Origin of the sequence: Micropruina sonneratiae (assembly GCF_025972045.1) — a bacterium.
Lineage (GTDB): Bacteria > Actinomycetota > Actinomycetes > Propionibacteriales > Propionibacteriaceae > Micropruina > Micropruina sonneratiae.
Map to the genome: position 1 here is coordinate 227,778 of NZ_JAPDHX010000003.1, position 55,877 is coordinate 283,654.

Genomic DNA, 55,877 nt, shown 5'->3' on the forward strand with positions numbered 1-55,877 from the left:
TCCGGCACTCGATTTGTGGCACTTGACAAGGTGCGATAGGTTCTGACCCCCTCCGGAGGGGCCCAAACGTGCAACATACGTGCAACAACAGAGACCGCGAAACGGCCCCAATGATGGGACTGTCCGAAATCTGGTGTAACTGATCTGGCCTGATCTGCCGCCCCGGAAGGGGTGGCGGGAAGGACTGTCAGTGACGCAGGAGAGTGTCGGCCGTGAGGCTGACCGAAGCACAAGAGGATGAGATTGCGCGTGGCCTGGTGGCTCGTGCGCGCAGCGAGGGTGCCGAGCTGGTCGGGCCGGACGGGTTGTTGTCCGGGCTGACGAAGCGGGTGCTGGAGGCCGCGTTGGAGGAGGAGCTGACCGACCATCTGGGTTTATGAGCCGCACGACCCGGCCGGTCACCATTCCGGCAACTCCCGCAACGGCACCCGGGCCAAGACGGTCCTGACCGAGGTCGGCCCGGTCCAGGTCGCGGTGCCACGGGACCGGGCCGGCACGTTCGAGCCGGTGATCGTGCCGAAGGGGAAACGGCGCCTGGAAGGGGTGGACCGGATCGTGTTGTCGTTGACGGCGCGGGGTCTGACCACCGGGGAGAGCAGCGCCCATTTCGCCGAGGTGTACGGCGCGAGCATCGCCAAGGACACGGTCAGCCGGATCAGCGACCGGGTGATCGAGGAGATGACCGAGTGGCTGCACCGGCCCCTGGACGAGGGTGTACTCGGTGGTGTTCATCGACGCGATCGTGGTCAAGGTCCGCGGCGGCCAGGTCACGAACAAGTCGTTCTACGTGGCGATCGGGGTCACCGTGCACGGCGAGCGCGACATCCTCGGGATCTGGGCCGGCGATGGTGGCGAGGGTGCGAAGTTTTGGCTCAACGTGCTGACCGAGATCAAGAACCGGGGTGTCGCCGACGTGCTCATGCTCGTGTGCGACGGACTGAAGGGCCTACCGGATGCGGTCAACACGGTGTGGGAGAAGACGGTGGTCCAAACGTGTGTGATCCACCTGCTACGCAACACGTTCCGCTACGCCGCCCGGCAGGACTGGGACCGGATCGCGAAGGACCTGCGACCGATCTATACCGCGGTCAACGAGTCGATGGCGCGGGAACGGTTCGCCGAGTTCGCTGCCACCTGGCGGTCGAAGTATCCGGCGGCGGTCGCGTTGTGGGAACGCGCCTGGAGCGAGTTCGTGCCGTTCCTGGACTACGACGTGGAGATCCGAAGGATCATCGCCACCACCAACAGCATCGAATCGTTGAACGCCCGCTACCGCCGCGCAGTCCGGGCCCGGGGCCACTTCCCGACCGACCAGGCCGCACTCAAGTGCCTGTACCTGGTCACCAGGTCACTGGACCCCACCGGCCGCGGCAAGGCACGATGGGTCATCCGATGGAAGGCAGCGCTCAACGCGTTCGCCATCACCTTCGAAGGGCGCATCAGCCCCTCGAACAACTAGAACGCCAGATGCCAGTTACACCGGAATACGGACAGACCCACACCCACCGGCAATGCACATTGTGTATTCCGAGGGAGTGGTGAATGGCTGACGAGTCGGACAGCGGTCTTCGGCAAGGGGGAGGCGAAGGACCGATTGTGCGTCAGAGGTCGATTGAGCTGATCAGGGTGCGGACGCGGCGTTCGAGGTCGTCGCGGATGCGGCGGACGGTGTCGAGGTCTTGGCCGTGCGGGTCGTCGAGTTCCCAGGATTCGTAGCGTTTGCCGGGGAAGATGGGGCAGGCGTCGCCGCAGCCCATGGTGATCACGACGTCGGCGGCGCGGACGGTCTCGTCGGTCCAGGGCTTGGGGAACTCGTGGGTGATGTCGATGCCCCGTTCGGCCATGGCCGTGAGGGCGGTCGGATTGATCTCGAGGCCGGGTTCGGAGCCGCCTGACCAGGCGACGGCTTTGTCGCCGGTGAGTGCTTGGAAGAAGCCGAGGGCCATCTGGGAGCGGCCGGCGTTGTGCGTGCAGAGGAACAAGACGACGGGTTTGCCGTCGGTGTGGAATCCTTCGACACGGGCGAGGGCGTGGAGGCGTTGGCGGGCGAACCGTTCGGCGAGCATCGGCAGGAACTTGGTGACTTTGGCGCGGTCGGCGAACTGGTCGAAGGAGCTGGCCAGGAATCGTTCGATGGTCTCGGGTCCGTAGAGGCCGGTGAACTCGTCGGCCAGTCGGGCGGCTGCCTGTTTGAGGGCAAGCTCCTTGTCGGCGTGGAGGCTTTCCCAGGTGCGTTCAGAGACGGTGTGGAGGGTCATGAGGGTCTCCTTCGAGGCTGGCCGCGAGCAGGTCGACGCGGCTGGTGAGGTTGTCGTAGGCGGTGTCGAAGGCGTCGGCGCGGTCGACGCGGGCGGGGTCGGGGATCGACCAGTGCAGCGGCTGGGTGTCGAGTTCCTCGTAAGCGCGGTCGCAGACGGCGATCAGCAGTTCGTCGCCGGTGAGGACGTCCTGGGCGAGTTTCGGCGTGGCACCGGTGAGGTCGAGGCCGTGGCGGCGTCCGACTCTCACTGCCTGGGGGTGGACGCGTGCGGCCGGGTGGGTTCCGGCCGAGACGACCGGGATGTCACTGATCGTGCGCCAATAGGACTCGCCAAGCTGGGAGCGGGCGGAGTTCTGTGAGCAGACGAACGCAACCCTGCCCGGACGCGGCAGGTGGCCGGCGCCGCCGCCGATGAGCTGGTTGCACTCGGCGGTGCGGAGGATGTAGGTCCGTCGGCCGTCTCCCTCGGAGCGGCGGCGGGTGACGAGCCCGGCCTGTTGGAGGATCTGGAGGTGGTGGGACATCAGGTTGGTGGGAATGTCCAGGCGGGTGCCGAGTTCGCTCGGGGCGAGGTCGGCGTGGGCGAGGAGGTCGATGATCGCCAGCCGGGACGGGTCGCCGAGGGCGGCGTAGGCGCGGGCGCGTGTTTCGAGGTCGGTTGACATCCGGCGATACCTCCATGATTATTGAGTCAATGATCGCTGAGGTAAACGAGAACGTCAATCCCGGGGAGCCGGGAGAGATCGAGGCATGATGAGTAAGCCGACCGTCCTGTTCGTGTGTATCCACAACGCCGGACGCTCGCAGATGGCCGCGGGCTACCTGCGACGGCTGGCCGGGAACCGGGTGGAGGTGTTGTCGGCGGGCTCGAGCCCTGCTGATGCGGTCAACCCTGTCGCGGTGCAGGCGATGGCCGAGGAGGGGATCGACATCACCGGCGAACAGCCCAAGGTACTCACCACCGACGCGGTGAAAACCTCCGATGTTGTGATCACGATGGGCTGCGGGGACACCTGCCCGTTCTATCCGGGCAAGCGGTACGAGGACTGGGTGTTGGACGACCCTGCCGGGCAGGGCATCGAGGCTGTGCGGCCGATCCGTGATGAGATCCGCCGCCGCATCGAGACCCTCCTCGATGAGATCCTCCCCAACCAGGCCGAAGGCGTCCCGGCGTCGTGATCCATGCCGAGCGCGGCACCAGCCCTGAGACTGGTGCCGCGCAGACCTTCTTGCGATGTGCTGATCAGTGGACGAGGGCCTCGGTTGCCGGCCGGCTGGGTGTGGCGACAGCGTCTCCCCACGGCACTTGGGCGAGGCGGCGGCCGTCGCGCCGGATCGCGGCCAGTGGCCCGGCTTCGGCGCTCTGCCGCTGTCGCAGCAGTGGGTTGGCCGTGTCGGCGCCGTCGAGGGTCTGGTTGATCACCCATGCCCAGGGGTGGATGTCGGCGCGTTCGAGGTCGGCCTGGAGTTGTTCGGCTTCCAGAACAGGTGTGGTTTCGGCCAGGGTGATGATGATCGCCTTTGTGTAGTCGGGGTCCTGCAGGCGCATCAGCGGGGTGGTGAAGTTCATGCCGTCGGCCATGTTCCGGACGATTTCGTTGTGGTAGGAGCCGCTGGCGTCCATCAGCAGCAGGGTGTGACCGGTGGGAGCGGTGTCCATCACGACGAACCTGTGCCGGGCCTCGGCCACGGCGTGGGAGAATGCTTGGAACACCGCGACTTCTTCGGTGCAGGGTGAGCGGAGGTCCTCGGCCAGAGCGGCTCGTCCGTCGTCGTCCAGGGTCGCGCCTTTGGTCGCCATGACCCGTTCCCGGTACTCGGCGGTGGCTTGATCGGGGTCGATGCTCGACACCCGTAGCCGGTCCGAGGCCAGCGATGTGTCGAGGTGGGCGGCCGGGTCGGTGGTGGTCAGGTGGACGTCCTTGCCGAGGGCGACCAGCTGGAGCGCGACCGCGCTGGCGATCGTGGTCTTGCCGACACCGCCCTTGCCCATGCACATCACCAGTCCCTGATCGGTGGTGGCCAGCTCTGCCACGAGCGCATCCAGGCCCGGCAGGGACGCTGCCACGGCCGTCCACGTTTGGTCGACGTGGGCCACTTTCGCGTCCACGCTGAGGAGGCTGCGGAGGGCGGGGACGCCGACCATGTCGACCCCGCGGAGGGCGAGGTGGTCGCTGGCCAGCCCGGCCAGCTGCGGTGGGAGGTCGGCGAGCGCTTGTTGTTCCCGCTCGCGGATGGTGTCGGCCAGTCGGTCCCCATCGGCGCCGGATGGCATGACGCCGTTGACGACGAGGTGGGTGGCCAGCACGCCGGCCTCGGCCAGCTCGTCGACGGTGCGGGCCGCTTCGGTCAGGGCGCCGTGCTGGGCGCGGGCGACCAGGACGAGTCGGGTGCTGGCCGGATCGGCCAGGGTGGCCAGTGCGCGTCCGTAGGTGGACCTCGACTTCTCCAGCCCGGACATCGGCCCGAGGCAGGAGGTGTCGCCCTTGCCGTCGTCGATGAACCTGGTCCACTCGCCGGGCAGCTGGAGGAGCCGGACGGTGTGGCCGGTCGGGGCGGTGTCAAAGATGACGTGGTCGTAGCCGTCGGTTGCGTCGGTGCCAGCGAGCAGGTCGGTGAACTGATTGAACGAGGCGATCTCGGTGGTGCAGGCGCCCGACAGCTGCTCGGTCACCGCCGCCAGGTCCGCTTCGGACAGGAAGTTGCGGACCGGGGCCAGGGTGCGGTCCCGGTACTGCGCGGCCGCCTCTTCCGGGTCGATCTCCAGGGCGTCCAGGCCGGGCACGGCCGAGATCGGGCTGATCTGGTCACCGACCGCCTGGCCGAACACCTGGCCAACGTTGGACGCCGGGTCGGTGGAGACCAGGAGCACCCGGCGGTCCCGATCCGCCAGGTCGACCGCGGTCGCGCACGCCACACTGGTCTTGCCCACCCCGCCCTTGCCGGTGAAGAACACGTAGCGCGGCAGCTCGTCGAGGAATCTCACCGGTCGCCTCCGCAGCATCCGCGGCGGGGAGTCGTAATCTGCAGGGTCTGGATTGCGGGCGCGCAACAGCCGAGTTCGGCCGCCTCACCGCCACAGCAGGCCGCCGACGTGGACGCCTCCTGCACTGTCAGGCCGGCGTAGCTGGCGAGTTCGGACCGTGTCGGGTAGCGGCCGATCAGCACCGTCATGCCATCCACGGTCACCAACGGGAGCGCGTCTGCCCCAGCCGTCTGCAGGAAAGCCACCGCCAACCCGTCGGCGGCGAACGCGGCCGGGTCTTGGGCCAGATTCGCCCGGGTCAGGCGTACTCCCTGGTCGGAAACCCATCGCGCGTCCGCGGTGAAGTCCACCACCGCTTGGGCAGGGTCGGGGCCGCACACCCCGGTGTTACAGCACAGCGGTCCTTCGAAGACCTTGATCAGGGGCATCAGCAGCTCCATCTCGTATAGACGATTGTCAATACGAGATTCAAGCAGTCGTATCGACGGGTGTCAATGTGACGAGCGTCAACAGCAGCGGGGGCCGTCGGTCGCCTCTCCGAGGAAGTCCCGGGCCACGTCAAGGACGGCAGGGACCGCGGCATAGTGGGCCCAGCGGCCCCGCCGTTCGCGGGTCACTAGGCCGGCGCTGACTAGCTTCTTCAGGTGATGCGACAGGGTCGGCTGGCTGATTCCCAGGGCGTCGGGCATGTGGCAGGCGCACGCGGTGCCGTGCTCGGCGGTGGCGATGTGCGCCAGCAGCCTGACCCGAGCCGGATCGGCGAGCGCTTTGAAGATCTCCGCCAGGCAGTCCGCCCGCGCGGCGGGAATCAACTCGCCGGACTCGGGTGCGCACGCCTCGCCAGGATCACCGGCAACCATCACATCGAGTGTCATCCGCGCCATCCTTACAGCCTAGCCGACGTATCGACAGAGTTCGATACGTCGGCTAATGCCTGTTGGCGGTCCCGCCCGTCAGGCTAGGCAGGCTTGACGGCCCGCACGATGGCGCCGTGCATCTGTGGGGCGACCTCGTGGGTGAACCTCACCTCGATGTCGGTGAATCCGGCGGCGGTGAGCCCGTCGATGTACTCCTGGCGGGAGAGCGCGCCGGCGACGCAGCCGACGTGGCTGCCGCGCTCGGTCCGATCAGCGGGGGTGAGGTAGTCCTCGGCGACCACGTCGGAGACGCCGACCCGGCCGCCGGGAGCGAGGACGCGGAACATCTCGTCCAGGACCTTCGGCTTGTCCACCGATAGGTTGATCACGCAGTTGGAGATCACCACGTCCACCGCGGCATCCGGCAGCGGCACCTGTTCGATCCGGCCCTTCAGGAACTCGACGTTGGTGGCGCCCGCCTTGGCCGCGTTTTCGCGGGCCAGGGCGAGCATCTCGTCGGTCATGTCGACCCCGTAGGCAAACCCGTCCCGACCGACCCTGCGGGCCGACAGCAGCACGTCCAGCCCGCCGCCCGAACCGAGGTCGAGGACGCGCTCGCCGGGGTTCAGCTCGGCCACCGCGGTCGGGTTCCCGCAGCCCAGGCTCGCGGTCACAGCCAGCTCGGGCACCTGTCCGGCCTGATCGGCGTCATACAGAGCCGACCCGAACACCTCGGTCTCCGCGGTACCAGAGCAGCAGCCATCCCCGCCGCAATAGCCGCTGCCGCCACCGTCCAGATCGTCCAGGATGTCGATGGGCCGTCTACCGGTGCTCATCGCCGCTCTCGCCGCGGCGGCGTACCGGTCCCGGACCTGCCCCACCACATCACTGTCACCCATTACTCCACTCACTTCCTGTTCGTTTCGATCGTCAGCAGCTGCTTCGTCGGGGCCGGGTCGAGGAGCTGATGGATCGCCTGCAGCCCGGCAACGTTCACCCAGTACCAGGTCTGGCGGCCGTCCCGTTCCCGCTCCAGGAACCCGGCATCGAACAACGCCCCCAAGTGGTGGGTCACCGTCGGCTGACTCAACCCCAACCGCTCAGCCAACACACCCGTCGTCGCCCGGCCCCCCGCAGTAGCACGGATCAGGCTCAACAACCGCAACCGGGCCGGGTCAGCCAACGCCTTCAACGCCCCCGCCAACACCAACGCCTCCTCCGGCTGCAACTCCGCCTGCAACACCGGCGAGCAGCACAGATCCCCCACCAACATGGGTCGGGCCGAGACCTCCTGAAGACTCATAGATATGTGTCTATCATATCGACTAGTGTCGATCAATAGAGGCTCATCGATGATTCCGACACAACTTCTCGTGGAGGTTGCCGGGGCTACATCTCGCTGCCCGTGCTTGCCCGCAGTAGGAGGGGATCGGACGTCAAGCCTAGTATCTCCACTAGTCAGACCAGCGAATCGTGGTGAACGCTAGCCCGTTGGTCGCGTCCCTTCCAGAATCCGGGACAGCCCCTGAGCTACCCTCGCGTCCGCTCCGTCCAAGCTGTGCTGGTAGTGCATGGCCATGCCCGGAGTGGCGTGCCCAAGGCGCGCCATGACGTCGGCGGTGGTGGCTCCGACGGAGGTCGCGAGTGAGGCACCGGTGTGGCGTAGCGTGTCTGGTGTGGCGTCCGGACGGCCCGCCGCCGCAGCGGCCTTCCGGAAGAGCCGCGCGAACGAGGACGAATGCAGGTGGCCGCCGGTGGGCGCCGGGAACAGCAGCGCCTCCGGACCCGCGTCCACGTAGGTGTCGAGATGGGTCTTCAGCTCCGGCAGCAGGGCTGGCGGAACGTGTACCCGACGGACGCCGGCATCGGTCTTGGTGTCACCAATGAGGTAGCCGCCCTTGACCTTCACCACTCCGCGAGACACCTCGAGCACGCCCGCCTTGAGATCGACGTCCTGGCGTCGCAGTTCCGACAGCTCCCCGTACCGAAGAGCGCACCAACAGCCCAGAAGCACGGCCGTGCGCAGCCGCGCAGGCATGGCGCGCGCCAGGTCGGCGACTTGCGCCACGGTCAGTGGCTCGATGTTCTTGGCTCGCTTCGTGCGCACCTTGGTGCGGCTCGGCAGCGCCACCGGGTTGCTGTCGACCAGCTCAGACTCCACCGCGCCGACCATGACGTTGTGGAGCAATTGGAACGCCTTGGACCGGGCGCGTGGTTTCGTCGGGTCGAGCGTGCTCCACCACTGCCGGACGCCACTCTTGGTCAGTTCCTCCACCGGCATCGTTCCCAGCGCAGGAACGATGTGATTGGCCAGCAGCGAGTCGTAGTCGCGCCGGGTCGCGGGCCGGAGGTCAAGGTCGCGCAGCCACGTCCTGGCAAACGTCTCGACGGTCAGCGGCACGGGCTTGGGCGCCGCTGCCGCAGCGGCGGCTTGGGCCAGTCGGACGGCGGGTGGGCGCCAGGTTTCGCTTTCGACCAACCGGCGCTCATCACTGAGCCAGGTCTCGGCGTCCGCCGCACTGGTGAACGTGACCGGTGCGACGTGGCGCTGCAGGTCCGGCCCGGCGTAGCTGGCCTGGTACCGCCTGGACGGCAGCCGCCTGATCGCTCCGAAGCTCCGGCGTCGAGCCATCAGGACCCCATTTCGTGCAACATACGTGCAACATCTCATCGCGTTTTGGTGCCAACGGGACCACCTTATCGCACGTTTTCGGGATCTGCATCCGATACGTCGGTGCTTGTCAGAGCGAGTTATCTAGGGATTTCTCCACAGGAGAAGGGACAGTGTGTGAGGGTTCAGGTCCCTTCTCCGGCACCAGAGCGCCCGCCTCGGCGCGGCACCGCTCAAGCCACGACCTGGTGCCGATCCCGCGACACGGGCGGCCTGCTCCCCGCGCGGCCGATCACAGGACTTGCACAATGAATCCTTGCTGGTCCCTCGCTGGCTCACAGCACGTGCATGGGTTGGTGGCCGAGGCTGGGGCCAGTCCAATCGAGGAGTGCAGATGTCGTCAGCCGTGAAGCGGGCCCGCCTGGCCCTGGCCGCCGTGCTCACCGCAGCGACGTTCACCACCGGTGCCATCGTCGCCGGACTGGCCCAGGCGGCCACTGCCGCCGACGCGGCCACCACCACGTCGGGCACGGGCTCCAGCAGCGGCTCGAGCCCCAACGAGGGCTCATCCCGCTTCGGCTCCGCCGGCTCGGCCGGGTCGTCGTCCGGCTCCTCGCAGACCACCACCAGGGGGTCGTGAGATGAGCATCGCCGAGCCGGCCGCCCCGTCCGCCGGGCAGGTCACGATGGCCGACTTCGAGGCCATCGGCACCACGAACAGCATCCTGGCCACCAACTCCGCCTGCCTCGCTCCCGCCGTCGAGGTGGCGCGCGAATACCTGGCCGCGCTGGACGCCGCCGTGTCGCGTTTCCGCGACGACTCCGAGGTGATGCGATTGAGCGGCGCGGCCGAGTCGGGGGACGTGTGGTTCTTCGCCTCCGAGTTGTTCAACGACCACCTGGACGCCGCGCTGCGGGCCGCGTGGCTCAGCGGCGGCCTGGTCGACTTCACCGTCGGCAACGCCGTGATCGACGCCGGCTACAACGTGGACCTGCGGCTGGTCCGCGCCCGCGAGACCTGGACGCCGTCCGTCCGGCCACCGATCGTGCCCGGCTGGCGCCGGGTGCACCGCGGCCCGGGCGGCAGGGTGTCGGTGCCGCGCGGCACGGTGCTCGACTTCGGCGCCACCGCCAAGGCGCACGCCGCCGACCGGATCGCCCAGCGTCTCGCCGAGCAGTTTTGCGGCGGGTTCCTGGTCAACCTGGGCGGCGACATCGCCACTGCGGGCACGGCGCCTGCGGACGGCTGGCGCGTCGGGGTCGAGGACGCCGACGGCGCCGTCGAGCAGGTCATCACCGTCACCGACCAGGCGGTCGCCACGTCGTCCATCCGGCTGCGCCGCTGGGTCACCGACGCCGGCCCCGTCCACCACATCATCGACCCGTTCACCGCCGAACCGGCCGTTCCGGTCTGGTCGCAGGTGACCTGTGTGGCCGCGAACGCGCTGGAGGCGAACACCGCCTCGACCGCCGCGATCATCCTCGGGGAGGAGGCGCCCGCCTGGCTCACCGGCGTCGGCGTCGCGGCCCGGCTGGACCGGCCCGACGGTCGCAGCACGTGCACACCGCGGTGGCCGCTGCCGGAGGTCGGCGGCGTCCGATGAGCGACCACCTGCTGTGGTACCTGTCCCGTGCCAGCGGCGTGGTCAGCGTGATGCTGTTCACGGCCGTCGTGGTGCTGGGTGCGTTGACGGCCGGACGCCGACGTCCGCACGGCGGTGGCGCGACGATCGTGATCGCCCTGCACCGTTGGCTGTCCCTGGGCCTGGTGGCGTTCCTGGCGGTGCACATCGTGACCGCCATCGCCGACGGCTACGTGTCGATCGGCTGGCTGGCGACCGTGCTGCCGTTCACCTCGGGCTACGAGACCCTGTGGGTCGGCCTGGGCACGATCGCGTTCGACCTGATGCTGGCCGTCGTGATCACCAGCCTGCTGCGGCACCGCCTCCCCGAACGGCTGTGGCGGCTGGTGCACTGGGCCGCCTACGCGAGTTGGCCGATCGCGCTGGTGCACGGCTTCGCGATGGGCACCGGCGACCAGCCGGTGCTGCGGGTGGTCACCCTCGGCTGCGCGGCGATCGGGGCGGCTGCCGTGCTGTGGCGGGTGCTCGCCACCCACGCCGACCAGGTGCGGCGGCGCGAGATCGAGGCGCAGGAGTGGGCGTGACGGACGTGATCACCCTGCTCGAGTCGGCCGGCCTGACCGGCCGGGGCGGCGCCGGCTTCAGCACCGCCGTCAAGGTGAAGGCCGCCCGTGACCACGGCGCGCGGCTGATCGTCAACGCCTGCGACGGCGAGTTGGGCGCCGCCAAGGACGCCTGGATCGTCGAACACAAGCTCGTTGAGCTGCTCGAGGGTGTGCGCCTGGTGGCGGGGGAGGGCGAGGTCCGGTTCGCCGCGCATCGTGGTTCGCGTACCGCCGAGGTGCTGGCCGCGGCCGGGTTGCGGGTGCTGGCGGTGCCGCACCGGTACGTGTCGTCGGAGGAGTCGGCGCTGATCGCGCTGGCCGGCGGCCGGCCCGCCAAGCCGATGACCAAGCGGACGCCGTTCGTCTTCGGCGGCCGCGACAGCCAGGGCCGGCCGGTCGCTGCGACGGTGGTGCTGAACGCCGAGACGGTGTGGCGCGTGGGGCAACTGCAGCGTTACGGAGCGGGCTGGTTCCGCTCGTTCGGGACGCCGGCGGAGCCCGGTCCGCGGCTGGTGGCGGTCGGCGGCGCGGTGCAGCGGCCCGGGGTGTACGAGACTGCCGCCGGGGTCGGGCTGGGCGAGCTGCTGGGCCTGGCCGGCGGCGCGGTGCCCGGCGTCCGGTATGTCGGCGTGGGTGGCTTGGGCGGCGTCCTGCTGAGCGTGCAGGAGGTGGCGCTGACCAGGTGGGACACCCCCGGCATGGCCGCCCGCGGCGGTTCGCTGGGCCCCGGAGTGGTGACCGCCTGGGATCCCGCGGAGTGCCCGCTGAACGTGGCCGGCCGGCTGATCGGTTATGGAGCGGGCGAATCCGCCGGAAAGTGCGGGCCGTGCATGTTCGGCCTGCCCCGGCTCGCGCAGGACTGGGACGAGCTGGTGCGGCGTCCGACCATGGCGGGTCGGGACGCGTTCGAGCACAGGCTGGCGCTACTGGCCGGACGTGGCGCCTGCCACCACCCCGACGGCGTCGTGCGGTTCACCCGCTCGGCGCTGCACACGCTGGCGCCCGAGTTCGCCGCGCACGCCGCCGGCCGTTGCGAACGGAGGGTCGCAGATGCCGCCCACGCCTGAGAACGTACGGGTCGCCGTCGACCGGGTGCTCTGTTCGGGGCACGGGGTTTGCGCCCAGACCCTGCCCGGCACCGTCGTCCTGGACGAGTGGGGCTACCCGATCCTCCGCACCGGGGCCACGGACGCCGCGGCGGCGTCCCTGGCGATCAAGCTCTGCCCGGCGCGGGCGCTGTACCTGCGGCCCTGACGCGCGCACCCCTCCCGCGCGCTCGCCTAACCACCGAGCGCACCCCCAACCTTCGCGAGCGCTCGGTAGTTAGGCGAGCGCCCCGCGGAGGGGGTGCTCAGGCCTTGCTCGGACCCTCCCACAGGTTGATGCCGCCCTCGACGGCGTGGGCGTCGATGGCGTCCAGCTCGTCGTCGGTGAAGTCGAGGTTGTCGACCGCGCCGAGGCTGTCCTCGAGTTGCTTCACGCTGGACGCCCCGATCAGCGCCGACGTGACCCGCTCGTCGCGCAGCACCCAGGCCAGCGCCAGCTGCGCCAGGGTCTGGCCTCGCTCGGCGGCGATGTCGTTGAGAGCCCTGATGTGGTCGAGGTTCTCGTCAGTGAGCAGATCCGGCGAGAGCGACTTGCCCTGCGCCGCGCGGGACCCCTCGGGGACGCCGCCGAGGTACTTGTCGGTCAGCATGCCCTGGGCGAGCGGCGAGAACGCGATGCAGCCCACACCCTCCTCGCCGAGCACGTCGAGCAGATCCTCCTCGACCCAGCGGTTGATCATCGAGTAGGACGGCTGGTGGATCAGCAGCGGCGTCCCGAGTTCGCGCAGGATCGCGACGGCCTCGCGCGTCCGCTGGCCGGAGTAGGACGAGACACCGACGTAGCGGGCCCGGCCCGACCGGACGGCGTAGTCCAGCGCCCCCATCGTCTCCTCGAGCGGGGTGTCGGGGTCGAAGCGGTGGTGGTAGAAGATGTCGACGTAGTCGAGCCCCATCCGCTCCAGCGAGGCGTCCAGCGAACCGATCAGGTACTTGCGCGAGCCGAGGTCGCCGTACGGGCCGGGCCAGAAGTCCCAGCCCGCCTTCGACGAGATGACCAGCTGGTCACGGTAGGGCGCGAAGTCCTCGCGCAGATGACGGCCGAAGTTGGTCTCGGCCGAACCGTACGGCGGGCCGTAGTTGTTGGCCAGGTCGAAGTGGGTGACGCCCAGGTCGAACGCCCGCCGCAGCGTCGCCCGCTGGGTGGCGAACGGGACGTCGTCGCCGAAGTTGTGCCACAGGCCCAGCGAGATGGCGGGAAGCTTCAGCCCGCTGCGTCCGGTGCGGCGGTACGGCATCCGGCCGTCGTAGCGGTTCTCGTCGGGCAGGTAGGTGGGTTGCAGCGGCATTGGATCTCCTCCTGGTCGTCCTTCGATCCTAGGCCCAGCACCGGTGGCGGCGAACCGCCCATCAGGACGCAACGGTTGCTCAAAATCGAGCACCGAGTTCGGTGCCCGATCTGGATCGACCTCGACACGCCCGACCGAGCCCGCGCCGTCGCGCTCATCGGTGGGCCGTTGCGAACACCGCCGGCTCCGTCTGCCACGATTGCGCCATGGACAAGGGGGTTCACGCGCGCGTGCTGCTGCGCGGCGAGGGCGTCGGGGTAGTGATCGACCTGACCGAGGCGAGGCTGCCGTCGATTGCCCATTGGGGCGCCGACCCCGGTGAGCTGAGCGATGACGAGGTTGCCGATCTGGTGCTGGCGGCGTCCCCGCCGGTCACCCCCAGTGGTGTGGACGTGCCCGTGCGGCTGGCGATCCTGCCCGAGCAGCACACCGGCTGGGCGGGCCGGCCGGGGCTGAGCGGCTCGCGCGACGGCCGGGACTTCTCACCGCTGTTCCGCTGCACCACGTTGCGGCTCGACGGTGCGGTGGTGGACGCCGCCGCGGCAGAGGTGACGGTGTTCCGGCTGGGCACCGGCATCGTGACGGTGACCGCGCAGGACGAGCCGGCCGGGCTCCGGCTGGAGATCGAGATCCAACTCGCCGCCGGCGGTGTGCTCCGGACCAGGGCGACGCTGACCAACACCGCCGTCGAGCCGTACCGGCTCGATCAGCTCGCCCTCGCGTTGCCGGTGCCCGCCGGGGCGCGTGACCTGCTCGACTTCGCCGGACGCTGGGGCAAGGAGCGGGTGCCGCAGCGACGGGACCTCACCGTCGGCGTCCACCTGCGCGAGGGACGCCGCGGCCGCACCGGCGCCGACGCCGCCACCGTGCTGCACGCCGGCGAACCCGGTTTCGGCTTCCGGCACGGCCAGGTGTGGGGCGTCCACGTCGGCTGGAGCGGCAATCACGTGCACTACGCCGAACGGACAGGTGGCGGCGAGCAGGTGCTGGGTGGGGCTGAGCTGCTGCTGCCCGGCGAGGTGCGCCTGGCGTCCGGTTCGAGCTACACCACGCCGTGGCTGTACGGCTCCTACGGGGACGGCTTGGACGAGGTGGCCCGCCGCTTCCACCGCTACTTGCGCGCCCGGCCGGGGCACCCGGCGTCCGACCGGCCGGTGACGCTCAACGTGTGGGAGGCGGTCTACTTCGACCACGCCCTCCAGCCGCTCGTCGAACTGGCCGAACGCGCCGCCGCGGTGGGCGTCGAGCGGTTCGTGCTGGACGACGGCTGGTTCGGCTCCCGGCGCGACGACCACTCGGGGCTGGGCGACTGGACGGTGTCCGCCGACGTCTGGCCCGAGGGGCTGCACCCGTTGATCGACCGGGTGCGCGAGCTGGGCATGGAGTTCGGGCTGTGGGTGGAGCCGGAAATGGTGAACCTGGACTCGGACCTTGCCCGCGCCCACCCGGACTGGGTGATGGCGGCGGGGGAGCGGCTGCCGGTGCCGTCGCGGCATCAGCAGGTGCTGAATCTGTCCCTGCCCGAGTGCTTCGACCACGTGCGTCGTGCGCTGCTGGCGCTGCTCGACGAGTACGAGATCGGCTACCTGAAGTGGGACCACAACCGCGACCTGGTCGACGCCGGCGGCCGGGTGGACGGACGCCCCGCCGTGCACGCGCAGACACTGGCCGCGTACCGGCTCATGGCTGAACTCAGGGCCGCGCACCCGGGCCTGGAGATCGAGTCGTGCTCGTCGGGCGGCGCGCGCATCGACTTCGGGGTGCTCGAGCACACCGAACGGGTGTGGGTGTCGGACTGCATCGACCCGCATGAGCGGCAACGCATGCTGCGCTGGACGACGCAGCTGATCCCGCCCGAGCTGATGGGGTCGCACATCGCCTCCCCCGTGTCGCACACCACCGGACGTGCACACCCGCTGAACACCCGGGCCGCCACCGCGATCTTCGGGCACCTGGGCGTGGAGTGGGACCTGCGCGCCGCCGATGATGCCGACCTGGCCGAACTGGGCGCCTGGATCGCCTTCCACAAGCGGTTGCGTCCGCTGCTGCTGGGCGGTGACCTGGTCCGGATCGACTGGCCGGACGACTGGCTGGTCGCGGGCGGGGTGGTGGCCATGGACCGCTCGGTGGCGCTGTACTCGGTGGCGGCGCTGGAGACCCAGGACACCGGCACCGTGGGCCGGCTGCCGTTGCCGGGTCTCGACCCGGCCCGCCGCTACCGGGTCCGCCCGATGCTGGTGGGGCGTCCGCCGGCCGCGCTGCCGCCGCCGTGGTGGAGGCTCGACGTCGACCCTGCCGCCCTGCTCGACGACCTGGCCCACAAACGCGCCCCGCGCGCCGTGGCGTCCGACGAGGTGGGGGTGGTGCTGACCGGGGCCGCCCTGGCCACCGCCGGCCTGATGCTGCCCCCGATGCAGCCCGACCAGGTGGTGCTGTACCTGGCCGAGGCGGTGTAGGGACGCCCGGGTCGCGAAGGAGATCCCGGCTCAGGCCCGGGATGACGGATGAAGCGCCGGGGCGACGAAGATCCGCGGGGTCTACTCGCGCTCGCCGCTGTGACTGGCGGTGACGTCGGCGTAGGAGTGCTCCAGCATCCGCGTCAGCACGTCGAGATCGACCGCGTCCAGTCGCTTCACGTACAGGCAGGACTTGCCGTTGCGGTGCGGTCCGAGGTTCGCCAGTTCGTGGGCGTAGATCGACAACCCGTTCACGAAGTAGATCGCGAACTCCTTGCTGCGCGGGGAGAAGCCGATGGTGCACATGTCACCCTCGCGGCCGGTCTCGTAGCGATAGTGGTAGCTGTCGAAGCCGACGATGCTCGAGCCCCACATCACCGGCGGCTTGCCGCTGATCCTGGACATCAGTTCGACCAGCCGCTTCGCGTCCGCACGCTGCGACTGATGGTCGAGGCCGTTGATGAAGTCGTCGACCGAGGCGCCGGTGGGCGCCGTACTGCCCGCTGCCATGCGCCCAGGGTAGGTCGCCGGGCCGCCGCTGTCACCGGCGCGATGCGGCGCCTAGCCGTACCGCGGCCCACCGAAGGTCGCCTTATGGTGTTCGCCGGTTGCCGATCGTGTTCGGCGGCGTTCTTCTCGTTGCTGTTCGCCTGCGGTCGACGTTCTTGCCGACGCACTCGGGTGGCTGAACCTCGTGCCGTCGTCGGGCCTGGCGCCAACTAGTTCAAAGTTATATGATTGCTGCATGCAACTAACTGAGGAGTTGGTCAGGCTCTTCACCCTGCTGTCGCACCTCGCCTCCGAGCAGCAGCGGGGCGCCGAGTTGACCAGGCTGGAGTACCTCATCCTGGCCCGCCTGCAACGCGACGGCAGCATGCGGCCCGGTGACCTCGCTCAGGTCGAGTCCCTCGACCCCTCCACGCTGAGCCGGCGGGTGGCCGCCATGGCCGATCGCGGGTTGGTCGAGCGTCAAGCGGACGTCACCGACCGCCGCGCGCACCGGCTGACCGCCACCGACCGGGGGCTGGACGCCTTCCGCGCCGAGCAGGCGCGTCGGGTGGGGCTGGTCACCACCGCCCTCGACCACTGGCCTGAGCCCGACCGGGACGCCCTGGCCCGGCTCATCCACGAACTCAACGACTCGCTGCAGAACAGGACCCGCCCGTGACTGACACCCCCGCACCGTTCCGCCTCGACGCGCAGTCGCGACGGATCTTCACCGGACTGCTGATGGGCATGCTCGTGGCATCCGTCTCGCAGACCATCGTCGGCCCGGCCATGCCGCGGATCGTCGCCGAACTCGGCGGCATGGAGCACTACTCGTGGGTCGCCACCGCGGCGATGCTGGTGTCCGCGATCTCGGTGCCCATCGTCGGCAAGCTCTCCGACCTGTTCGGACGGCGTCCGTTCTACCTGGGCGGCCTGGCCATCTTCGTGACCGGGTCGATCCTCGCCGGCACGGCGCAGACATTCTGGTGGCTGGTCGCCGCGCGCGCCGTCCAGGGCCTCGGGATGGGCATCATCATGCCGCTGTCCCAGACCATCGTCGGCGACATCATCCCCCCTCGTCAGCGGGGCAAGTACCAGGGCTACATGGGCGTCGTCTTCGGGGTCACCAGCGTCGCCGGCCCGCTGCTCGGCGGGCTCATCACCGACGCGCTCGGGTGGCGCTGGCTGTTCTACGTCGCCGTCCCGGTCGGCCTGATCGCACTGTTCGTGATCGCCCGCTTCCTGGTGATGGACCACAAGCCGCGCGAGGCGGTCATCGACTACTGGGGCATCGCGACCATGTCGGTCGGCATCACCGCCACCCTGCTGGCGGTCTCGCTGGGCGGCACCAGCTACCCGTGGGCTTCACCGCTGATCCTCAGCCTGCTGATCGGCGGGCTGGCCGTGCTGGTGGTGTTCGTGCTGATCGAGTTGCGGGCGCCCGAACCGGTGCTGCCGCTGCGGCTGTTCCGCTCGGGCATCTTCACCTTCGCCAACCTCGGCGCCTTCGGGATGTCGATGGTGATGTTCGGCTCGATCATCTACGTGCCGATCTACGCCCAGGGGGTGCTGGCGGTGAATGCGTCCACCTCGGGGCTGATCACCCTGCCGCTGATGCTGGGCCTGGTGCTGGTCGGCATGGGCGCCGGCCTGCTGATCACCCGCACCGGACGGTACAAGGAGATCATGCTGGTCGGCGCGGTGCTGCTCGCGCTCGGTGTGGTGGTGCTGAGCCGGCTCGGCAAGGAGTCCTCGGTGTGGGAGGTGGTCGCGGGGGTCGGCCTGATCGGCATCGGTCTGGGCGCACTGTCGCAGCAGTACACGCTGGTCGTGCAGAACGCAGTGCCGCGCAAGGACCTGGGGGTGGCCACGGCGGCGCTGCAGTTCTTCCGCAATGTCGGCGCCACCATCGGCACGGCCTTGTTCGGCAGCGTGCTGAGCGCCGGTCTGGACGCCGCGATCTTCGCCAACCTGCCGCCCGAACTGGCCAACACGATGCCGCACGACACCATCAACGCCGGTTCGGTTCTCGACCCGACCGTGATCGGCTCACTGCCGGTCGAGGTGGTGGCGGCAGTCCGTGCCGGGCTGGCGCAACAGATCGCGGGCATCTTCGTGTTCTGCCTGCCGATCGTGGCGTTCGTGTTCGTCTGCACCCTGCTGATCAAGCCGATGGAGCTGCGGGACACCGTGAACTCGGCCGAGGACGCCGGGCGCGAGCTGCTCGACACGATGGCCCAGCAGTCCGGCGACATCGCGCCGGTGCTCAGCGGCAGTGGAACGGGGGAGCGGACCCGGGAGCGGTTGCTCGGCCTGCAACTGGCCGTCGTCGCCGACAGCGCCGCGCGACCGAACCGTCCGCTTTTGCGGCAGGCGGTCGCCGAACTGGGCGCCGGCGACTTCGAGCGCGGGCTCATGCTGCTGCACTGCACCGCCGAGATGCTCACCAGCGAGGACGCCGACGTGGCCGCGGCCACGGAGAAGTTCGCCGGCGCCCTGGCGGACCGGGTCAGCCACAGTGGTGACACGATGAGCGACTCGCTGCGGCGCCGGATCGCCATCGCGGCGGCCGAGGCGCCGCGTCAGGTCGTGCTGGACGAGATCGAACAGACCGTCGCCGAGCGGTATGAGGCTGTCGACATCGGCAAGCTCCGCACGGCCGCCAACGACCTCACCGCGGCGCTGTTGGTGGACGTCGCCGCCGACCGGCGCAGCTGACCGGTCACCTCCGGCTCGTGGGAGGCGGCCGTTCTCAGCAACGCCGAGTGTTGTCGGGAACCGCCACTGTTCTCGTGTTGCAGCACGAAAGCAGTCACCGAAGGCGAGAACAGTCGGCGTTGCTGAGAACGCCCAACCGTAGGCGCGGGCCGGAACCGGGCCGGACGCCGGTCAGCTCAGGGCGGGGATCTTCAGCTCGCGGCGGAGCTTGGCCACATGCCCGGTGGCCTTCACGTTGTATTGCGCGACGTCGATCCGGCCGACGCCGTCACCGTCGACGGTGACCACGAAGGTCGAACGGATGACGCCCTCGATCTCCTTGCCGTAGAGCACCTTGCGGCCGAAGGCGCCGTAGGCCTTGAGCACCTGCTTGTCGGGGTCGGCCAGCAACGGGAACGCCAGCTCCTGCTGCTGCCGGAACGTGGCCAGCTTCTCGACGCTGTCCGGTGAAATGCCGACCACGTCGAACCCGGCCGCCGCGATCTCGGCCAGGGCCGAGGAGAAGTCGACGGCCTGGGTGGTGCAACCCGGCGTCATCGCCGCCGGGTAGAAGTAGACGATCACCCGGTGGCCGGCGTAGTCGGACAGCGACACCGGGTGGCCGTCCGGGTCGGGCAGGGTGAAGGCGGGTGCGATATCGCCCGCGGACAGCTTCGACATGGCAGTCACTCTAGGTGGTGTGCCACGGAGACGTCCGGCCGGTTCGGAGACCGGCCTTTCGGGGGTTCCCGGCGACGGGCCCGGCTGGCATAGGCTGGGTGCATCGCGCGGTGACCGGAGCCGGCCACCGCGTCCGACTAGGCGAAGGACGAGCACAGTGGCCGACAGCGCGACGCGCAGCAAGCAGGACATCGAGGCCGAGATCGCAGCAGCCCGCGAGCGACTGGCCGGGAACGTGGCCGGGCTGATCAACCAGGTGCACCCCAAGGCTGTGCTGCAGCGCGGCATCGACGACGCCCGCGGCTTCGCGGCCACCGAGTTCGCCAACGCCAAGGCGCAGGTGATCGACGACAGTGGGCGGGTGCGCACCGAGCGGGTGGCGTTGATCGGCGGCGCCGTCGCCGGAGTCGTCACCTTCGTACTGCTGGTACGCAGCATCCTGAAGAACATCCGCCGTCGCTGAGGTCGCGCCGGCACGGACGTCCGTCTTCAACCCGTCCGAGGTCGCCGGCGCGAACCTGACCGGGACGAGCCTGGTGCTGCCGCGCGCTTTGGTCGTGCGTTTCAGAGCCGGCACCGGAACCCCGTTCCCGGCCCGCAATGCGGCGCATGGGCGGGCGCGACTCCTGACCCTGATCCCCGCTTCCGGGTGGCACGGCTGGTGCCTTCGGCGGCGACCCTGAGCCACCCACCCCCACGTCATTTCGCTCAAGAGGGTGAGTTTTCCGCAGCTCGTGTTGCGACGGGCGTCGACAGCGCAGCCAAGAAGTCACATCTACGCCGCCATTTCGTTGACTTTGCCCTTGCCACACCCGCTTTACGCGTCTTTACAGGTCAACGGTTGATAACGATGCGGCGAGCCCATGGCGCAATGCGTCCGGCGTGGTTAGAGTCCCAGCCAGGTTCCTAGAGGAGGAACCATCCCCCAATGAAGTGAGGATCGATGACTCAACCACGCACCATGCGGCGCGTGCTCGCCGCGGCCGTGGCGGCGGGAGCGCTGCTGATCACCGCCGCTTGTTCCTCGGGCGGCACCCCCGCCGGCTCGGCAAGCGCCTCGGCCTCCGGGTCGGCCACCGACTGGGATGAGACCGGCCCCATCGTCTACGCCCAGGGCAAGGACACCTCGGGCAACCTGAAGGACAAGGTCGACGAGTGGAACAAAGCCAACCCCAACGAGAAGGTCACCTTCCGGGAGTTGTCCGATTCCGCCGACGAGCAGCGCGCTGAGTTCATCAAGCGCGGCCAGTCCAAGTCGGGCGAGTTCACCGTGATGAGCGTCGACGTCGTGTGGACGGCCGAGTTCGCAGCCAACGGCTGGCTGACCGAGCTGCCCTCCGACAAGTTCGACACCACCGGCTACCTGGCGGCTGCGGTCGACTCGGCCACGTACTTCAACAAGCTGTACGCGATGCCGTCGACCTCCGACGGTGCGCTGCTCTACTACCGCAAGGACCTGCTCGACAAGGCCGGCGTTCAGCCGCCCAAGACCTGGGCCGAGATGCAGTCGATCTGCGACAAGATCCTGCCCGACCAGAGCGGCATGTCCTGCTACGGCGGCCAGTTCCAGAAGTACGAGGGCCTGACCTGCAACTTCGCCGAGGCGGTCAACTCCGCCGGTGGAGCCGTGCTCGGTGACGACGGCAAGCCGACCGTGAACTCCGCCGAGGCCGTTGCCGGTCTGCAGTGGATGGTCGACGGCTTCAAGTCGGGCATGATCCCGAAGGAGGCCATCACCTGGAAGGAAGAGGAGTCCCGCACGGCGTTCCAGAGCGGCAAGATCCTGTTCCTGCGCAACTGGCCCTACGTGTGGAACCTGGCCAGCGCCAAGGACAGCAAGGTCGCGGGCAAGATCGCGGTCGCGCCGATCCCCGGCAAGGACGGCCCCGGCGTCTCGACCCTCGGTGGCCACAGCTACGGCATCTCGCCGTTCGCCAAGAACAAGGGCACCGCGATGAAGTGGATCAACTGGATGCTCACCGAGGACAACCAGAAGAAGTGGCTGCAGACGGCGTCCAGTGCGCCGGTGCTCGAGTCGCTCTACTCCGACGCCGAACTGAACAAGCAGTTCCCGTACCTGGCCACGCTCGGTGAGTCGATCAAGAACGCCAAGCCGCGCCCCAAGGCCGTCAAGTACGGCGACGTGACCCTGGCCATCCAGGACGCCGCGTACGCGGCCCTGCAGGGTCAGAGTGAGCCGCAAGCGGCTCTCGACGGGTTGCAGACCAAGCTGCAGAGCCTCGTCAGTTGACCTGGTGACAAGGCTTCAGGGGGTGGCGGGCGCCTGCCCGTCACCCCCTGAAGCCGCCAACCTGTACCCGGAGGAGGTGCGATGGTGGCTGACTCACCAGCAACCACGAAGAACAAGAAGAAGAATCCCCTCAGTGACGGCCAGGGCAGTCTGGCCGCACTGCTGATCTCACCGACCATGGTCGTCATCCTGTTCGTGGTCGGCATTCCCATCCTGATGTCGATCCGCGAATCGGTGTTCCGCAAGAACGAAGGCGTCGATCCCAACACCGGCATGGTCGCCCAGGGCGAGACGTTCGTCGGGCTGCAGAACTTCACCGACATCTTCAACAATCCCACGGTGGTGCCCGGCAACTGGGGCCAGATCGACCGGTTGCTCAATGCGTTCCTGAACACCACCTGGTTCACCGTCGTGTGCGTGGTGCTCGAGACCGTGCTCGGTGTGGCGATGGCGCTCATCATGGCCAAGGCGTTCAAGGGTCAGGGCCTGGTCCGGGCCGCCATCCTGGTGCCCTGGGCCATCCCGACCATCGTCTCGGCCAAGATGTGGGGGCTGATCTTCGACGCCGACGGCGTGATGAACAAGATCATCGGCCAGCAGATCCTGTGGCTAGCCGACGGTCCGCAGTCGCAATGGGCGATCATCATCGCCGACGTCTGGAAGACTGCCCCGTTCATCGGCTTGCTGACCTTGGCCGGCCTGCAGACCATCCCGGCCGAGGTGTACGAGGCCGCGAAGGTCGACGGGGCGTCCGCCTGGCAGCAGTTCACCCGGATCACGCTGCCGATGGTCAAGCCGGCGCTGGTCGTGGCGGTGCTGTTCCGCACCCTCGACACCATGCGCATGTTCGACCTGCCCGCCGGCATGATCGGCTTCGGCAAGTACTACGTCGAGACCGTGTCGACGCTGGCCTACGTCGAGAACAACAACCTGCGTTACGGGCCGGCTGCGGCGTACTCGATCATCCTGTTCCTGTACATCGTGTTCGTGGCCTTCCTGTTCGTGAAGCTGCTGGGCGCCGACGTGGTCGGCGATGAGGAGCTGAAGGCGATCCAGGCGCAGCGCAAGCGGCAGAAGGCGGCGGCCAAGGCCGCCGGCTCCAAGCCGCAACTGGCCAAGACGACCGTCACCTCGGGGAGCGCCGCATCATGACAGCTGCACAGGCACATGTGACCAAGGCGGAACTCGCCGAGCTCAACAAGCCCAAGCGCGACGGCAAGTACTGGGCGGGGACGATCGCAGGGCTGGCCGGCATCGCCTTCATCATCATCTACTGCGTCCTGCCCTTCTACTGGATGATCGTCTCCTCCCTGCGGCTGCCCTCCGACGGTCGCAGCACCGACTACCTGCCCAACCCGGCATCGGTGGAGAACTACATCGCGGTGTTCGCGCCCATCAACGGGTTCGGCAGGTCGCTGGTGAACAGCCTCATCGTGTCCACGACGACCACCGTGCTGACGCTGCTGTTCGGCATCCTGGCCGCCTACGCCCTGGCCCGGCTGCGGTTCGCCGCCAAGGGCATCGTGCTGTCGATCATCATCGCCTGCTCGATGTTCCCCGGCATCACGCTGATCATTCCGCTGTTCAAGTTGTTCAGCGGCAACTACCCGGGCTTCGAGTGGATCAACTGGATGAACACCTACCAGGCGCTCATCATCCCCACCCTGTCGTTCGGTCTGCCGCTGTGCGTGTGGAACCTGACCGCGTTCTTCCGGCAGCTGCCGGTCGAGCTCGAGCAGGCCGCGATGGTGGACGGCTGCACGCCTGGCCAGGCGTTCGCGAAGGTGATCCTTCCGCTCGCCGCGCCGGGTGTGTTCACCACCGCGATCATCACCTTCATCGCGGTGTGGAACGATTACATGATCGCCCTGCAGTTCGGCACCACGCCCGAGATGTACACCTCGATCGTGGCTCTGTCGAAGTTCACCGGCGCCTACGGCTACGACACCCCGTGGGGGACGATCATGGCGGCCGGTGTCATCATCACCGTTCCGCTGCTGGTCGCGGTGCTGATCTTCCAGCGCCGCATCGTCGCCGGCCTCACCGCCGGTGGCGTGAAGTAGCAGCGACCGCCGTTGCGAGGGGCGTCCGGGTGACCGGGCGCCCCTCGTGCGTGAGCGGGGCGTGGCGGCTGCGGTGGTCGAGCGGGTCTCGCACCCGGCGTCCGGCAACGACGAAGGCCCCGCTTTTCGCGAGGCCTTCTTTGGTGCGCCGCCAGGGACTCGAACCCCGAACCCGCTAGTTAAGAGCCAGCTGCTCTGCCAGTTGAGCTAGCGGCGCGCGGTCAGTAACTATACCCAACCAGCAGCACAAGGTGAAATCGGCGGACGCCTCCCGGGTTCGGCGCTCGAACCCGCCCGCCCCTGACCTGGCGCTCGCCCAACTACCGAGGGCTCGCCAACCTTGGCGAGCGCTCGGTAGTTAGGCGAGCGGTAAGGGCGTGGCCGGGGTGCAGCCGGTCAGCGGCGGGCGTTCCGGCGGACGAACTCGACCCGCTGACGGTGCAACTCGTCGATCTCGGGACGCTCCAGGGGCTCCAGTTCGGTGTCCAGGGCCAGCTGCAACAGGTGGTCGGCCAGGTCGGGGTTGCGGGCCAGGTTCGGGCCGTGCGGGTAGCTGCCGATCACCCGTCCCTGGACGGCGCCCTCGGTGCCGTCGTTGGCGTTCCCGACTCCGATCTCGACCGTTGCCAGCGGCGCGGCGTCTGGGCCGAGGGTGGTGAAGCCGCCGTGGTTCTCGAAGCCGGTCAGCAACGTCTCGGTGCCGTCCGGACGCCGCCAGCGGGACAGGATCTCACCGACGGCCCGCTCGGGCCCGCGCCTGGTCTCGACGTCGAGCAGGCCCAGTCCTTCGATCACCTCGTCGCGTTCGCCGATGGTGAAGGTGGTGCCGCAGATCTGGTAGCCGGCGCACACCGCGAACAGCACGGCTCCGGCGTCCAGGGCCCGGAACAGGCTGCCGTCCGTCTTGAGCAGCCGCACCGCCGACACCTGCGCGGCGTCCTCCCCGCCGCCCAGCAGGTACACCGACCCGGACGCCGGCAGCGGGTCGCCCGGCTCGACGATCGTCAGCTTGGCCTCGATCCCGCGCCACTGCAGCCGCTTGAGCAGCACCATCGCGTTGCCGCGGTCGCCGTAGATGCCCAGCAACGACTGGTAGACCAGGACGATCTCAACCGGTCCCTTGTGCGCGGTCATCGCAGCCCCGCCATCTTCAGCAACCGCTGGAAGGGGGTGTAGGTGGCGATCAGGTCGACCGGCGCCCTGGTCGACCCGCCCGGTGGGGACGAGTCGGCGTCGCCACGGGCGGCCGTCAGGGCGGCCGCCAGCTCGGGCAGCACCTGGTGCTCGACCTCGGCGTAGGTCAGCCGGACGCCCAGATCCTGCGCCCGCGGGCCGGTGGCGATCACCCGGCGGCCCTGCAACTGCTCGTACTCGACGTCCCACAACCAAGAGACGTCCTTGCCGTCGGCGGCCACCGAGTCGATCGCCAGGATCACCGGGTCGGACGCCGCCAGCGGCAGCGCCTCGGCCCAGCCGGCGGGGTTCTTGGCCAGCAGCAGCCGCGCCGTGGTGCCGTGCAGGGTGGCGGTGGCGAAGCGGCCGGCCGGCGAGGTGACGGTGCGCATGCCGCGCAGGGCGGCGTCCACGTCGACCCCCAGCACCACCGCGGCGGCCAGCGCACAGGCGGCGTTGGACACGTTGAACGCGCCCGGCACCCGCAGCTGAGGAGTGACCCGGGTGCCGTCGGGGGTGACGATGCTGTCTCCCTCCACCAGCCAGGACGCCGCGGGCTTGGTCAGCTCGCAGCCGGGGCAGTCCCAGCGCTCGCCGTCGTGGGTGAGCACGGTCCCGCAGGCCGGGCACAGCGCGGCGTCGGCCGTCCAGCTGGTGGCGGTGTCGACCCAGATCACGTTCGCCGCCGTCCCCGCCGACCACACCACGAGCGGGTCGTCGGCGTTGGCCACCACGGTCGGCCCGTCGTCGCCCCCGCGTTCGAGGGCGGCCCGCCACGAGCGGCCCAGCGCCTTGATCTCGTGATGCCGGTCGAGCTGGTCGCGGCTGAAGTTGAGCAGCACCAGCACCTCGGGCCGGCCGAACGCGATCATGTCCGAGACCACCCGCTCGTCGGTCTCGAGGACGGCCAGGTCGGCGCCGGGCGCCTGGCTGAGGGCCGAGGCGATGCCGTAGTGCAGGTTGGCGCCGTCGGCGTTGGTGACGAGCCGGGCGGAGTCCGCACCCAGCCCGGCTCGCACCGCCGCGGCCAGCAGGTGCGTGGTGGTGGTCTTGCCGTTGGTCCCGGACACGCCGGCGATCCGGCGTCCGCGCAGCAGCAGCCGGAAGGCGTCCGGAGCGATCCGGGTCATCACCTGCCCCCGGATGGACGCCCCCGAGCCGCGGTTCGCCAGCCGCGAGCCCAGCGCGGCCAGGTTTCCGGCGGTGACGGCGGCGCGCAGCCGCAGCCGATCCGGCAACGGCAGGACGTCCGGCTCGGCGCGACGGCCCAAGGTGCTGGCTGACATGCGGCCTATTCTGCCGGTTGCGGCGATCGGGGCGGGACCGCGACATACTCCGGGAGCTTCGCCGACCGGCCGGCACCCGAGGAGGTGCGCCGGATGCGGCGTCCGAGCCACGGTCCGGCGTGCTGCCGGGCCCAGCTCAGCTGCCAGTCCAGCCACTCCCGGCGCGTCTTGGCCGGCAGCTCCGGCAGCGGGTCGTCCCAGCCGTCGCTGGCCGGCAGGCCGACGGCGACCAGCGCCGCCTGCGACACCCGCTCGTGGCCGATGCTGTTGAAGTGCAGACGGTCGTCGAACCACATGCCCCAGTGCTTGAGGCACCGCATGCCCCAGACGTCGATGACGAAGGCGCCGTGGCGCCGGGCGATCGACCATACGTTGGCGTTGAACAGGGCGGTGCGCGACCGGGTCAGGTCGAGCAGCGGCGAGCCCTTGGCATCGATGCCCGTGCCGAGCAGCACGTCGACGCCGGCCTCGCGCAGCCGGACGACGGCGCGCTCGAGTTCTGCCGTGATGGCGTCCACGTCGGCGCGGGGGCGCAGGATGTCGTTGCCGCCGCCCCACAGGCTGACCAGTTCGGGTTGCAGGGCCAGCGCCGGTTCGAGCTGCTCGGCGATGATCGGCCGTAACAGTCGCCCTCGGATGGCCAGGTTGGCGTAGTCGATGCTCTCGCCGGCGGCGTCGGCGAGGTGTTGGGCGAACCGGTCGGCCCAGCCGCGCGGCTCGCCGTTCGGGTAGGGGTCGACGAGGCCTTCGGTCAACGAGTCGCCGATCGCGACGTAGCGACGCCAGCGGTGTGTGGGTTCGGGCATGTTCATCCTGCGGGGGTGCGTCGGACGCGGGGTCGACCCGCAATGCATCCGACAACTTACCCCCACCGTCGCCCCGCTCCCGCTGCCAGTCACGGGGGCTGCCGCCCGCCGCAGCGTTGTGGCCGGCCGAACCACCGGCGCACGGGACTCCGGGTGGGCTCCCGGGCGTGACATCTGTCACGCCGAACCCGGGCGATCGTCACCGGCGGCGGTGCGCCGTGGCACTACTGGCGGGCCTCCGCCGGGCACAGGCTGGATTCATGACAGCGACAGACATCATCGCCCCGGGCGGGCGGCCGGCCGTGGACGAGGCCGCGATCGAGGTGCGGGGCCTGCGCCGCAGCTATGTGGCGCAGCGGCGGTTCAACCCGCTCACCGGGTTCAGCAGAGCCACCGCGCATTTCGAGGCGGTGCGGGGCATCGACCTGCGGATTGCCCGCGGTGAACTGTTCGCGCTGCTGGGCACCAACGGCGCCGGCAAGACCTCCACGGTCGAACTGGTGGAGGGCTTGTCCCGCCCCAGCGGGGGAACGGTCCGGGTGCTCGGTCACGACCCCTTCACCGAACGCCGGCTCGTCCGTCACCGCACCGGGGTGGTGCTGCAGAGCTCCGGCTTCCCGCCCGGCCTGACCGTGCGTGAGCAGGCCAGGTACTGGGCCGGCACGCTGACCGCGCCCCGGCCGAGCGATCCGCTGCTCGAGGCGGTCGGGCTGGCCGGACGCCTCGACGTCCAGACCGCGCAGTTGTCCGGCGGCGAGCGGCGCCGGCTCGACATCGCGTTGGCGATCATGGGCGAACCCGAGGTGCTGATTCTCGACGAGCCGACCACCGGGCTCGATCCGGAGTCCCGCCGGATGGTGTGGGCACTGATCCGTGAACTGGTCGACAGCGGTGTCGCGGTGCTGCTCACCACCCACTACCTGGAGGAGGCCGAGTCGCTCGCCGACCGGCTCGCGATCATGCATGCCGGACGGATCGCCCGCACCGGCACCATGGCCGAACTGGTCGCCGACCAGCCCGCCCAGATCAGCTTCGGCCGCCCGGCCGACCTGAACCTGGCGTCGCTCGCCCTGCCCGGCGCACGGCTCAGCGTGGATGACGACGCCGTCCGGATCGAGACCACCACAATGCAGCGGAGCCTCGCCGCCCTGCTCGCCTGGGCGGGAGACGTCCAGCTGACCGACCTGCAGGCCCGCTCCGCATCGCTGGAGCAGGTATTTCTGGCCATCGCCAACACCGAGGAGCCGTCATGACCACCACCACCACCACCACCAACCGCGTCACCACCGGCCGCGGACCCGCCCTGCGCCGCTTCGGCGCGCTGGTCCGTACCGAAACCACGATCCTGCTGCGCAACCGGACCGCCGTGTTCACCGCGGTCGCGCTGCCGCTGTTCATGACGTTCGCCTTCTCGGGCATGGACATCGGCGGCGCCGGACTCGGCGCGCTGCTGGCGACGATGCTGGTCGTCAGTTCGCTGATGTTCGTCGTCTACTACACGCTGGTCACCTCACTGGTCGGACGCCGTGAGCAGCTGGTGCTGAAGCGGCTGCTCGCCGGTGAGCCCGACCCCATCGAGATCCTGATCGCACCCGCCGTGCCGCTGTGGGCACTGCTGGTGATCCAGTCCGCCCTGGGAGTGGGTGCCGCATTGCTGCTCGGCGCGCCGCTGCCGAACCCGTGGGCGCTGGCCCTGGCCGTCGTGGCCGGAGCGGCGGCGTGGACGGCGCTGGCCGTGGCGAGCGCGGCCCTGACCCGGACGGTGGAGGCGGCCCAGCTGACCACGCTGCCGTTGATCCTGCTGTCGCTGCTGTTCTCGGGCTTCTCGGTGCCGCTGGGGGCGCTGCCGGGTCCGGTGCAGACCCTCGCCCACCTGCTGCCGATGACTCCCGTGGTCGACCTGGTGCGGCTGGCGTTCACCGGGGTGGGCGCCGACGGCCGCGCCGTGGCCGGGGGAGCGGACGCCCTGCTCGCCGCCGGCGCGATGGTCCTGCCGCTGCTGGGCTGGACGGCACTGGCGATGTGGGGCGGGCTGCGGTGGTTCCGCTGGGAGCAGCGCAGCTGAGTAGGCTCACCGCAATCGAGGAGGACCGATCATGACCAGCACGGCAGAGGGAGTACGGCGCACGGAGCGCTACGTGTACAACTCGCTGCACTGGGGCTTCCCGATGCTGCCCATCACCGGTGTGCTGATGCTGGTCGGCCGGGCGGCCGCGGCGACCGACTCGTCGTGGCTGGGCTGGGCGGCCGCCTGGGTCGCGCTGCTGGCCGGGTCGTCCTGGGCGGCACTCACGGTGCTGCACACGTCGCTGCGCGGCCGGGGCCTGCTGCCGGACAGCGCCGGGGACCGCGCCTTTCTCACCCGTCGGCCGGGCGTGTTCGTGGCCGTGTGGGTGGTGACGAGCCTGGCGTCCGCCGTGCTGGCGGGACTGGCGCTGCCCACCACGCTGGTGGCGCTCAGCCTCGGCTGCGGCCTGCTCGGCGGCGTCCTCGCCCTGCCGCTGCTGGGCGGTGCCAGGGTGCGCAGCGGGCCGGCGGCGGTGGCGGCGGCCGGACTCGGGCTGCTGAGCCTGTGGGTGCTGCCGACCGCAGAGTTCGACGTGATCACGGTGCGGATCACCGCCAGCTACTTCGTGGCGCTGCTCGCGATCACCGTCGTCATGTTCAGCGCCATGTTCCTCAACGTGCTGGCCAGCACCCGCGAGCTGGAACGCGCGCGGGCGGACGCCGCCAGGTTGTCGGTCGCGGAGGAGCGGCTCCGCTTCGCCCGCGACCTGCACGACGTGTTCGGCCGGACCCTGGCGGCGGTGGCGCTGAAGTCCGAGTTGGCTGCGGCTCAGGCCCAGCGCGGCAACCCGCAGGCGGCGTCCACCATGCTCGAGATCCAGGCGCTGGCGATCGAGTCGCTGGACCAGGTGCGCGATGTCGTCCGCGGCTATCGCGCCATCGAGCTGGATCAGGAAGTGGCCGGCGCGCGTGCCCTGCTGGAGGCGTCCGGGGTGGCGGTGACCAGCATCTCCGAGGGCCGCGAACCGTTGCCGGCGCCGGTGGCCCGGACGTTCGGCTGGGTGGTGCGCGAAGGCACCACCAACATTCTTCGGCACTCCGAGGCGGGCGAGGTGCGGATCGCGGTGGTGAGCACCGTCGGGACGGCCCGGCTGACGCTGACCAACGACAACCCACGGCCGGCGGCGGAGGGCTCCGGTTCCGGAGCGGGGCTGGTCGGGCTGGCCGAGCGGGTGGCCGAGGTGGGCGGAACGCTGCGGATCGACCGGACCGCGGACTCGTTCACGCTCACCGCCACCGTCGACGCCCCGGCCCTGGCCGGGCTGCGGAACGCCGAGACGACGCGGGTAGTGGACCCGGCGGGGCCGACCGCCGGGCAGGGGCCGACCGTCGGGCAGGGGCCGACCGATCGTTCGATGGCCGGCGCGAGCCGGGTCGGGCCCGGTGAGGTCCAGTGATCCGCGTCCTGGTCGCCGACGACGAGCACCTGATCCGCGAGGCGCTGGTCGCGCTGCTCGAGCTCACCGACGACATCGAGGTGGTCGGGCAGGCGGCGTCCGGGGATGAGGCGCTGACGCTGGGGCTCCGGCTCGCGCCCGACGTCGCCGTGCTCGACCTGCAGATGCCGGGCCTGTCCGGCACCGAGGTGGCCGCCGAACTCGCCGAGCGGCTGCCCGGCTGCGTCTGCGTGATCGTGACCAGTCACGGGCTGCCCGGCCACCTGAAACATGCGCTGGCCGGGGGCGTCCGCGGCTTCGTGCCCAAGACCGTCACCGGTGCGCGGCTGGCCGAGGTGATCCGTACCGTGCACTCGGGCGCCCGGTACGTGGATCCGGGCCTCGCGGCGGACGCGATCGCGGCCGGCGACTCCCCATTGACACCCCGCGAGGCCGACGTGCTGCAGGCCGCCGAGGGGGGCGCACCGGTCGAGGAGATCGCTGTGCGGGTGCACCTGTCGTCCGGAACGGTGCGCAACTACCTGAGTTCGGCGATCGGCAAACTGCACGCCGCGACCCGCCACGAGGCGGTGCGGATCGCCCGCGAGCGCGGGTGGATCTGACCCCGGCCCCGGCCGGACGTACGCTGCGGGCTGCTGACAGGCCGGGGTGAGCGGTCTAGCGTGGCGGGAGGTACAACCTCACCCCGCCGGCATCCCGACCGTGTTTCCCGCGTACCGGCACCAGCCCACCCCGGTCCGGAGGTGCCCGTGTTCGAAGCGCACATCGAGGACGTCGAACAGCGCGCCCTGACCGGTACCCTGCCCGCTCAGCAGGACGTGATCCGGCTGATGACCCAGGCGTACCAGCGCTACCGCACCCTGGACGAGGGCGTCGTGGCCGACTACATCCCGATCCTGGGCCGCGCCGACCCGGCCAGGTTCGGGCTGTCCCTGGTGGGCGTCAACGGCTTCGTCCACGAGCTCGGCGACACCGCGGTCGGGTTCTCCATCCAGTCGATCTCCAAGGCGTTCGTGTTCGCCCTGGTGCGCGAGGCACTGGGGCACGAGAAGCTGCACGAGGTGGTGGGAGTGAACAACACCGGCCTGCCGTTCAACTCGGTCATCGCGATCGAGCTCAACGACGGCAGCCCGATGAACTCCATGAACAACGCCGGCGCGATCGCCACCACGGCGCTGATCCCGGGTGCGGACGCGCAGCAGCGCTGGGACGACCTGGTCGGCGGCCTGTCGGCGTTCGCCGGACACCCCCTCGAAGTCGATCAGGAGGTGTACCGCTCGGAGGCGGAAACCAATCACCGCAACCAGGCGCTCGGACGCCTGCTGCAGAGCTACGGTCGGCTGGCCGTCGATCCGGCCGAGGTCGTCGACCTCTACACCAGGCAGTGCGTCCTCACTGTCACCAGCACCGACCCGGCCACGATGGGCGCCACGCTTGCCGACGGCGGCGTCAATCCGGTCACCGGCGAGCGGGTGGTGTCGGCCGAGACCTGCCGCGACACCCTGGCCGTGCTCGCCTCCTGCGGCATGTACGAGCGCTCGGGGGAGTGGCTGTTCGAGATCGGCCTGCCGGGCAAGTCGGGGGTGTCCGGCGGCATCGTCGCGGTGTCTCCAGGCAAGGGTGCGCTCGGCTCGTTCTCGCCGCCGCTCGACCCGGCCGGCAACAGCGTGCGGGGCCAGCGCGCCTGCGCCCACCTGTCCCGGGCCCTGGGCCTGAACCTGTTCGCCTCCGCCCGCTTCGACAGCACCGAAGGAGCCCTCGCATGACCCAGGCAGCAACCCCGTGTCAGACAAGCGATCCTGGGCTCCCATGATCGGCCTGTCCCTGGTCCAGGTCCTGATGTCGTTCAACGTGGCCGCCCTGCCCATCTCGCTGGGCGGCATGGCCGACGATTTCGGCGTCCCGCCGACCACGGCCAGCTCGACCATCGTGGTGTACGGCCTCGCGGTGGCCGCCCTGGTGATGACCGGCGCGAAACTCGGCCAGCGGGTCGGCTGGGTGCTCATCTTCCGCATCGTCGTGCTGGTCTTCGGGACGTCGTCGCTGATGATGATCATGGCCCCCACCATCGGCTGGGCGATCGGTGGCCAGGTGCTGGCCGGCGCCTCGGCCGCGATCATCGTGCCCTCCCTGGTCGCGTTGATCGCTGCCAACTATCGCGGCGAGCAGCAGGCCACCGCCGTCGGTGCGCTGGGCTCGGCCCGCGCGATCTCGGGCGTCACCGCCTTCCTGATCGGCGGCACGCTGGGCACCTTCGTCGGCTGGCGTCCGATCTTCCTGATCACGTTGGCGCTGGCCATCGCCGTGTTCGGCTTCAGCTTCACGCTGCGTAGGGACCGCGGCAACGCTGACGTCCGGATCGACCTGGTCGCCTCACTGCTGATCGGCGCCGCCATCGTGCTGCTCACGCTGGGCTTCAACAACCTCAACGGGTGGGGCTTCCTCTACGCCAAGCCGGCCGCCCCGTTCACCCTGCTGGGCCTGTCACCGGCCCCGGTCTTCGTGGTGGTCGGCGTGATCATCGGCCAGTGCTTCTTCTGGTGGACGAGGCGCCGCACGGCGGCCGGCCGCCAACCGCTGGTGCACCTCAGCGTGCTCGGGCGGGCCTCGGAGCGGGCCGCGGTGTACGCGATGTTCGTGATCGTGGCGATGGAGGCCGCGGTGAACTTCACCGTGCCGACCTACATCCAGGTGGTGCAGGGCCGGACGCCGTTCGACACGTCGCTGGCCATGATGCCGTTCAACCTGACGGTGTTCGTGACCGCGACCCTGATCGTCCGGCTGTACAAGCGCTACACCCCCAGGACGATCGCGCTGTTCTCATTCGCGGTCACGACCGTCGCACTGCTCTGGCTGGCCACCGTGGTTACCAACAACTGGGAGACGCTGCCGACGATCATCGGCCTGGTCGCTTTCGGCATCGACCAGGGCGCCCTGGTCACGCTGGTGTTCAACATGCTGGTCACGGCGGCGCCCAAGGAGCTCGCCGGCGACGTCGGCTCCATCCGCGGCACGACCCAGAACCTGGCCTCGGCGGTGGGGACGGCGGTGATGGGTGCCGTGCTGGTCACCACCTTGTCGATGGGAGTCGGGCGGGCCGTCATCGATCACCCGGAGTTGCCCGTGGAGCTCGTCGCCCACGTCGATCTGGACAATGTGAACTTCGTCAGCAACGCCGACCTGAGGGACCGGCTGTCCACCACCACGGCCACGCCCGAGCAGGTGGAGGCCGCCGTGGCGCTGAACGAGGAGCAGCGGCTGCGCACCCTGAAGTTCGGCTTCCTCATGCTGGCCGGGATCAGTGCGGTCGCGGCCCTGCCGGCGTCCAGGCTGCCGCGGTACCGTCCCGACGAACTGCCCGACCCGGAGGATCTCGATCCGTCGGCGGACGACGACCTCGGCGACCCCGACGCCGTCGAGGGTGCCGATCCCGACACCGAGGAATCGCGCTCAGGCCCGCCGGTTGCATCGTCGTCGGGGTGAACTCGTCGAAGGCGGGGGGTGGGACCGTTTCAACCGACCCGCGGTGGGGTGAGTAACGGGACTCGAACCCGCGACATCCTGGACCACAACCAGGTGCTCTACCAGCTGAGCTATACCCACCATGTGCCGCTACAACAGCTTGGACAGTCTAGGACACGGCGCGATTCGGTGCCAATCGGCGTCCGGCCGCGGCCTGGGGTGGGTGCCGGACCGTCCGATGGACGTGGACCGTTCAGTGCGCACGCCTCAGGGGTCGGTTCTCAGCAACGCCGGCTACTCCCAGGAAGCGCGTCTGTTCTCGTGTTGTGACACGAAAGTAGTCACCGTTGGTGAAAGCAGTCGGGGTTGCTGAGAACGACAGAGACCCCAAGCGGCGGGCCGGAAAGCCGGTGAGTCAGTCGCTCTCGTCGGTGACAGCGCCGGTCAGCGCGCCCTGGTGCACGGCCGCGATGCGCTTCAGATCGCTGGTGGCGGGGCCGGGGTGCGGCACGAACACCGCCTCGCGGTAGTAGCGCAGCTCTTCGATGGACTCACGGATGTCGGCCAGCGCCCGGTGGTTGCCCGACTTGGCGGGCGAGTTGTAGTACGCCTTGGGGTACCAGCGCCGGGCCAGCTCCTTGATGCTGGAGACGTCGACGTTGCGGTAGTGCACGTACTGCTCGAGGGTGGGCATGTCGCGGGCCAGGAACGACCGGTCGGTGCCGATGGTGTTTCCGGCCAGCGGCGCGGTGCGCGGGTTGGGAACCCATTCGCGGATGTAGTCCAGCACCTGCTGTTCGGCGGTTTCGAGGTCGACCCCGGCGCCCAGCAGCGGCAGCAGCCCCGACTTGGCGTGCATCTCGCGGACGAAGTCGCCCATCTGCTGCAGCGCGGCCTCGGAGGGCTTGATGACCACGTCGACGCCGTCGCCGAGCACGTTCAGGTTGCCGTCCGTCACGAGTGCGGCGACCTCGATCAGCACGTCCTGCACCAGGTCCAGGCCCGTCATCTCACAGTCGATCCACACCAGAAGGTCAGCCACGGCGAACACTCTAGACGTACCCGGGCGACGCCGTAGGCTGGGCCTTGAGAACGCGGGAGGGTGCGATGAGTATTGACCTGGACGAGCTCCAGCCGGACGCCGATGACAACCTGCGGGAGTTCATCGACAAGCTGGTGGCAGCCGGGTATACCGTCGCCGACAGCGAGAGCCCCGACCCGGAGCTGATCGACCCGGGGGGTCGCGCCGTCGAGACCTGGCGGGAGGACTACCCCTACGACGAGTTGATGTCGCGCGAGGACTACGAGCAGGAGAAGTACCTGCTGCAGGTCGAGCTGCTGAAGTTCCAGTACCACGGCCAGGATCACGGCCTGAAGCACATCATCGTCTTCGAGGGCCGCGACGCCGCGGGCAAGGGCGGCACCATCAAACGGTTCACCGAGCACCTCAACCCGCGAGCCTCCCGGGTGGTGGCGCTGACCAAGCCGTCGGACACCGAGCGCGGGCAGTGGTACTTCCAGCGCTACATCCGGCACTTCCCGACCGACGGCGAGATCGTGCTGTTCGACCGGTCCTGGTACAACCGCGCCGGAGTCGAACGGGTGATGAACTTCTGCACCGACGACCAGTACGAGACGTTCATGCAGCACGCACCCAAGTTCGAGCGGATGCTGATCGAGTCGGGCATCCACCTCACCAAGTTCTGGTTCTCGGTGACCCGCAAGGAGCAGCGGACGCGCTTCGCGATCCGGCAGATCGACCCGGTGCGGCGCTGGAAGCTCTCCCCGATGGACCTGGAGTCGTTGGACAAGTGGGAGGCCTACTCGGCTGCCAAGGAGGCGATGTTCGCCCGGACCGACACCAAGTACGCCCCCTGGACGACGGTGCGCTCCAACGACAAGAAGCGGGCCCGGATCAACGCGATGCGGGCGTTTCTCAACCAGTTCGACTATGCGGGCAAGGACCACTCGGTGGTCTACGATCCCGACCCGCTCATCGTCCGCCGCGGCCGCGAATCCAGCGACGACTGAACCGCTGGGACGGTCCTGCCGGTCCGGGACTGGACCGTGGGGACGGTTCCCCACGGTCCACCGTGCTACTTCACCGACCCGCTCATCAGGCCGCTGATGAAGTACCGGCCCAGCAGGATGTAGACCAGCAGGGTCGGCAGGGACGCCACCAGCACCCCGGCCATGATGGCCGGATAGTCGGGGTTCTGGCCGCCGGCCAGCTCCTGCAGCGCGTAGGTGACCGGGCCGTTGCGGGGCGAGGTCAGGAACAGTGCGAACAGGAAGTCGTTCCAGGCCGAGGTGAACTGCCAGATGAGCGTCACCACGAAGCCCGGAATCGACACGGGCAGCACGATCGACACGTACGTGCGGAGCATGCCGGCGCCGTCCACCCGCGCAGCCTCCAGGATCTCGTTGGGCACCGCAGTGGCGTAGTAGTTGCGAAAGATCAGGGTGCAGATCGGGATGCCGTAGATGGTGTGCACCAGGATCAGTTTGGGAATGCCGTCGATCCAGGAGAAACCGTGGGTCTGCAGCTCGAGCAGCATCTTCTGCAGCGGGATCATCACCGCCTGGTAGGGGATGAACATGCCGAACAGGAACGCGGTGAACACCACGTCCGCCCCCGGGAACTTCCACTTGGCGAACACGTACCCGTTCAGCGAGCCCAGGATCGACGAGAGCACCGCGGCGCTCAGCGCCAGCACCAGCGACCGGCCCAGCGCGGGCGCCAGCCGGCTGATCGCGGAGGCCCAGCCGTCGGTGGAGAACACCGTCGGCAGGTTCCAGGCGGTGGCCGACCCGACGTCCGCCCCACCCTTGAAGCTGGTCACCAGCACCACGTAGAGCGGGGTCAGTACGACGACCGCGAACAGCAGCAGCAGCACGAACTGCAGCGTCTTCATCGCGCTCACGCCGCGCCGACGATGCGGGTCGGACGTCGTGGGCGCCTCCAGCGCCTCCACCGCGGCGGTCATGCCCTGCCGTCCTTCTCGGTGCGGTTGGTGTAGATCAGGTAGGGGATCACCACGACGGCGACGATCGCCAGGATGATCGTCGCGTTGGCGGCCGCGCCGGTCGGGTTCGACTGCGGGAACAGCTGGATCCACATGAAGGTGGCGGGCACCTCGGCGGTGTAGGAGTTGGCGCCGGCGATCGAGTAGATCAGGTCGAACATCTTCATCGACATGTGGCCGAGGATGATCAGCGCCGACAACGCGACCGGAGAGACCTGCGGGAACAGCACGTGCCGGTACAGCTGCCATTCGGTGGCGCCGTCCACCCGCGCGGCCTCGCGCTGATCGGCGGAGATGCCGCGGAAGCCGGCCAGGAACAACGCCATGATGTAGCCCGACAGCTGCCAGATGGCCGGGATCGCCATCGCCGCCATGTTGAAGCTGCTGTCGGAGGACCACCAGCTGCTCTGCAGCCACGGCACGCCGAGGTTGACGAAGAGCTGATTGAGCCCGATCGCCTGGTCGTCCTTGGCCGGCGACAGCAGCCACCGCCACGCCACGCCCGCGGCGACGAAAGAGATCGCCATCGGGAACAGGTAGATCGAGCGGAAGACGCCCTCGCCGGCGACCCCGCGTTCGAGCAGCACCGACCACAGCAGGCCGAAGACCATGGTGCCCGTCATGAACACCACCGTGAGCACCAGCAGGTTCCACAGGGCGTGCTGGTAGCGATCGTCGGTCAGCAGGTTGCCGTAGTTGGCCAGCCCACCCGGGTTCGTCACGCGTCCGGTGATGCGGTCGGTGGTGGTCGCCAGCGACGTGGCGACGTTCACCCCGATCAGCCCGTAGACGAAGATGCCCACCAGGATGATCGACGGGCTGACCAGCAGCAGGGGCGGGCCCCAATTACGTAGCCGGCGCATCCGGCCTCCTCACACGTGCGGCGGGGGTGCGTCCGATCGGCTTCGGACGCACCCCCTCAGTCAGCTCAGGCGGCGTTCTTCTGCGCCGCCGCGACCAGATCGGCGATCAGGGTCGCCTGATCTTTCGAGCCGTAGAACTTCGAGATCGCGGTGCTGATGTCGGAGTTCCACGCCTGGCTCACGGCCGCGCCGTGGGCGATCGACGGGGCGATCTTGTTCGTCTTGAACGCCTCCATGGCGCTCTGCTGGTACTTCGGGAAGTCGGTCGCCGGCACGTCGGTGCGTGCGGGGATCGAGCCCTTGGCGAGGTTGAACGCCTTCTGGCCGTCGGCCGAGCCGATCAGCGCCAGCCAGTCCTTCGCGCCGGCGGCGTTCTTGGCGCCCTTGGGCAGGGTGAACGAGTCGGCCAGGAAGTCGAACACGCCGTCGGTGCCGGGCACCGGGAAGTAGGTGTAGTCCTCACCGTCGGTCTTGTTCTTCAGCGTGAACTCGGCCACCGCCCAGTCACCCATCACGTTGTAGGCGGCCTTGCCGTCGATGACGGCATCGGTGGCACCCGGCCAGTCGTCGCCGTCGGAGGCGGTGTTGGCGTAGCTGAGCAGCTTGGCGTAGTGGTCGACCGCCTTCTTGACCCCGTCGGATTCCCAGTTGGCGCCGGCGGCGAACAGCTTGGTGTACTCGTCGACGCCAAGGTCGGCGATGAGCACGGTCTCGAACAGCTGCACCTGGGTCCAGGTGCCGGCGATGCTCAGCGGCGTCGACACACCGGCCTGCTTCAGCTTCTCCATGTCGGAGAGCCAGGCGTCCAGGTCGGCCGGGACGGCGGTGATGTCGGCCTTCTTCAGCACCGCCGGATTGGCCCACACGACGTTGGCGCGGTGGATGTTGGACGGGACCGAGTAGATGTTGCCCTGCACGGTCAGCAGATCGAGCAGGCTCTGCGGGAAGACGCTCGACCCACCGAGGGAGTCGATGACCTCGTTGACCGGCTCGATCTGATCGGCCCGGATGTAGTCCTGCAGCTCGGCGCCGGCATGGCCCTGGAACGAGTCCGGCGGGTTGCCGTTGGCCAGCTCCGAGGCCAGCTTCGCCTTGGCGTTGGAGCCGGCGCCACCGGCCACGGCCAGGTTCACGAAAGTGTCGTTGGGGTACTTCTCGCCGAACAGCTTCACCAGGGCGTCCAGGCCGACCTTCTCGGAGCCATCGGCCCACCAAGTGAAGACGCCGACCTCACCGCCGGCACCTCCGGACGGGGCAGCCGAGGCCGACTCGGACGCCGACTGGCTCGCGGCCGGCGCACCCGAGCTGCAGCCGACCAGGGATAGGGCGGCCGCAACAGCGACGGCCACCAGTGTCTTTGCACGCATGTGCATCCTCCATTGGATTGCTTGAGGACCTCTCCGGGTCCAGTGGCGCCAAACTAGGCTCAGCGTCCGATTCGAACGGTGAGAAAGCCCTGATCGTTGCAGGTTTGTTACCGGTTCTGCCACAGCCCGGTGGGAGCGTCGTGAAATCGCTCTCATCGACCCGTCACGGCGGGCTCACGCACCCACCGCCACAGCCACCCCGCGCCACCGAAGCCGATGGCCCCGACGGTCACCGCCGCCCATCCCAGGGGTGCCAGGGCGGCGATGGCGGTGATCAGCAGCGGCCCGGTCGCCTGGCCGATACCGGTGGTCAGCCGCCACCCGGCGAGGAACTGCGGGCGGCCGAGCGATGGCGAGGCGTCCGACCCGATGGTCATCACCACGCCGGCCGAGATGCCGTTGCCGAAACCCAGCAGGGCGGCGAAGAGCGCGACCTGGGTCAGGGAGTGCGCGAAGGGCAGCAGGGCGAAGCAGGCGCCCATGATGATCATGGACGGCACCGACACCGCCCGGCGCCCGAACCGGTCCATCACCGAGCCGCCCAGATAGAACAGCAGCGTGTCGATGCCCGACGACAGCGCGAACACCAGGCTGGTGGTGGCCGCGTTCAGGCCGATCTGTTCACACCACAGCGGCAGCAGCGCGTCGCGGGAGGCCCGGACCAGCATCAGCGCCGAGGCGCCCACACCGGCGGTGGCGTAGGTATGCGAGTGCGCGCGCAGCACCTGCAGCAGGCGGACGGGGGCGGCGTCGGCGTGCTCAGGTGCGGGCAGGTCGGGCAGCGCCATCGTCACCACCGCCGCCAGCACGCTGGTGCCGGCGGCGACCAGGTAGGCCGCCTGTAGACCCCACACGCTGACCACGCCGGCGCCCATCAGCGGGCCGAGCAGCGAGCCGATCCGGAACACCCCGCCCAGACTCGACAGCGCCCGCGCCCGGTAGGCGAGCGGTACCGCCACCGTCAGGTACGACTGGCGGGCCAGGCTGAGCATCGCCCCGGACAGGCCGGTGACGAAGACCGCGGCGGCCAGCACCCATTCGTTGGCGGCGAACGCGCAGGTCAGCAGGCACGCCACGTCGACGAACAGGGCGCCGACCAGGGACTTCTTCTCGCCGAACCGGTCGGCGATGACGCCGGCGGGCAGGGCGCCGAGCAGGGTGCCGATGCCCATCAGGGCCACCACGAGGGCGGCCTCGGCGACGGACGCCCCCAAGGCCCGCGCGGTCAGCGGCACCAGCGGCACGATGGCGCCGAAGCCGATGAACGACACCGCCGTCGGTAGGTAGATGGCGACCGCCAGCCCGCGCCACTGGCGCCGGCTGGGGTCGCGGTCATTCATCGGCAGCAACCTATACGCTAGTCAGCGGCGCTGCGCCCGTAGCTCAGGGGATAGAGCGGGAGCCTTCTAATCTCACGGTCGCAGGTTCGAATCCTGCCGGGCGCGCCGATGAAACCTCGGCCGGAACCGTGCTGCGGCGAGCGTGGGTGAGTTCCGAGCCCCGCCGGTTCTCGGCGGCGCGGACAGGGGTGGCTCCGGGCCGTCGCGCAGTCTGGACGCAGCGGTCGCGCTCCGGGGGTCCGTGCATCATTGAGTAACAAGCTCATCCACCAGCGTGGCTGCCGTCATGGAGCCCGCCCAGGGGTGCGCTCGCTGAGGTGGTCGCCGTCGAGCCGGAGGGACCGCCATGACCCAGAGCCTGTCCACGACCGATCTCTGGCGTCCGCTGTAGACCTTCGGCGGGTGCCGCGATCGAGGAGGGCCTCACTCCATGCCGGCGACCTCGTCGAGCAGCTGCAGCAGCCGGTGGGCGGCCAGTTCGACCTTCTTGTGCCGCCACTCGGCGGCCCGGTAGACGCAGGCGATCAGCGCGCTGCGATGGATCCGCCTGAAGTCGCCCAGCACGAACGCGTAGCGGGCCTTGGTCTCGTCGGTCGCGCCCTTGGTCAGCCCCAGGTGCCAGGCCCCGTAGTCGTCCCAGGAGTGCTTCTCGAGGTAGGCGTTCTCGGCGGCGGCGTCCGGCTGCGCCTCGCCCCACTCGCTGGACAGCACGTACTGCCTCGCCCGGATCAGCCGCTCGGCGTAGTGCACCGCGGCGTCGTTGACCGAATAGGAAGCCATGCCTCACTGTAGGCCGGACGCCGCCGGTCCGGTCAGGGGTCGGCCGCCGGGAGGCCGCTCCGGCGGCCCGGTAGGCTGGCCGGCATGTCGACGGACACCATCGCCCGGCACAGCCGGCTGCTCAACGGCATCCCGTCGCAACCCGATCTCTCCGCGCCGTTGCCCAAACGCATCTTGACCAACCCGTGGACGTGGATCGGCGTCGTGTTCACCCTGATCTACGCCGCCTGCCTGTGGTCGCAGTACGCCCTGCTGACCGCGGACGTCCCCGTCCGCGACGGTGTGGTGCCGGGCATCAACCACTCGGCGATCAGGGATTCGTTCTGGTTCGCGCTGCCGACGCTGGTGTTCTGGATCGTGGTGTTCATCGCCGCCGACCGGTTCCGGCCGCAGCGCTGGCTGCTGTGGTACCTGACCCTCGGCTGGGGTGCCGCGGTGGCCACCTTCCTGTCGCTGCACATCAACACCTGGGCCTCCGAACAGCTCTCCATCGGCGGTGACGGCGATCCGACCACCGGCGCCCGGGCGGCGATCTACATCGCCCCCTTCGTCGAAGAGGCGGCGAAGGCGACGGTGCTGTTCTGGATCGCCCTGCTGGTGCGGTATCAGCTCGTCACCAAGCTCAACGGCGTGGCGCTGGCGGGGTTGTCGGCAGCGGGCTTCGCCTTCACCGAGAACATCATCTACTACGCCCGCGCGATCATGTACGCGAGCAGCACCATCAACACCGGCGACGCCGAGCAGGCCGTGCGCGAACTGGTCTGGTTGCGCGGCTTCTGGACGGCGTTCGGGCACCCCCTGTTCACGATGATGACCGGGCTGGGGTTGCTGGTGGCTCTGCGCACCCACAGCAAGGTGGTGCGCGTCGTCGCCCCCTTGATCGGCTACCTGCTGGCCGCCCTGCTGCACATGATCTTCAACTCGCAGGCAACCTTCGCCGGCGGCACGATGCGCTACGTCATCTACTTCGCGGTCGCCCTGCCGCTGGTGGCGTCCGCGGTGATCTACGTGGTGCGGCAGTTGTTCAAGGAGAGCCGCAAGATTCGCGCCCGGCTGACCGACTACGTCCGGATGGGTTGGCTGAACCCCGTCGATCCCGAGACCACGTCGCGGGTCCGGCGCCGGGCGTGGGCGCTAATGGTGGCGGCGACCCGTGGCTGGGCGGTGCTGCGCGCGACGCTCAGCCTGCAGCGCACCCTCACCGAACTCGCCTACCTGCGCGACGCCGAGGTGAAGGGCGTCATCGACGAGGCGGGCACGGCTCGGGCGACCGAACTGCTCTACCAGGCGCGGACCCTGCGCGGCCTCGCCATCGACGATCCGCAGGGTCAGCGGCTCAGCCTGCCGAAGTTCCGCAAGCCGAAACCGGTCGAGTATCCGCCGCCCGACTACCCCGGACCTGCGGGACTCGGCGGCAACTGGCCCGCCGGCCCGGGTTCGGCGCCACTAGGATCCCAGGTGTATTCGCGGGTGGACCCGAAGTGGGGCCCGCCCACCGGCTGAGCACGTCGATCAGGAGGAGCAGCATGAGCGTTGGTCAGTTGGCGACCTCGCTCAGAAAACTCCGGGATTCGCTTGAGTCGGCCAGGTTGCCGCTGGGTCTACCGGGCAGCGATTCGGCGGCGTCGCTGCGGGGCGAGCTCGTCGCCCAACTCGACGACTACCTGCTGCCGCGGCTCGACCGGTTGGACGCCCCGCTGCTGGCGGTCGTCGGCGGCTCGACGGGGGCGGGCAAGTCCACCCTGGTGAACTCGCTGATCGGACGCGAGGTGAGTCGGCCGGGAGTGATCCGTCCCACCACCCGCTCGCCCGTCCTCGTCCACCACCCCGACGACGCGCAATGGTTCGGGCCCGACCGCATCCTGCCGGGACTGGCTCGCAGCCTGGCCGCGGCCAACGACACCCGCACCCTGCAACTGGTGCCCGAGGAGACCCTTCCGCAGGGCCTCGCCATCCTGGACGCCCCCGACATCGATTCGGTGGTCGCCGAGAACCGGGCCCTCGCCGCGCAGTTGCTGGCCGCAGCGGATCTGTGGCTGTTCGTCACCACCGCCGCCAGGTACGCCGACGCGGTGCCGTGGGATTACCTGAAGTCGGCGGCGGACCGCAGCGCGGCGGTGGCGGTGGTGCTGCAGCGGGTGCCGCCGGCGGCCATGACCGACGTGCCCAGCCATCTCGGCCAGATGATGGCCGATCGGGGCCTGGGCGACTCGCCGCTGTTCGCCGTTCCCGAGACGGTCACCGACGACGACGGGTTGCTGCCCGACGCCGCGGTCGCCCCGATCAGGGACTGGCTGGCCGCGCTGGCGGCCGACACCCAGGCCCGTGCGACGGTCGTGCTGAAGACTCTGGACGGCGCGATCACTGCACAATGCCGCAACGCGCCGCAGGTGGCAGCTGCCGTCGACGAGCAGCTGGCGGCGGTCGACCAGCTGCGCAACGACGCCGAGGGCTCCTACCGTGAGGCGGTCCGCACCATCGGGGTGCAGACCGCCGACGGCAGCCTGTTGCGCGGTGAGGTGCTGGCCCGCTGGCACGACTTCGTCGGCACGGGTGAGTTCTTCCGCGCCGTCGAGCAGAAGATCGGCTGGCTGCGCGACCGGCTGGTGGCGTCCTTGCGCGGTGAACCGAAGCAGGTCAACGACGTGAAGCTGGCCGTCGAATCGGGCATGGAGGTGCTGATCCGCGAAGAGGGCGAGGCCGCCGCCGAGCGCACCGAGACCGCCTGGGCCAACGACCCGGCCGGCCGCCAGCTGCTCGACGCCCACGACGGCCTCGGTCGGGCGTCCGACGACTTCCCGGCCCAGGTCGCGCTGGCGATCCGCAACTGGCAGGCGGACGTGCTCGAGCTGGTCAGCAGCGAGGGCGGGTCGAAGAAGTCGAAGGCCCGGTTCCTGGCGCTCGGCACCAACGGCGTCGGCATCGCGTTGATGATGGTCGTCTTCTCGACCACCGGCGGCCTGACCGGGGCCGAAGTCGGGGTGGCCGGCGGGACGGCGGTGCTGGCCCAGCGGGTGCTCGAGGCGGTCTTCGGTGAGGACGCCGTGCGCCGGCTCGCCAAGACCGCCAAGGAGGCGTTGAACGTCCGGGTCGAAGCGTTGCTGGCGCGCGAACTGGGGCGTTACGAGGTCGTGCTGGGCGACATCGGCGTCCGTGACGGGGTGGCCGAGCAGATCAGGGCGGCGGTGGCCGAGGTCAACGAGGTGCGTCGCGACGACGTCCGGCTGACCCCGCCCGCCGCGGCGGAGTTGGAGCGCCCGCGGGGGACCGCGACCCAGGTCCCCGACCGTGCCGAGCTGCCTGCGGCGACCGGCGGGGCAGGCACCGCCGCGGCAGGACCCGAGGTGGTCGAGGCCGAACTGGTGGCCGATGACGAGGCCGACCGTTGAGCCGCCCGTTGGCCGAGCGGCTCAAGGCGCTGGAGGAGGCCGCCGACCTGAGCCGCGGACGGTCGTCCGCCGAGTCGGTCGAGCGGGCGGCCGCGGTCGTGAAGCGGGCCGGTCAGCGGGTCGCGTTCTCGGGGGACCACACGGTGGTGGCGCTGGCCGGAGCGACCGGATCGGGCAAGTCGACCTCGTTCAACGCGATCAGCGGGACGGAGTTCGCCAGCACCGGCGTCCGGCGGCCGACCACGTCGCAGGCGATGGCGGTGGCGTGGGGTTCCGAACTGCCCGGTGACCTGCTGGACTGGCTGGACGTCAAGCGACGGCACCTGGTGCCGGCCAGACGCAGCTCGTTCGCCAACCTGGTGCTGCTCGACCTGCCCGATCACGACTCCACCGAGGCGGATCATCGGATGACCGTCGACCGGCTGGTGCCGTTGGTCGACATGCTGATCTGGGTCGTCGACCCGCAGAAGTACGCCGACGCGGCACTGCATGACCGGTACCTGCGGCCGCTGGCCCAGTACGCCGACGTGATGATCGTGGTGCTGAACCAGTCCGACCGGTTGCGGCCGGCCGAGCTGAACGAGGCGATGACCGACCTGCGACGACTGCTCGACGCCGAGGGGTTGAAGAAGGCGCGGCTGATGTCCATGTCGGCGCTCGAGGGCGATGGCGTGCCCGAGTTGCGGGAGGTACTGGCCGCCGCCGTCGCGGACAAGAAGGCCGTCGGCCAGCGGATCGCCGGCGACGTGACCGGGGCGGCGGCCGAACTGCAACGCGAGCTGGGCACCGGCCGGACGCCGCAGCTCGACCGCAAGCAGCGGGCGCCACTGGTCGAGGCGCTGGCGGACGCCGCCGGCGTCCCCGTGGCGGTCGAGGGGGTTCGCGAGGCCTGGAAGCTGCGCGGCGGCCTGGCCACGGGATGGCCCTTCGTGAAGTGGGTGGCGAAGCTCAAGCCGGACCCGTTGCGGGCGTTGCGTCTCGACCAGGGCCCCAAGGAACTGTCGCCGACCAGCCTCAGCCGTACCTCGCTGCCCGGTGCCAGCTCGGTGCAGCGGGCCCGACTCGACCGTGGCCTGCGGGAACTGGTGGACGCCGCAGCCGCCGGCCTGCCCCGCGGCTGGGCCGGCGCGGTCCGGACGGCTGCGCGCGGGCACGAGGCGCTGCTGATGGATCGGTTGGACACCGCCATCGCCGGCGCCGATCTGGAACTGGACCGCGGCACCGGCTGGTGGTCGGTGGTGCGTGCCCTGCAGTGGGTGCTGATGCTGGCCGTCGTGGCGGGCGTGCTGTGGACGCTGTTCATGATGTTCGCCCCCGCGATGGGCCTGGCCGGCATCCCCACCGTGTTCTGGTGGGGATGGCCGGCGCAGTTCGTGCTGCTCGCCGGCGGGGTGGTCGGGGGGCTGGTGCTGGCCGGGCTGTCGGCCGTCGGCGTTTCGATAGGTGCCCGTGGCAAGGCGAATCGCGCCGAACGACGGTTGCACGAGGCCATCGGCAAGGTGGCGGACGCCGAGCTCATCGCCCCCGTCGACGCCGAACTCGACCGCCACCGCCGAGCGGTCGAGGCGGTCCGCCGGGCCTCCTGAGCCGGAGGGTCGTTCCACCGGCGCGCAGCGGCCGCCCGGACGTGGTCCCCGACTCGGGTGGGCTCGTGCGACCCGGGACGTCCATCGATTTTGAACACTTTTCGGAACTCGGTCACACACTGCGAATGACAGTTCATTCATTCCAGGAGGTCACCCATGGACGCGAGCATCACCGTGACGGGCAACGTCGGTAGCGACGTCGACCTGCGCAGCGACGACACCAACGAGTGGGCCTACGCGGCCTTCCGGCTGGCCTGCACCCCGCGCCAGCACCGTGCCGGCAGCTGGCGCGACGGCGAGACCATCTGGCTCAACGTCAACTGCCGCAATCGGGCGCTGTCGTTGAACGTGCGGGCGAGCATCGCCAAGGGTGACCCGGTGATCGTCAGCGGACGGCTCAGCACCTGGAGCTGGACGAACAAGGAGACCGGGGTCGTCCACGAGCGGCTCGTGCTCGAGGCGTTGAGCGTGGGCCATGATCTGACCCGCGGCACGTCGTCCTTCCGGCGGGCCGAGCGGGCCACGGTCGAGCCGCCCGCGCCCGAGGAGTCCGATGTCTTCGGTGAGCTCGAGGTCGAGGGTGACGGCGGCCACGGTGGCGCGACCCCCGACGCCGCCGAGGCGGCCGCCTGAACCCTTGGCGGCTCCCGGCCGGGGAGTGGTGGCAGACCGACCGGGGGCCGTCGAGTTCAGTCGCGCGTCAGCCGGCGGTGCTTGCTGGCGTGCGGGCGTGCGGCCTCGGCGCCGAGGCGGGCGACCTTGTTCTCCTCGTAGTCGGCGAAGTTGCCCTCGAACCAGTACCAGTTCGCCTCGTCGGCGTCGGTGCCCTCCCAGGCGAGAATGTGCGTCGCCACGCGGTCCAGGAACCACCGGTCGTGCGAGATGACCACCGCACAGCCCGGAAACTCGAGCAGGGCGTCCTCGAGCGACTGCAGGGTCTCGACGTCGAGGTCGTTGGTGGGCTCGTCCAGCAGCAACAGGTTGCCGCCCATCTTCAGGGTGAGCGCCAGGTTGAGCCGGTTGCGTTCCCCACCCGAGAGCACCCCGGCGAGCTTCTGCTGGTCGGGGCCCTTAAAGCCGAAGGACGCCACGTAGGCGCGCGACGGCATCTCGAAACTGGCGACCTTGATGTGGTCGAGCCCTTCGGAGACCACCTCCCAGACGTTCTTGCCGGGATCGATGCCTGCCCGCGACTGGTCGACGTAGGAGATCTTCACCGTCTTGCCGACGGTGAGGGTGCCGGAGTCGGGCTGCTCCTCGCCGACGATCATCTTGAACAGCGTGGTCTTGCCGACGCCGTTGGGGCCGATGATGCCGACGATGCCGGCGCGGGGCAGGCTGAACGACAGGTTGTCGATCAGCAGCCGGTCGTCGAACCCCTTGATCAGGCCCTTGGCCTCGAGGACGTCGGAGCCGAGCCGGGGGCCGGGCGGAATGTTGATCTCGGTCAGGTCGACCTGGCGGTTGCGCTCCGCCTCGGCGGCCAGTTCCTCGTAGCGAGCGAGGCGGGCCTTGTTCTTCGCCTGGCGCGCCTTCGGGTTGGCGCGCACCCACTCGAGTTCCTTCTCGAGGATCTTCGCGCGCTTGGCGTCCTTCTTGCCTTCGATCTGCAGGCGTTCCCGCTTGGTCTGCAGGTAGGTGGAGTAGTTGCCCTCGTAGGGGTGCAGGCGGCCTCGGTCGATCTCGCAGATCCACTCGGCGACGTTGTCCAGGAAGTAGCGATCGTGGGTGACGGCCAACACGGCGCCGGGGTACGACTTGAGGTGGCCCTCCAGCCAGTTCACGCTCTCGGCGTCCAGGTGGTTGGTCGGCTCGTCGAGCAGCAGCAGGTCGGGCTGCTCGAGCAGCAGCTTGCACAGCGCCACCCGGCGCCGCTCACCGCCGGAGAGGATGTCGACGACGGTGTCGCCCGGGGGGCACTGCAGGGCGTCCATCGCCTGCTCGAGCTGCGAGTCGAGATCCCAGGCGTTGCGGTGCTCGATCTCGGTCTGCAGCTTGTCCATCTCGGCGAGCAGCGCGTCGTAGTCGGCGTCCGGCTCGGCCATCTCCATGCCGACGGCGTTGTAGCGCTCGAGCATCGTCTTGGTGTCGGCGACCGCCTCTTCGATGTTCTCCCGGACCGTTCTGCCCTCGGTCAGCGGCGGCTCCTGCAGCAGGATGCCGACGGTGGCGCCCTTCTTGAGGAACACGTCGCCGTTGTCGGGCTGGAGCATTCCGGCCATCAGCTTCAACATCGTCGACTTGCCGGCGCCGTTGGGTCCGACCACACCGATCTTCGCGCCCTCGAAGAACGACATCGTGACGTTGTCGAGCACCAGCTTCTCGCCCAGCTTCTTGCGGACGTTGTGCATGGTGAACACGAACTCAGGCATACGGAAACCTCGTTGAGAGAAGGGGATTGCGAACAGACCGCCCCGAGTATATCGAGCCCGGCGGAGGCCGGATCACACGCCGCGTCCGGCCCGGGCGAGGCTGGGTGGAGTCGTCATCGGGGCGGACGCCACTCGCCGGGCGGTAGCCGGAGATCCCGGGGCAAGCCCGGGATGACGGGTAGAGCGCTCCTCGTCATCCCCCGGGGGACGCCGCGCTCGTCATCCCGGCCAACCCCGGGATCCGGCTCCTCGTCATCCCGGCGAACGCCGGGATCTCATGCGGTGTCACAGCTCCTGCGGCGCCCGGGCCAGCAGTTCGGCGAGGGTGAGTGCACGGTGGGGCGTCAGATCGGTGATCTGCGTACGGCACGAGAAGCCGTCGGCCAGCACCAGCGCGTCGGCGGGCGCGGCGTCCAGTGCGGGCAGCAGGTGCAGCCCGGCGACCGCCACCGAGGTCTCGTAGTGGCCGCGTTCGACCCCGAAGTTGCCGGCCAGTCCGCAGCAGCCGGTCACTGTCACCACCGTGGCCCCGGTGGCCCGCAGCAGCTCGGCGTCGGGAGTCCAGCCGAGCACCGCGACGTGGTGGCAGTGCGGTTGCACGACGATGGTCCGACCGGCCAGCTGCGGGGGGCGCCAGCCCGGCGTCGCCGCCAGCAGCTCGGCCAGCGTCCGCAGCGACGACCTGACCAGGGCCACCCGTGGGTCGTCCACCAGGTCGGACGCCTCGTCGCGCCACACCGCCAGGCAGGACGGTTCCACGCCGACGATCGGCACGCCCGCCTCGGCCAGTGGGCCGAGCACGTCGAGCGACCGACGAAGCCGGGCGCCGGCCGCGGCACGCTGCCCCGTGGTGATCCAGGTGAGCCCACAGCAGGCGTCCTGCCCGACCAGTTCGGGCCGGTAACCGGCCCGCGACAGCACGCTGACCGCGGCGGCCACCTGGTCGCCCGCGAAGCCGGCGGAGAACGAGTCGACCCAGACGGCCACCCGGCCCAGGGACGGGATCTCGTCGGACGCGTCCGGTGCGGCGGTTCCGGCCGGCTCGACCCGCGCGTCCGAGCGCCCGGACACTCCCGCCCCGACCGGGCCGGTGCGGAAGGGAGGGATCCGCCGCCGCGTGTCGACCCCCGCCACGCGCAGCAGCAGCCGTCGCAAAAGGGGCGCCGACAGCGTCGTGTTCGCCACGGCGGCCAGGCCCGGCAGTGCCCCCACCAACCGCGTCCAGCGCGGCAGCCAGCCCAGGGAGTAGTGGGTCAGGGGTTGCAGCCGGCCGGCGTGCGCCCGCTCCAGCAGCCGCGACTTGTCCCGGGCCAGGTCGACGCCGGTGGGGCATTCGGTGGCGCACGCCTTGCAGGCCAGGCACAAGTCGAGCGCCTCGGCCACCTCGGGCGACCTGGGCGAGGCGATCAGTGTGCCGTTCACCAGTTCCTGCAGCACGCGGGCGCGGCCGCGGGTCGAGTCCTTCTCCGCCCGGGTCACCTGGTACGACGGGCACATCGCACCGGAGGTGCCGGCGGAGACGCAGCGGCCGACGCCGGTGCACCGGTGCACGTCGGCGGCGAAGGCGTCCATCGGGTGCGGAACGGAAGCCAGCCGGACGGCGGAGTCCAACGGCTCGGGATCGACCAGCACCCCGGGGTTGAGCAGGTTGCCGGGATCGAACAACCGCTTGACCGCGGCGAAGAGTCGCAGCGCCGCCGGCGAGTACATCCGCGGCAGCAGCTCGGAGCGCGCCCGGCCGTCGCCGTGCTCGCCCGACATCGAGCCGCCGTAGCCGGCCACCAGGTCGGCCGCCGCCTCGACGAAGGACCGGTAGCGCGCGGTCCCGTCGGGCGCCCCGAGCGGAAAGTCGATCCGGCAGTGCACACATCCCTCGCCGAAGTGGCCGTAGGGCAGGCCGCGCAGTCCGTGCGCCGCGAGCAGCGCCTCGAAAGCGCGCAGGTAGCCGCCCAGCCGGTCGGGCGGCACCGCGGCGTCCTCCCAGCCGGTGTGTGCGGGTCGATCGAACGCGACCCCGGCATAGCCGGCGGCGTCCGAACGCAGCCGCCACCAGCGTCCGGCCAGGTCGGGATCGTCGATGACCACGGACCCCAGCGCCTCGTCCGAGCCCGCCAGTGCGCCGGTCCGGGCGGCCAGTTCGGCCGCGTCGTCGCCGGCCAGTTCGACGATCAGCCAGCCCCGGCCCGGCGGCAGTGGGGGCAGGGCGTCCGCGCCGTGCTTGGCGAGGACCTGTCGGACGATGCGGGCGTCCAGCCCCTCGCAGGCGCGTGGGGCGAACTCAAGGATCCGTGACATGGCATCCGCTGCCGCGGCGAGGGAGGCGTAGCCGAGCAGCACCAGCGCCGTGTGCGCAGGGTCGCGGACCAACCTGACGGTGGCGCGCCGGACGACCGCCAGGGTGCCCTCGGAGCCGACCAGGAAGCGCGCCACGTCGAAGCCGTGCTCGGGCAGCAGGTGCTCCAGCGAGTAGCCCGAGATCTGCCGGCCGAAGCGGCCGAACTCGGTCCGGATCACGCCCAGGTTGGTGTTCACGAGCTCTCGCAGCGCGGCCAGCGTGCCGGAGGCGTGGTGCCGCAGGTCGGTGCCGGGCTCGAGCAGCAGCAACTCACCGGTGCCGGTGATCACCTCGAGGCCGGCCACCACGTCGCTGGTGCGGCCGTAGCCGAGTGCCCGGGGCCCGCAGGCATTGTTCCCGATCATGCCGCCGACCGTGCATCGCGACGCCGTGGAGGGGTCGGGGCCGAAGCGCAGCCCGTGCGGCGATGCCGCTGCGCTCAGGTGGGCCTGCACGACGCCCGGTTGGACGACGGCGACGCCCGCCGTGGCGTCCAGCGACTCGATGGCGTCGAGTCGGCGGGTGTCGATGATCAGGCCGGGGCCGACCGCGTTGCCGGCGCAGGATGTACCGGCCCCGCGCATGGTGAGGGGGAGCCGGGTGGTCAGGGCGTGCTCGACCGCGGCGTCCAGTTCGTCGAGGGTGGCCGGCGCGCAGACGGCCTGCGGCACCACCCGGTACAGCGAGGCGTCGCTGGAATAGAGCGCGCGGCTCAGTGTCGAGCGGTCAAAGGCAGGGACGCCCACCCGCTCAGTCTGCCACCCCCAGGACGGCCTGCATGACCCGCCCCAACGCCTCGAAGTCTGCGGGATCGACCACGTCGACGAGGATCGCGCGCACCGACGCGACATGGTGGGGGGCCGCGCTGCGCAGCAGGTTGTGGCCGTTGGCGGTGAGCACCGCGATGACGCCGCGACGGTCGTCGGCGCAACTCTTGCGCAGGATGAGACCCTTGGCCTCCATCCGCGCCACTGTGTGAGTGAGCCTGGAGCGGGACTGCCGCACCCGCTCGGCCAACTCGGACATGCGCATCTCGAGCTGGTCGGCTTCGGAGAGGTTCACCAGGATCTCGTACTCGCCCAGATCGAGACCGAAGGGGCGCAATTCGGCGTCGAGCCGTTCGTTGATCTTGCTGACTCCGGCCAGATAGGCACGCCAGATCACCTGCTGATCGGAGGTCAGCCAGGGTGCAGAATCGAGCGTCGCAGTCACGGCTCCAGTCTAGCACGATCGTTGAACCATCAACATACCTACCCCGAGTGGCTTTGGAACATGCTGTGACTAGCGGTGTTGACATGCTTGCCAACGACAAGATCGACTCGGTCAGCCGGGCACGGGGTGAACCATACCCGCAGCTCGGCGCGCGTCGAGCCCGGCTCGCGGGCGCCCCGAACACCGGACGGCGGCCCGCGACGCACAGCGGCAGGGCGTCGCGGGGAGCAGTGGCCTTACCCCTACAATGGCGGGAAATTCGGCAGTGCTGCCGGAGACGGGAGTGACATGAACGCTGAGGCCGAAGCCATCCTCGCCGGCAAGCCGCGGTCAGTGGGCGACCTGCTGAATTGGCGAACCGAGAAGACTCCGCAGGCGGAGGCCTTTCGCTATCCAGACGGCGACGACAACTGGCAGTCGTGGACGTGGACCGAGACCCGGGACCGGGTGCACGAGGTTGCCGCGGGCCTGCTGACCATCGGGGTCGGCCGGGAGGAGCGGGTCGCGATCGCGGCACAGACCCGGATCGAGTGGGTGCTGATGGATCTGGCGATCATGGCGATCGGGGCCGCCACCACGACCATCTACCCCAACACCGCCGCACAGGACTTCCAGTACATCGTCGAACATTCGGCGTCGAAGGTGCTGGTCGCCGAGACCGCCGAGCAGGCCGCCAAGCTCGACCCGGGCAGCGACGGCGTCCGGGCCGTCGTGCTGATCGACGGCGAGGGCGACGGCGAACGGACGCTGTCGTGGCAGCAGTTGATCGAGCGCGGCCGGCAGCGGCTCAGCGAGGAGCCCGGCTGTGTGGACGCCGCCCGTGACGGTGTCGGGCTGGACCACCTGGCCACCCTGATCTACACCTCCGGCACCACCGGGCGCCCCAAGGGTGTCGAACTGACCCAGCGGAACTGGATCTACGAGGGCTTCGCGGTCGACGAGCTGAAGATCATCGACTTCGAGGACCTGCAGTATCTGTGGCTGCCGCTGTCCCACGTGTTCGGCAAGTGCCTGATCGCGATCCAGCTGGCGATCGGCTTCACCACCGCCGTGGACGGCCGGGTCGATCGGATCGTCCACAACCTGGGCGTCACCAAACCCACCTTCATGTGCGGTGCCCCCCGAATCTTCGAGAAGGTCCGGGCCACCGTGCTGTCGTCGGGGCTCACCGGGTTGCGCGGCACCATCTCGCGCTGGGCCTTCACCGTCGGCAAGCAGTGCCGCGAGTACCGGCTCGCGGGGCGTCCGCTGCCGGCGCTGCTCGGCGTCCAGTACAAGGTCGCCGACCGGCTGGTCTACAGCAAGCTTCGCGAGCGCCTGGGTGGACGGATGCGGTTCATGGTGTCGGGCTCGGCGAAGCTCAACGAGAAGGTGCAGGGCTGGTTCTATTCGGCCGGGCTGATCATCATCGAGGGCTACGGGCTGACCGAGACCACGGCGGTGTCGTTCGTGAACGTTCCGGCCCGGCCGCGGTTCGGCACCGTGGGCGAGGTGGCGCCCGGCACCGAGGTGCGGATCGCCGACGACGGTGAGGTTTTGTTGCGCGGGCCCGGGGTGATGCGCGGCTACCATCAGGCGCCCGACCTGACCGCGGAGGCGATCGTCGACGGCTGGTTCCACACCGGCGATCTGGGCGAGTTGGACGCCGAGGGCAACCTCACGCTGACCGATCGCAAGAAGGACCTGATGAAGACCTCGGGCGGCAAGTACGTCGCGCCGCAGAAGGTCGAGGGCGCCCTGGTCGCCGCCATCCCGATCGTCAGCCAGGCGGTGGCGGTCGGCGACGGTCGCAACTACATCTCGGCGCTGCTCACCCTGGACGCCGACAACGCCATGCGGTGGGCGGCGGTGAACGGGCTGGCCGATGCGAGCTACGAGGAGATCGTCACCAGCGACAAGACCCGCGAGGCGGTCCAGCACTTCGTCGACCGCGCCAACGCGAGCCTGGAACGCTGGGAGACTGTGAAGAAGTTCACCATCCTGCCGCACGAGTTCAGCGTCGACAAGGGTGAGGTGACGCCGAGCATGAAGATCCGCCGGTCGGCCATCGGCAAGAGCTTCGCCGACGAGATCGACGCCATGTACGACCGGGAGGACGACGAGGAGTGACCCAGCCCGCAGCCGTGATCGACGTCCCGCTGCGCTGGGTCGACCTCGACGCGCAGGGCCACGTCAACAACGGCATCGTCGCCGACTACCTGCAGGAGGCCCGGGTCCGCTTTCTGCTCGAGGGCGACAATGCGGCGCTGCTGGGCAACGGCACCCTGGTCGTCGGGCATCAGGTCGAGTACCTGGCCCCGGTTGAGTTCCGCAACGATCCGGTGCAGGTGCGCCTGTGGGTCGGCCATGTCGGGGCGTCGCGGTTCACCATCGGTTACGAGGTGGTGCAGGCCGGCCGGGTCTGCGCCCGTGCGCGGACCGTGCTGTGCATCTTCGACTTCGAGACCGGACGCCCCCGGCGGATGACCGCGGCCGAACGGTCCTGGTTCGTGGACCGCAGCAGCGACCTGGAACCGCTGCGCGAACTGGGCCGCTGGCGGCCGGGGGAGCGCGCGTACACCGCACCGCTGAGCGTGCGGTGGAGCGACCTGGACGCCTACGGGCACGTCAACAACGTCCGCTTCTTCGACTTCGTCGCTGAGGCGCGGGTGCACATGTCGAGCGACGCCGACCCGGCCGGCAACCGGATGACGGCCGCGGCCGAGGCCGGCTACCTGTGGATGGTGGTGCGGCAGGACGTCGACTACCTGCGCCAACTCGACCATCGGCTCGAGCCGTACGCGACCCGGGTCGCGGTGGCCACGATCGGCCGCACGTCGATGTCCCTGGTGGCCGAGGTCACGGAGCCGGCAACCGGCACCGTGCACGCACGGGCCCGCACGGTGCTGGTCTGCGGCGATCGCCGGGGGCGTCCGATCGAGGTGCCGGACGAGCTGCGGCAGGGCCTGGACCTGTGGCCCGCCGAGCACTCCTGAACGCAGCCGCCGGACGCTCTGGCACCGGGATCCAACCAAGCCGAGCGCGCAGGAGATCCCGGGGCAAGCCCGGGATGACGGGGTCGTCGTGTGTCGGGATGGCGGGGTCCTGTGGCGAGATGCCGGGTCCTGGGTAGCACGACGCCCGTGCCGGTCACCCGGGGCAAGCCCGGGTGACCGGCGGGCGGGTCAGCCCACCGACAGCTGACTGGCGCCGTCGGGCTGTTCGGCCGAGCCCTTGGTGAAGCGTTCCAGCAGGTTCGTCAGGTCGACCCCGGTGGTGTTCTTGAGCAGCTCCAAGGTCTGCACCACGTTGTCGTTGACCTGCTTGGGCAGGGCGCCGGCGCCGTCGGTGCTCACCACCGTGAGCTTGTCGATGTTGCTCATCGGGGCGGCGACCTCGCGGGCGACCTCGGGCAGCACCTTGACCAGCATCTCGAGCACGGCCGCCTCGTTGTACCGGGCGTAGGCGTCGGCGCGCTTGTTCATCGCCTCGGCCTCGGCCTCGCC

General features: G+C 69.7%; 50 protein-coding genes, 4 tRNA genes and 2 pseudogenes (2 of these 56 cut by a window edge). 29 read left to right on the forward strand and 27 right to left on the reverse strand.

Going from position 1 to position 55,877, the window contains the following annotated elements:
* Window positions 1-7: transfer RNA gene (locus OIE40_RS09240), tRNA-Leu, on the forward strand; it begins 76 nt to the left of the window's first position.
* Window positions 8-203: 196 nt separating this feature from the next.
* Window positions 204-1,459, forward strand: a pseudogene (locus OIE40_RS09245) (IS256 family transposase).
* Window positions 1,460-1,601: 142 nt separating this feature from the next.
* Here the strand turns inward: OIE40_RS09245 and OIE40_RS09250 are convergent.
* Window positions 1,602-2,258 (reverse strand): arsenate reductase ArsC, encoded by a 657-nt coding sequence (locus OIE40_RS09250; protein ID WP_264701910.1) that lies wholly within the window; start codon window positions 2,256-2,258, stop codon window positions 1,602-1,604.
* Complete coding sequence (locus OIE40_RS09255; RefSeq protein ID WP_264701911.1) at window positions 2,236-2,925, reverse strand: metalloregulator ArsR/SmtB family transcription factor; 690 nt, start codon at window positions 2,923-2,925, stop codon at window positions 2,236-2,238. Before OIE40_RS09255 ends, OIE40_RS09250 begins: the two co-directional genes overlap by 23 nt.
* A gap of 85 nt (window positions 2,926-3,010) precedes the next feature.
* On the opposite strand from OIE40_RS09255, the gene OIE40_RS09260 reads away from it, so the two are divergent.
* Complete coding sequence (locus OIE40_RS09260; protein ID WP_413774485.1) at window positions 3,011-3,439, forward strand: arsenate reductase ArsC; 429 nt, start codon at window positions 3,011-3,013, stop codon at window positions 3,437-3,439.
* A gap of 64 nt (window positions 3,440-3,503) precedes the next feature.
* Here OIE40_RS09260 and arsA read toward each other — a convergent pair whose 3' ends face one another.
* From arsA to OIE40_RS17135, 7 genes and pseudogenes are all read right to left on the reverse strand, one after another.
* The gene (gene arsA, locus OIE40_RS09265; protein ID WP_264701913.1) at window positions 3,504-5,246 is read right to left on the reverse strand and encodes an arsenical pump-driving ATPase; all 1,743 of its coding nucleotides are present in this window, start codon (window positions 5,244-5,246) and stop codon (window positions 3,504-3,506) included.
* Window positions 5,243-5,686 (reverse strand): arsenite efflux transporter metallochaperone ArsD, encoded by a 444-nt coding sequence (gene arsD / locus OIE40_RS09270; RefSeq protein WP_264701914.1) that lies wholly within the window; start codon window positions 5,684-5,686, stop codon window positions 5,243-5,245. Before arsD ends, arsA begins: the two co-directional genes overlap by 4 nt.
* 66 nt (window positions 5,687-5,752) lie before the next feature.
* Window positions 5,753-6,121 (reverse strand): ArsR/SmtB family transcription factor, encoded by a 369-nt coding sequence (locus OIE40_RS09275; RefSeq protein ID WP_264701915.1) that lies wholly within the window; start codon window positions 6,119-6,121, stop codon window positions 5,753-5,755.
* Between the two features lie 83 nt (window positions 6,122-6,204).
* Window positions 6,205-7,002 (reverse strand): arsenite methyltransferase, encoded by a 798-nt coding sequence (arsM, locus tag OIE40_RS09280; RefSeq protein ID WP_264701916.1) that lies wholly within the window; start codon window positions 7,000-7,002, stop codon window positions 6,205-6,207.
* A gap of 8 nt (window positions 7,003-7,010) precedes the next feature.
* Window positions 7,011-7,406 (reverse strand): ArsR/SmtB family transcription factor, encoded by a 396-nt coding sequence (locus OIE40_RS09285; RefSeq protein WP_264701917.1) that lies wholly within the window; start codon window positions 7,404-7,406, stop codon window positions 7,011-7,013.
* 180 nt (window positions 7,407-7,586) lie between these two features.
* Window positions 7,587-8,582, reverse strand: a complete 996-nt coding sequence (locus OIE40_RS09290) for a tyrosine-type recombinase/integrase (protein WP_264701918.1) — start codon at window positions 8,580-8,582, stop codon at window positions 7,587-7,589.
* 3 nt (window positions 8,583-8,585) lie between these two features.
* Window positions 8,586-8,774, reverse strand: a pseudogene (locus OIE40_RS17135) (hypothetical protein); the annotation flags it as partial.
* Between the two features lie 334 nt (window positions 8,775-9,108).
* Between OIE40_RS17135 and OIE40_RS09295 the strand changes: the two are divergent.
* Genes OIE40_RS09295 through OIE40_RS09315 form a run of 5 tightly spaced genes read left to right on the forward strand, consistent with a single transcriptional unit; the run spans window position 9,109 to window position 12,156 of the window.
* Complete coding sequence (locus OIE40_RS09295) at window positions 9,109-9,354, forward strand: hypothetical protein (protein ID WP_264701919.1); 246 nt, start codon at window positions 9,109-9,111, stop codon at window positions 9,352-9,354.
* Between the two features lies 1 nt (window position 9,355).
* Window positions 9,356-10,318 carry an FAD:protein FMN transferase gene (locus OIE40_RS09300; RefSeq protein WP_264701920.1) on the forward strand — a complete coding sequence of 321 codons (963 nt, stop codon included), beginning with the start codon at window positions 9,356-9,358 and terminating at the stop codon, window positions 10,316-10,318.
* Window positions 10,315-10,881 carry a ferric reductase-like transmembrane domain-containing protein gene (locus OIE40_RS09305; protein WP_264701921.1) on the forward strand — a complete coding sequence of 189 codons (567 nt, stop codon included), beginning with the start codon at window positions 10,315-10,317 and terminating at the stop codon, window positions 10,879-10,881. The genes OIE40_RS09300 and OIE40_RS09305 overlap by 4 nt, the downstream gene beginning before the upstream one ends.
* The gene (locus OIE40_RS09310; protein WP_264701922.1) at window positions 10,878-11,969 is read left to right on the forward strand and encodes an NADH-ubiquinone oxidoreductase-F iron-sulfur binding region domain-containing protein; all 1,092 of its coding nucleotides are present in this window, start codon (window positions 10,878-10,880) and stop codon (window positions 11,967-11,969) included. The genes OIE40_RS09305 and OIE40_RS09310 overlap by 4 nt, the downstream gene beginning before the upstream one ends.
* Window positions 11,953-12,156, forward strand: a complete 204-nt coding sequence (locus tag OIE40_RS09315; protein WP_264701923.1) for a ferredoxin — start codon at window positions 11,953-11,955, stop codon at window positions 12,154-12,156. The genes OIE40_RS09310 and OIE40_RS09315 overlap by 17 nt, the downstream gene beginning before the upstream one ends.
* Before the next feature lie 97 nt (window positions 12,157-12,253).
* Here the strand turns inward: OIE40_RS09315 and mgrA are convergent, their stop codons facing one another.
* The gene (mgrA, locus tag OIE40_RS09320) at window positions 12,254-13,294 is read right to left on the reverse strand and encodes an L-glyceraldehyde 3-phosphate reductase (RefSeq protein WP_264701924.1); all 1,041 of its coding nucleotides are present in this window, start codon (window positions 13,292-13,294) and stop codon (window positions 12,254-12,256) included.
* A gap of 206 nt (window positions 13,295-13,500) precedes the next feature.
* On the opposite strand from mgrA, the gene OIE40_RS09325 reads away from it, so the two are divergent.
* Window positions 13,501-15,750, forward strand: a complete 2,250-nt coding sequence (locus OIE40_RS09325; protein WP_264701925.1) for an alpha-galactosidase — start codon at window positions 13,501-13,503, stop codon at window positions 15,748-15,750.
* Between the two features lie 81 nt (window positions 15,751-15,831).
* Here OIE40_RS09325 and OIE40_RS09330 read toward each other — a convergent pair whose 3' ends face one another.
* Window positions 15,832-16,260 carry a DUF1801 domain-containing protein gene (locus OIE40_RS09330; RefSeq protein ID WP_264701926.1) on the reverse strand — a complete coding sequence of 143 codons (429 nt, stop codon included), beginning with the start codon at window positions 16,258-16,260 and terminating at the stop codon, window positions 15,832-15,834.
* 235 nt (window positions 16,261-16,495) lie between these two features.
* Here OIE40_RS09330 and OIE40_RS09335 point away from each other — a divergent pair, with 235 nt between their 5' ends.
* Entirely contained in the window at window positions 16,496-16,918 is a 423-nt protein-coding gene (locus OIE40_RS09335; protein WP_264701927.1) for a MarR family winged helix-turn-helix transcriptional regulator, read from the forward strand.
* Entirely contained in the window at window positions 16,915-18,957 is a 2,043-nt protein-coding gene (locus tag OIE40_RS09340) for an MDR family MFS transporter (protein WP_264701928.1), read from the forward strand. Before OIE40_RS09335 ends, OIE40_RS09340 begins: the two co-directional genes overlap by 4 nt.
* Before the next feature lie 171 nt (window positions 18,958-19,128).
* On the opposite strand, the gene bcp is transcribed toward OIE40_RS09340, so the two are convergent.
* On the reverse strand, window positions 19,129-19,617 hold the full coding sequence (gene bcp, locus OIE40_RS09345; protein ID WP_264701929.1) for a thioredoxin-dependent thiol peroxidase: 489 nt from the start codon (window positions 19,615-19,617) through the stop codon (window positions 19,129-19,131).
* A 157-nt stretch (window positions 19,618-19,774) separates the two neighbouring features.
* Here bcp and OIE40_RS09350 point away from each other — a divergent pair, with 157 nt between their 5' ends.
* From OIE40_RS09350 to OIE40_RS09365, 4 genes are all read left to right on the forward strand, one after another.
* The gene (locus OIE40_RS09350) at window positions 19,775-20,080 is read left to right on the forward strand and encodes a DUF3618 domain-containing protein (RefSeq protein WP_264701930.1); all 306 of its coding nucleotides are present in this window, start codon (window positions 19,775-19,777) and stop codon (window positions 20,078-20,080) included.
* A gap of 480 nt (window positions 20,081-20,560) precedes the next feature.
* Window positions 20,561-21,868, forward strand: coding sequence for an ABC transporter substrate-binding protein (locus OIE40_RS09355; protein WP_264701931.1), 1,308 nt, complete (start codon window positions 20,561-20,563; stop codon window positions 21,866-21,868).
* A gap of 81 nt (window positions 21,869-21,949) precedes the next feature.
* On the forward strand, window positions 21,950-23,020 hold the full coding sequence (locus OIE40_RS09360) for a carbohydrate ABC transporter permease (protein ID WP_264701932.1): 1,071 nt from the start codon (window positions 21,950-21,952) through the stop codon (window positions 23,018-23,020).
* A gap of 143 nt (window positions 23,021-23,163) precedes the next feature.
* Window positions 23,164-23,931: a carbohydrate ABC transporter permease gene (locus OIE40_RS09365; protein ID WP_264702336.1), complete on the forward strand. Its 768-nt coding sequence runs from the start codon at window positions 23,164-23,166 to the stop codon at window positions 23,929-23,931.
* Between the two features lie 141 nt (window positions 23,932-24,072).
* On the opposite strand, the gene OIE40_RS09370 is transcribed toward OIE40_RS09365, so the two are convergent.
* The 4 genes from OIE40_RS09370 to OIE40_RS09385 all read right to left on the reverse strand — a co-directional run bounded on the left by OIE40_RS09370 (window position 24,073) and on the right by OIE40_RS09385 (window position 27,196).
* Window positions 24,073-24,148, reverse strand: a tRNA-Lys gene (locus OIE40_RS09370).
* 179 nt (window positions 24,149-24,327) lie between these two features.
* Window positions 24,328-25,065 (reverse strand): type 1 glutamine amidotransferase, encoded by a 738-nt coding sequence (locus OIE40_RS09375; protein ID WP_264701933.1) that lies wholly within the window; start codon window positions 25,063-25,065, stop codon window positions 24,328-24,330.
* Window positions 25,062-26,234, reverse strand: a complete 1,173-nt coding sequence (locus OIE40_RS09380; protein ID WP_264702338.1) for a Mur ligase family protein — start codon at window positions 26,232-26,234, stop codon at window positions 25,062-25,064. Before OIE40_RS09380 ends, OIE40_RS09375 begins: the two co-directional genes overlap by 4 nt.
* Before the next feature lie 161 nt (window positions 26,235-26,395).
* On the reverse strand, window positions 26,396-27,196 hold the full coding sequence (locus OIE40_RS09385; RefSeq protein WP_264701934.1) for an SGNH/GDSL hydrolase family protein: 801 nt from the start codon (window positions 27,194-27,196) through the stop codon (window positions 26,396-26,398).
* Between the two features lie 260 nt (window positions 27,197-27,456).
* On the opposite strand from OIE40_RS09385, the gene OIE40_RS09390 reads away from it, so the two are divergent.
* The 6 genes from OIE40_RS09390 to OIE40_RS09415 all read left to right on the forward strand — a co-directional run bounded on the left by OIE40_RS09390 (window position 27,457) and on the right by OIE40_RS09415 (window position 34,143).
* Complete coding sequence (locus OIE40_RS09390; protein ID WP_264701935.1) at window positions 27,457-28,449, forward strand: ABC transporter ATP-binding protein; 993 nt, start codon at window positions 27,457-27,459, stop codon at window positions 28,447-28,449.
* Window positions 28,446-29,261, forward strand: coding sequence for an ABC transporter permease (locus tag OIE40_RS09395; RefSeq protein ID WP_264701936.1), 816 nt, complete (start codon window positions 28,446-28,448; stop codon window positions 29,259-29,261). The genes OIE40_RS09390 and OIE40_RS09395 overlap by 4 nt, the downstream gene beginning before the upstream one ends.
* Before the next feature lie 31 nt (window positions 29,262-29,292).
* Window positions 29,293-30,660 carry a sensor histidine kinase gene (locus OIE40_RS09400; RefSeq protein WP_264701937.1) on the forward strand — a complete coding sequence of 456 codons (1,368 nt, stop codon included), beginning with the start codon at window positions 29,293-29,295 and terminating at the stop codon, window positions 30,658-30,660.
* A complete protein-coding gene (locus OIE40_RS09405) occupies window positions 30,657-31,262 on the forward strand; it encodes a response regulator transcription factor (RefSeq protein WP_264701938.1) in 606 nt (201 codons plus the stop codon). Before OIE40_RS09400 ends, OIE40_RS09405 begins: the two co-directional genes overlap by 4 nt.
* Window positions 31,263-31,403: 141 nt before the next feature.
* Window positions 31,404-32,426, forward strand: coding sequence for a glutaminase A (gene glsA, locus OIE40_RS09410; protein WP_264701939.1), 1,023 nt, complete (start codon window positions 31,404-31,406; stop codon window positions 32,424-32,426).
* A gap of 43 nt (window positions 32,427-32,469) precedes the next feature.
* Entirely contained in the window at window positions 32,470-34,143 is a 1,674-nt protein-coding gene (locus tag OIE40_RS09415) for an MFS transporter (RefSeq protein ID WP_264701940.1), read from the forward strand.
* A 44-nt stretch (window positions 34,144-34,187) separates the two neighbouring features.
* Here the strand turns inward: OIE40_RS09415 and OIE40_RS09420 are convergent.
* Window positions 34,188-34,263: transfer RNA gene (locus OIE40_RS09420), tRNA-His, on the reverse strand.
* Between the two features lie 274 nt (window positions 34,264-34,537).
* Window positions 34,538-35,164 carry an oligoribonuclease gene (orn, locus tag OIE40_RS09425; protein ID WP_264701941.1) on the reverse strand — a complete coding sequence of 209 codons (627 nt, stop codon included), beginning with the start codon at window positions 35,162-35,164 and terminating at the stop codon, window positions 34,538-34,540.
* A gap of 65 nt (window positions 35,165-35,229) precedes the next feature.
* On the opposite strand from orn, the gene ppk2 reads away from it, so the two are divergent.
* A complete protein-coding gene (gene ppk2, locus OIE40_RS09430; protein WP_264701942.1) occupies window positions 35,230-36,153 on the forward strand; it encodes a polyphosphate kinase 2 in 924 nt (307 codons plus the stop codon).
* Between the two features lie 65 nt (window positions 36,154-36,218).
* Here the strand turns inward: ppk2 and OIE40_RS09435 are convergent, their stop codons facing one another.
* The 4 genes from OIE40_RS09435 to OIE40_RS09450 all read right to left on the reverse strand — a co-directional run bounded on the left by OIE40_RS09435 (window position 36,219) and on the right by OIE40_RS09450 (window position 40,718).
* Complete coding sequence (locus OIE40_RS09435; RefSeq protein ID WP_264701943.1) at window positions 36,219-37,109, reverse strand: carbohydrate ABC transporter permease; 891 nt, start codon at window positions 37,107-37,109, stop codon at window positions 36,219-36,221.
* Window positions 37,106-38,011 carry a carbohydrate ABC transporter permease gene (locus tag OIE40_RS09440; protein ID WP_264701944.1) on the reverse strand — a complete coding sequence of 302 codons (906 nt, stop codon included), beginning with the start codon at window positions 38,009-38,011 and terminating at the stop codon, window positions 37,106-37,108. Before OIE40_RS09440 ends, OIE40_RS09435 begins: the two co-directional genes overlap by 4 nt.
* A 65-nt stretch (window positions 38,012-38,076) precedes the next feature.
* Window positions 38,077-39,378, reverse strand: a complete 1,302-nt coding sequence (locus OIE40_RS09445; RefSeq protein ID WP_264701945.1) for an ABC transporter substrate-binding protein — start codon at window positions 39,376-39,378, stop codon at window positions 38,077-38,079.
* 152 nt (window positions 39,379-39,530) lie between these two features.
* The gene (locus OIE40_RS09450) at window positions 39,531-40,718 is read right to left on the reverse strand and encodes an MFS transporter (protein WP_264701946.1); all 1,188 of its coding nucleotides are present in this window, start codon (window positions 40,716-40,718) and stop codon (window positions 39,531-39,533) included.
* Between the two features lie 32 nt (window positions 40,719-40,750).
* Here OIE40_RS09450 and OIE40_RS09455 point away from each other — a divergent pair.
* Window positions 40,751-40,823: transfer RNA gene (locus tag OIE40_RS09455), tRNA-Arg, on the forward strand.
* 318 nt (window positions 40,824-41,141) lie between these two features.
* Here the strand turns inward: OIE40_RS09455 and OIE40_RS09460 are convergent.
* Window positions 41,142-41,498, reverse strand: coding sequence for a hypothetical protein (locus OIE40_RS09460; RefSeq protein WP_264701947.1), 357 nt, complete (start codon window positions 41,496-41,498; stop codon window positions 41,142-41,144).
* An 84-nt stretch (window positions 41,499-41,582) separates the two neighbouring features.
* On the opposite strand from OIE40_RS09460, the gene OIE40_RS09465 reads away from it, so the two are divergent.
* The 4 genes from OIE40_RS09465 (at window position 41,583) to OIE40_RS09480 (ending at window position 47,106) form a co-directional block, all read left to right on the forward strand.
* The gene (locus tag OIE40_RS09465; RefSeq protein ID WP_264701948.1) at window positions 41,583-43,001 is read left to right on the forward strand and encodes a PrsW family intramembrane metalloprotease; all 1,419 of its coding nucleotides are present in this window, start codon (window positions 41,583-41,585) and stop codon (window positions 42,999-43,001) included.
* A 23-nt stretch (window positions 43,002-43,024) separates the two neighbouring features.
* Entirely contained in the window at window positions 43,025-44,887 is a 1,863-nt protein-coding gene (locus tag OIE40_RS09470; protein ID WP_264701949.1) for a GTPase domain-containing protein, read from the forward strand.
* The gene (locus OIE40_RS09475; RefSeq protein WP_264701950.1) at window positions 44,884-46,473 is read left to right on the forward strand and encodes a GTPase; all 1,590 of its coding nucleotides are present in this window, start codon (window positions 44,884-44,886) and stop codon (window positions 46,471-46,473) included. Before OIE40_RS09470 ends, OIE40_RS09475 begins: the two co-directional genes overlap by 4 nt.
* Before the next feature lie 156 nt (window positions 46,474-46,629).
* On the forward strand, window positions 46,630-47,106 hold the full coding sequence (locus OIE40_RS09480) for a single-stranded DNA-binding protein (protein WP_264701951.1): 477 nt from the start codon (window positions 46,630-46,632) through the stop codon (window positions 47,104-47,106).
* A 56-nt stretch (window positions 47,107-47,162) separates the two neighbouring features.
* On the opposite strand, the gene ettA is transcribed toward OIE40_RS09480, so the two are convergent.
* From ettA to OIE40_RS09495, 3 genes are all read right to left on the reverse strand, one after another.
* Window positions 47,163-48,845 carry an energy-dependent translational throttle protein EttA gene (gene ettA / locus OIE40_RS09485; RefSeq protein ID WP_264701952.1) on the reverse strand — a complete coding sequence of 561 codons (1,683 nt, stop codon included), beginning with the start codon at window positions 48,843-48,845 and terminating at the stop codon, window positions 47,163-47,165.
* 285 nt (window positions 48,846-49,130) lie between these two features.
* Complete coding sequence (locus OIE40_RS09490) at window positions 49,131-51,926, reverse strand: FAD-binding and (Fe-S)-binding domain-containing protein (RefSeq protein ID WP_264701953.1); 2,796 nt, start codon at window positions 51,924-51,926, stop codon at window positions 49,131-49,133.
* A gap of 4 nt (window positions 51,927-51,930) precedes the next feature.
* A complete protein-coding gene (locus OIE40_RS09495) occupies window positions 51,931-52,392 on the reverse strand; it encodes a MarR family winged helix-turn-helix transcriptional regulator (protein WP_264701954.1) in 462 nt (153 codons plus the stop codon).
* 288 nt (window positions 52,393-52,680) lie between these two features.
* Between OIE40_RS09495 and OIE40_RS09500 the strand changes: the two genes are divergently transcribed.
* Together OIE40_RS09500 and OIE40_RS09505 are read left to right on the forward strand one after the other, a co-directional pair.
* Window positions 52,681-54,501 carry an AMP-dependent synthetase/ligase gene (locus OIE40_RS09500; RefSeq protein WP_264701955.1) on the forward strand — a complete coding sequence of 607 codons (1,821 nt, stop codon included), beginning with the start codon at window positions 52,681-52,683 and terminating at the stop codon, window positions 54,499-54,501.
* Window positions 54,498-55,367, forward strand: coding sequence for an acyl-CoA thioesterase (locus OIE40_RS09505; RefSeq protein ID WP_264701956.1), 870 nt, complete (start codon window positions 54,498-54,500; stop codon window positions 55,365-55,367). The genes OIE40_RS09500 and OIE40_RS09505 overlap by 4 nt, the downstream gene beginning before the upstream one ends.
* Before the next feature lie 189 nt (window positions 55,368-55,556).
* Here OIE40_RS09505 and OIE40_RS09510 read toward each other — a convergent pair whose 3' ends face one another.
* A protein-coding gene (locus OIE40_RS09510) for a flotillin family protein (protein ID WP_264701957.1) crosses the window boundary here: on the reverse strand, window positions 55,557-55,877 show its end. 1,188 nt of this gene lie beyond the right edge of the window; only the last 321 of its 1,509 coding nucleotides appear in the window; its start codon lies off the right edge, out of view; the stop codon is at window positions 55,557-55,559.

Excerpts from the sequence above, each read along its gene's own strand:
- OIE40_RS09415 (WP_264701940.1), top strand. The coding sequence starts at position 32,470 with ATGATCGGCCTGTCCCTGGTCCAGGTCCTGATGTCGTTCAACGTGGCC.
- OIE40_RS09375 (WP_264701933.1), bottom strand. The coding sequence starts at position 25,065 with ATGACCGCGCACAAGGGACCGGTTGAGATCGTCCTGGTCTACCAGTCG.
- OIE40_RS09460 (WP_264701947.1), bottom strand. The coding sequence starts at position 41,498 with ATGGCTTCCTATTCGGTCAACGACGCCGCGGTGCACTACGCCGAGCGG.
- OIE40_RS09360 (WP_264701932.1), top strand. The coding sequence starts at position 21,950 with ATGGTGGCTGACTCACCAGCAACCACGAAGAACAAGAAGAAGAATCCC.
- ppk2 (WP_264701942.1), top strand. The coding sequence starts at position 35,230 with ATGAGTATTGACCTGGACGAGCTCCAGCCGGACGCCGATGACAACCTG.
- OIE40_RS09470 (WP_264701949.1), top strand. The coding sequence starts at position 43,025 with ATGAGCGTTGGTCAGTTGGCGACCTCGCTCAGAAAACTCCGGGATTCG.
- OIE40_RS09435 (WP_264701943.1), bottom strand. The coding sequence starts at position 37,109 with ATGACCGCCGCGGTGGAGGCGCTGGAGGCGCCCACGACGTCCGACCCG.
- ettA (WP_264701952.1), bottom strand. The coding sequence starts at position 48,845 with ATGCCTGAGTTCGTGTTCACCATGCACAACGTCCGCAAGAAGCTGGGC.
- OIE40_RS09325 (WP_264701925.1), top strand. The coding sequence starts at position 13,501 with ATGGACAAGGGGGTTCACGCGCGCGTGCTGCTGCGCGGCGAGGGCGTC.
- OIE40_RS09480 (WP_264701951.1), top strand. The coding sequence starts at position 46,630 with ATGGACGCGAGCATCACCGTGACGGGCAACGTCGGTAGCGACGTCGAC.
- OIE40_RS09365 (WP_264702336.1), top strand. The coding sequence starts at position 23,164 with ATGATCGTCTCCTCCCTGCGGCTGCCCTCCGACGGTCGCAGCACCGAC.
- OIE40_RS09315 (WP_264701923.1), top strand. The coding sequence starts at position 11,953 with ATGCCGCCCACGCCTGAGAACGTACGGGTCGCCGTCGACCGGGTGCTC.
- OIE40_RS09500 (WP_264701955.1), top strand. The coding sequence starts at position 52,681 with ATGAACGCTGAGGCCGAAGCCATCCTCGCCGGCAAGCCGCGGTCAGTG.
- OIE40_RS09440 (WP_264701944.1), bottom strand. The coding sequence starts at position 38,011 with ATGCGCCGGCTACGTAATTGGGGCCCGCCCCTGCTGCTGGTCAGCCCG.
- OIE40_RS09330 (WP_264701926.1), bottom strand. The coding sequence starts at position 16,260 with ATGGCAGCGGGCAGTACGGCGCCCACCGGCGCCTCGGTCGACGACTTC.
- OIE40_RS09295 (WP_264701919.1), top strand. The coding sequence starts at position 9,109 with ATGTCGTCAGCCGTGAAGCGGGCCCGCCTGGCCCTGGCCGCCGTGCTC.
- OIE40_RS09465 (WP_264701948.1), top strand. The coding sequence starts at position 41,583 with ATGTCGACGGACACCATCGCCCGGCACAGCCGGCTGCTCAACGGCATC.
- arsM (WP_264701916.1), bottom strand. The coding sequence starts at position 7,002 with ATGGGTGACAGTGATGTGGTGGGGCAGGTCCGGGACCGGTACGCCGCC.
- OIE40_RS09260 (WP_413774485.1), top strand. The coding sequence starts at position 3,011 with ATGATGAGTAAGCCGACCGTCCTGTTCGTGTGTATCCACAACGCCGGA.
- bcp (WP_264701929.1), bottom strand. The coding sequence starts at position 19,617 with ATGTCGAAGCTGTCCGCGGGCGATATCGCACCCGCCTTCACCCTGCCC.
- OIE40_RS09390 (WP_264701935.1), top strand. The coding sequence starts at position 27,457 with ATGACAGCGACAGACATCATCGCCCCGGGCGGGCGGCCGGCCGTGGAC.
- OIE40_RS09400 (WP_264701937.1), top strand. The coding sequence starts at position 29,293 with ATGACCAGCACGGCAGAGGGAGTACGGCGCACGGAGCGCTACGTGTAC.
- OIE40_RS09445 (WP_264701945.1), bottom strand. The coding sequence starts at position 39,378 with ATGCGTGCAAAGACACTGGTGGCCGTCGCTGTTGCGGCCGCCCTATCC.
- OIE40_RS09385 (WP_264701934.1), bottom strand. The coding sequence starts at position 27,196 with ATGCCCGAACCCACACACCGCTGGCGTCGCTACGTCGCGATCGGCGAC.
- OIE40_RS09255 (WP_264701911.1), bottom strand. The coding sequence starts at position 2,925 with ATGTCAACCGACCTCGAAACACGCGCCCGCGCCTACGCCGCCCTCGGC.
- arsD (WP_264701914.1), bottom strand. The coding sequence starts at position 5,686 with ATGGAGCTGCTGATGCCCCTGATCAAGGTCTTCGAAGGACCGCTGTGC.
- OIE40_RS09355 (WP_264701931.1), top strand. The coding sequence starts at position 20,561 with ATGACTCAACCACGCACCATGCGGCGCGTGCTCGCCGCGGCCGTGGCG.
- OIE40_RS09335 (WP_264701927.1), top strand. The coding sequence starts at position 16,496 with ATGCAACTAACTGAGGAGTTGGTCAGGCTCTTCACCCTGCTGTCGCAC.
- OIE40_RS09275 (WP_264701915.1), bottom strand. The coding sequence starts at position 6,121 with ATGACACTCGATGTGATGGTTGCCGGTGATCCTGGCGAGGCGTGCGCA.
- OIE40_RS09300 (WP_264701920.1), top strand. The coding sequence starts at position 9,356 with ATGAGCATCGCCGAGCCGGCCGCCCCGTCCGCCGGGCAGGTCACGATG.
- OIE40_RS09380 (WP_264702338.1), bottom strand. The coding sequence starts at position 26,234 with ATGACCCGGATCGCTCCGGACGCCTTCCGGCTGCTGCTGCGCGGACGC.
- OIE40_RS09305 (WP_264701921.1), top strand. The coding sequence starts at position 10,315 with ATGAGCGACCACCTGCTGTGGTACCTGTCCCGTGCCAGCGGCGTGGTC.
- OIE40_RS09450 (WP_264701946.1), bottom strand. The coding sequence starts at position 40,718 with ATGAATGACCGCGACCCCAGCCGGCGCCAGTGGCGCGGGCTGGCGGTC.
- mgrA (WP_264701924.1), bottom strand. The coding sequence starts at position 13,294 with ATGCCGCTGCAACCCACCTACCTGCCCGACGAGAACCGCTACGACGGC.
- OIE40_RS09285 (WP_264701917.1), bottom strand. The coding sequence starts at position 7,406 with ATGAGTCTTCAGGAGGTCTCGGCCCGACCCATGTTGGTGGGGGATCTG.
- OIE40_RS09250 (WP_264701910.1), bottom strand. The coding sequence starts at position 2,258 with ATGACCCTCCACACCGTCTCTGAACGCACCTGGGAAAGCCTCCACGCC.
- OIE40_RS09395 (WP_264701936.1), top strand. The coding sequence starts at position 28,446 with ATGACCACCACCACCACCACCACCAACCGCGTCACCACCGGCCGCGGA.